The following is a 55870-nucleotide window of genomic DNA, read 5'->3' as shown; positions in this document are numbered from 1 at the left end:
TGTCAGCGAGGTGGAACCGGCCGTCGCGGACGGGTGCGTGCAGGGCGACGATGTGCTGGAGGTAGAGCAGGTCGGCGTTCTGCCCGGCGGTCACCACCGCGCCCGTCGGGTCGGTCAGCTCACCGGACGTCCAGTCACAGTGCGTGAGCACGACGAGGATGCCGCCGACCCGGAGTCGCCGTGCCGCGTAGAGCGCGACGAGGTCCGCGCTCTGGTTGCCGGACAGGTGCGGCGGCAGGCTCGCCACGATCAGGTCGGCAGCGTCGCCGGGATTCGTCACCACGTCCGGAACGGGCACAGCGACGGTGGCCTCCGCCGCGGAGGAGAGGGTGGTGGGCGCCAGGTCCACACCGCCGACGAGGTCGGCCCAGAACGGCCGGGACGCCAGTCCGGTCGACGTCGCGTCGACCGGGATGCGCTCGACGCGCGCAGTGCGGTCGAGACGCTCGACGACGGCGATGGCGTCCGCCAGTTCGGGGTCCGGCTCGGTGCCAAGCGCGTGGTCGATGACGCCGTCCGCGCCGACCAGGCCGAGAGCCGGGCGGGCGCGCCCGGGGGTCGGCCGGTCCAGCAGCACGACGCGTTCGGCGGGCTTGCTGAACGAGGTGACGATCCGCTCGACGAGGGCCGCGGGCCATGTGGTGGCGAGGTCGATCGGGGTTGCGCCAGCTGTCCAGACGGTCGCCGGAGTCGGGGTCGAGGCCGACCCGCGGGACCGCGAGCGGCCGGTGCCGGTTGCCGACGTCGCGGGCTTGCCGGGGCTCACGCGGGTGGTGGTCGGTGCGGTCGGCCACGGTCGGCGGTCGCCGCCCCGGCGCCCGCCGGGGCGGGCCGGGGTCGGGTGGGTGGAGTCGGCGCGCCGTCGGGGCGAGCGGCGGGCGGAGTTGTCGGGCTGGGTCACGGGTGTCCCTTCGCCAAGCTGGGTGCGCCTGTCGGTGTGAGGCGCTGATGACACCCCTGAACTCCGAAATACGGCCCCTTTGGGGACACGCCCCCGGCAACTTTCTCAAGCACGATTCACGGCCACACGAATAGCCGGAAATGGTTCACGCGCGCGTGTCCGCGCGGAGATAGGCGGCGAGTCCGCCAGGAGTGGCAGAGTCCTTTTTCTGATCCCAGCGAAGATTGCGATGCCGTCTTCGTATAGCACTGGGTGACGATGTGCTCACGGCTATGACCAAACTGGTACCGAACTAGTACCGCGACCAGTAAAGACCAGCTAGAAGGCTATTACCGGCCACGCTGCTTCGATCTTGACTTCACCCGCGCGATGATCCCCAAGGGTGCGCAAAGTGGATCTTGTGGCACGTGCTGGGCACGGTTGATGATCGCCGGTACCTCTACGGTAGTAGTTCGGTACCAGTTTGGTAATCGGTTGGTACTACCCGCTGTGGCGTCCTGGGCAAGTCGTTGATTCCGACTTGCTTTCAGGAGCCATCCATGAGTTCACGTGACTGTTTTCCGCGCTCGGGTTTTGAGCGCGATTCCATGCCTCTGGACGCGGCGCGGTCGGCGTTCGAGTGGCTGGTCGCCGGGCCGCACCCGGTGTCGGTGGACGGCCGGTTGTTCCCCGGTCTCCCGGCACGGCGGGTGCCGTTGAACGAGCTGCGCGACCGGCTGCTGCGCCGCCGCTGTCCGCAGACGCTGCGGGACGCGGCGTGGGCACACCTGGTCCTGCTCGCCCGCACCGAAGGCGGCACGTGGACCGTCGGCGCGGTCGGTGTCGCGCTGCCCGCGCTGACCTCCATCGCCGCCACCTTGTCGGCGAAGTTCGCCGGTGACCCGAGCGACATCCACGCCGCGGTGCTGGCCGGGTTCGTCGCCGAGCTGGGCGAGATCGACCTGCGTCGTCCGCGCGTCATGTTGCGGCTGCGATGGGCCGCCTACCGCGCCGGCCACACCGCCGTGCGCGAGGCGCTGGACGCGCCGGTGCCGTCGGGACACGGGTTCCGCTCGACGATGCCGCCGCCTCCGTGGGGCCATCCCGACTTCGTCCTAGCCCGCGCCGTCGCCGAGGGCGCCATCACCTCCGCCGAGGCCGAGCTGATCGGCTCAACTCGGCTCGAAGGTGTGCCGCTGGCCGACGCCGCGGCCGAGCGCGACCTCTCCTATCAAGCGGCCAAGAAGGCGCGCCTGCGCGCCGAGCACCGCCTGGTCGCCTACCTGCGCGACGACACCAGCGACACCTCGCACACCGGTCCTCGAGAGGGCGATGTCGCGACCCAGGTGGCCGACGCGGTGACCATCACCACCGCCGCCGAACACTCTGCCGACTCCCCCGCAAAGTCACGCACTGTCACTGCGTTGGCGACGCGCGCCGTGAAGAAAGTCGGCGAGCGCGTGTCCCCGCAGGGCCGGTTTTCCGGAGTTCAGGGGTGCGGGAGGAAACCAGCCACCCCCGCGCACACCACCTCTTCGCCCACGCCGTGCCCCGAGTCCACACAGCACTCGGCCACGCGGCTGTCGGGCACGACTCCGGGAGTGTCGCGATGCGCCTGACTCATACCTCTGTTCGCCCTCACAACCCCTGCCGGCCCGGTGACGACCGACCTCACCGCGGGACCGTCCTCACTCACCGCGAGACGAGCTCGCGAGCCCACGCATCGATGTGCGCCCGCCCGCTGCTGCCGGTCAGCGACAGCACTACACCTCCGACCTCCACGGGGCGACGTGGTCGCCGTCGGAGCGTGGGACGCCGCGTGCTGCTGGTGGCCGAGCTGGCGCTGCTGGCACTGCTGGCCTCTGGAGCGACGGCGCACGCCGACGCCGTGGTGCTCGCGATCGCGGGCAGCGTCGACGAGGTCCTGACCAACATCCGCAACTGGCTGATGGGCATCCTCGCCGGGCTGGCGACGGTGTTCCTCACCATCGGCGGCGTGCGCCGCGTGTTCGGCGGCGGTGACCCCGGCGAGCAGGAGAAGGCCAAGGAGTGCTTCAAGGCGGCCGGGATCGGCTACGCCTTGGCGGCTCTCGCTCCGCTGGTCGTCACCGTGCTCAAGGGCATCGTGGGGGCCTGACCGATGCGCCCGCCGAACAGGCCGGTTAGGTCTGCCCCACGCCGCACATCGGTCGGCCCCACCGTTGGCTTGCTGCACGACACCGCGCCCACCGCGCGACGCGGTTCGGTGTCGGCGGACCGCAGGGAGATGCTCGCGCCTCCGACTGCGAGCTCCCGGCGGCCCCGCGGGATCGGGCGACTCCCTCGCTGCACGCGGAACCGGGCGCTGGTGGCGCTGGCGGTGAGCCTGGTCGTCCTGTTGGGCGGCCCCCTCGCCTCGGCGGCATTCACTCCGGACTCGGGCACAGCGGTAAGTCCGGCTGCCGCCGCGCAGCCCGCACCGCCGACCAACCAGCCGCCACTTCCGATCCCGACGGTCGACCCGGACCCCTGCGGTCCGGGCTCGCCACCACTGCCCATCTGCACCCTGCCGACGCAGACCACGACGTCTCCGACAACCCCGTCGACTCCGTGCTCCGGCGAGGGCTGCATCCCTCAGCCCGGCACCACCACGACGCCGCCGATTAACCCAGGCACCGGGCAGCCCGGACAGGGCCAGGAGACCGAGAACGACTGCGGGATCACCGATATCGGTGCCTGCATCACCGAGGCCATCAATGCCTTCTTCCGGGGCATCGTCACCGAAGCGCTCAACCCGCTGCTGGACCTGCTGTCCAAGACCCTGCTGACCACACCGATGCCGGACTCGCTGCCGCGGGTGGGCGAGCTATGGGACAACTCCTGGCAGATCCTGCTCATCTCCTACGGCCTGCTCGTGCTCATCGCCGGGGTCATCGCGATGGGCTACCAGACCGTCCAAACGCGGCACTCCATCAAGGAACTCGCGCCGCGACTCGTGGTCGGGTTCCTGGCCGGCGCCCTATCGCTGTGGGTGGCGACCAAGGGCATCCAGATCGCCAACGCCGGTGTCGAAGCGATCATGGGCGGCGGGGTCGAAGCGAACGCCGCGGGCGAGATGCTGCGCAACCTCGTGCTGACCAGCCTCAACGGCAGCAACTGGATCTCTTTCATCGGGATCGTCTTCGCCGCGCTGCTCGTCGCACTGCTCGTCACATACGTGGTGCGGGTCGCGCTGACCATCATCCTCATCGCCGGGGCGCCGCTGGTGCTGATGTTCCACGCCCTGCCCCAGACCGAGGGCATCGCCTACTGGTGGTGGAAAGCCTACGGCGGCTGTCTGGCGATCCAGCTCGGCCAGAGCCTGACGCTGATCACCGCGATGAAGGTGTTCCTCGCCCCCGGCGGGTTCACCATCTTCGGCCCGACCACGTCCGGGTTGGTCAACATCCTGGTCGCGCTCGCGTTGACGTACATCCTGTTCAAAATCCCGTTCTGGGTGCTGTCCTCGGTGCGCGGCGGAGGTCTGATCGGGTCGCTGATCAAGGGCTTCCTCGCCTACAAGACCTTCGGTCTGTTCCGCGGTGGCGGAGGCGGTCCGAAGCCCCGACCATCGGGCGGCGGCCGTGGCGGCAACGGCGGTGGAGGCCCCAGCGGCGGCGGTTCGCCCAACCCGTACGCCAACGCGCGAACCACCGCGAACGGGCAGTACGTCCTGCCGCTGCCTGGCGTGCGCCGGACCCGCCCGACAGGCAAGCCCACGCCGAAGACGAAGGCCGGTCCAGCTCCCAAGTCCTCCGGTCCCCAGGGCCGCCAGCTCGCGCTGCCATTGGGAGACGACTGGCCCGAGAACAAGCCCGTGCTCGGCCGCGACGGACAGTACCGCCTGCCTCTGGACGTCCAGCGCACGACGCCACCACCGGCGCCACCAGCGGGCACGGACGCCGGTGGTCGTCGCAGCCGCGCGGCCGGGGGCAAGCAGCTCGAGTTGCCGTTGGACCCCTACCGGGCGGGGCATCCGCCCGAACCGATCCGGGCAGTACCCGCTGCCCCTGGACGGCGTGCGCCGAGTGCCGCGCCCGGCGAGTCCGCCGCCGCCCACTCCACCGCGACCGAGCGGACCTCGGGTGGTCCAACCCGAGCTGCCCTTCGACCCGTACAAGGGCAGCAGGGCGAACCGCAGCGGCCAGTACCCGCTGCCGCTGGACGGCGTGCGCCGAACTCCCGCGCCCAGGCCCGCGCCCACTCCGCCACCGGCGACACCGCCTCGTCCCGCACCGCGCGCGGGACAGCAGTTGCGGCTGCCGCTGGACCTGCCCAAGCCAGCCAAGCCACCGACCACGCCGGTCGTCAGCCCGCCACAGCCACCGGCGCGGCCGAGTCCCAAGCCAGGAGGTAAATCCTCATGACCGCTCCCGTCCGTATCCCGGCCGATGTCGACATGCACGACCGCGTCCTCGGGCCGCTGACCGCACGTCAACTCGCGATCCTCGCCGCTGCCGGGGCGGTGCTCTACCTGATCTGGGCGGCCACCCGCGCGTTCCTCCCAATCCCGGTGTTCCTGGCCGCAGCGGTCCCGGTCGGCGCGGCCTCGGCGATGCTCGCGCTGGGCAAGCGCGACGGCGTGCCGATGGACAAGCTGCTCGTCGCCGCGATCCGCCAGCAGGTCGCACCTCGCCACCGGGTCGCCGCGCCCGAGGGCGTGCGCCCCGCGCCTGCCTGGCTCACCCCGGACACCGACCGCACTGCAGGCCAGACGGCCGGGCGCCGCAAGGGCGGAAAGAGCCGGGCCGGGCAGCCCGAGCAGGTGTCGCCCTCGGCGTTGCGGCTGCCGGCCGAGGCCGTCACCGAGACCGGGGTGGTCGACCTCGGCGTCGATGGCCTGGCCGTGGTCGCGGTCGCCTCGACGGTGAACTTCGCGCTGCGGACCTTGAACGAGCAGGAAGCGCTGGTCGCCTCGTTCGGTCGCTACCTGCACTCGCTGACCGCGCCGGTGCAGGTGCTGGTGCGCACCGAACGCCTCGACCTCTCGGCCCAGACCGCCGAACTGCGCGAACGTGCGGGCGGGCTGCCGCACCCGGCGCTGGAAGCCGCCGCGATCGAGCACGCCGACTACCTGGTACAGCTCGGGCAGCAGTCGGACCTGTTGCGCCGCCAGGTGCTGCTGGTGCTGCGCGAGCCGCTTGGCGTCGCCGCGCCGACCGACGGCTTGGGCGGACCCGGTCCGATGGCGGGCAAGCGCCGCAAGCAGGCAGGCGGACAGGTCGACGCCGGAACCCGCCGGGCAGCGGAGTCGCGGCTGGTGCGCCGCCTGGGCGAGGCGATCGAACTGCTGTCGCCGGCCGGGATCGTGGTCACCCCGCTCGACGCGGGACAGGCCACGGCGGTGCTGGCCTCGGCCTGCAACCCCGACAGCCTGCTCCCCCCGTCTGCGGGGTTGGCCGGCGCGGACGAGGTCATCACCACCTCCGGCGCGGACCCGACCGAGGACGACTTCGACGACGGCTCCTACTTCACGCACAGCGCCACGGCACCCGGCCGGACGCCGTCGGCGCAACCGGAGGACAGCGACGAGTACGGGGACGACTGGGACTACGAGGACGACGACTACCCGGACGACTACGAGAATGAAAGGGGGCGGTCCTGATGGGCGCCCGCACACGCAAGACCCGCAGTAACCCGGCCGTCCCGGCGGCCTCGTCGGCGGCTGCCGCGTTCACTCCCGACGCCCTGTCCGTGGCTGCGCGGCACCTGGAGGTCGGCGGCGAGTGGGTGTCCAGCTTCGCCGTGGTCGGCTTCCCGCGTGAGGTGCACCCTGGCTGGCTCGCCCCGCTGCTGACCTACCCCGGACGCCTGGACGTCTCGGTGCACATCGAGCCGATCGACCCGGCCACCGCCGCCTCTCGGTTGAAGAAGCAGCTCGCGAAATTGGAGGCCGGGCGACGGCACACCGCCGAGCACGGCCGCCTGTTCGATCCACAGGTCGAGGCCGCCACTGAGGACGCCTACGACCTGTCCTCCCGTGTCGCCCGCGGCGAGGGGAAGCTGTTCCGGGTCGGGCTGTACCTGACCATTCACGCCGTCTCCGAGAACGTGCTGGCCGATGAGGTGGCCGCGCTGCGGTCGTTGTGCGCGTCGCTGTTGCTCGACGCCAAGCACACGACCTACCGGTCGCTGCAGGGCTGGGTGTCCACCCTGCCGATGGGACTGGACCTCATCGGGATGCGCCGGACCTTCGACACGTCGGCGTTGGCGGCGGCGTTCCCGTTCACCAGCCCCGACCTGCCCGCCCCGGACCCGACCAGTGTGGCCGCGGCGTCCGGGGTGCTCTACGGCTATAACGTCGGCTCCCAGGGACTGGTGCACTGGGACCGGTTCGGCGACGGGATGCACAACCACAACTCCGTGATCCTCGGCCGCTCCGGCGCGGGCAAGTCCTACCTCGTGAAGCTGGAACTGCTGCGGTCGCTGTACCGCGGCATCGAGATCGCCGTCGTGGACCCCGAGGACGAGTACGCCCGCCTGGCCGCCGCGGTGGGCGGCACCTACGTCCACCTCGGCGCGCGAGGCGTCCGCCTCAACCCGTTCGACCTGCCGATCCACACCCGCGCCGACGGCCGCCGCACCGCCCCGAAGGACGCGCTCGTGCGCCGGTCTCTGTTCCTGCACACCGTCATCGCCGTTCTGGTCGGTGGCGAGTTGGAGGCGGCGGAGCGGGCGGCGTTGGACCAGGCGATCGCCGCGACCTACCAGAGCGTGGGAATCACCGCCGACGCGCGCACGTGGACCCGGCCGTCGCCGACGCTGCGGGTCCTGCGCGACCAGCTCGCGGTCGCTGGGCAGGCCGGCGACCGGGCCGCGGGTGAGCTCGCCGCGAGGCTGCACCCGTTCGTCGAGGGCGCGTTCAAGCAGCTGTTCGACGGGCCCAGCAGCGTCAACCCCGAAGGTCACCTGGTGGTGTTCAGCCTCCGCGACCTGCCCGACGAGCTCAAGGGCATCGGTACCCTGCTGACCCTGGACGCGGTGTGGCGGCGGGTGTCCAACCCTGCCATCCGCCGCCCGCGCCTGGTCGTGGTCGACGAGGCGTGGCTGCTGATGAAGGAGAAGTCCGGAGCCGAGTTCCTGTTCCGCATGGCCAAGGCGTCCCGCAAGCACTGGGCGGGGTTGACGGTGGCGACCCAGGACACCGCCGACGTACTCGGCAGCGACCTGGGCAAGGCCGTCGTGGCGAACGCGGCGACCCAGATCCTGCTGCGCCAGGCATCGCAGGCCATCGACGAGATCACGCAGACCTTCGACCTCTCCGCCGGGGAGCGCGCGTTCCTGCTCTCCGCCGACCGTGGCCAGGGTCTGCTGTCGGCCGGCACCCAGCGGGTGGCGTTTCAGAGCATCGCCTCACCGACCGAGCACTACCTGGTGACCACTTCCCCGGAGTTCCTGGCATCTCTACCGGATTCGGACGCGAACTCCGGGTGGGTGGACCTGTGATGAGGGTACAAGGAGCCGGTGTTTCGGCAACTCCAGACCGCTCTGTCTCATGTGGATTCGCTGTCGGTCTGTTTGTCGGTAGTTGGCGCTTCGCCCGCTTGGTCTGCTTCGAACTCTGCCTTGCGCCGGGTGAGGTAGGCTGGCCAGTTGGCTCGGGCGGCAATGACGTCGGCGATGGACAGTTTGATGACGCCGCAGTGTCCAAGGGAGCAGGCTCTGGGTGCCGTGGCGTCGATGAGGGAGATGCCACCGATCTCGTCGCCGTCTTCGTCGATGTATGTGCAGAACACCGGGTGAAACGCGCAGTCCTCGTATATGTCGCCTGGGCGGATCTCTCCCGGCTGGTCTTTGGTCATAGTCGTCAGTGTGCACGGAACGCGTTGTGGCGGGCGAGGCTGGTTGGTTTTCGTGCCAATTCAACGGTCTCGATGGTCTGCGGTGGTTTCGACGTACGCGACGACGCCGGGATGGTCGACGGTGGCCGTATACCGGTAGGCGCCAGCGATGGACAGACCAAACAAGTTGCACAGGACGCGGGCGTCGCCGCGGGTGGCGTGCGCTTCGTCCATGATCCGGTCCTGCCGCACGTGCTGGGGGTTCATGGCCAGGCGCCTGCGGATCCAGAAGTTGGTGACCGGGCCGGTGTGAGTCGCGTTGCGGTAGTGGATGAACAGGTGTGGGTTGGCGGTGGCGGGCCAGCGCTGTTCTCGGAAGTCCAGGTAGGCGCGCAGCCGTTGGCGCACTGGTTGGGCCAGTGGTATGACGCGACCGTCCAGATGCAGTCGGCCGTTACGCACGTCACTGAGCAGCAGGGCGCACAGTTGTCCAGAGCTCAGCGCGTGAAACGCGATCAGGGCTGCGAGCGCGGCCGTGGCCGCATCAGTGGAGTTGTAAACGGTGTCCAGTGCGGCTGGGTCGATTGCGGGAGGCGCTGCGGGGACCAGCCGGGGAGTGCGGATCCGCGCGGTGGGATTACAGAAGATCAGCTTCCGTCCCTTGAGAATCTTGAAGATGGACCGCAGTCCCTGAAGGGTTGTGGAGCGCGGGACACCGCTAGCTGGCAGGGCGTTGAGGATGTTGTCTCGGGTGATCTCGCGCAGCGACTCGTGGAATTCGGCCCAGTTGCGCAGGATCGGCAGTGCGAACGAGAGCTGGGAGCGCATTGTGTTCGGCGAACGCGGGTGTCGGCGAGGCGGCACCGTGCTGCCGTGGGTCATCACCTCGTACCAGACGCTCAGCTCGTGGCGCATCGGTTCGGGCAGATTCTCGATCTGGCAGCGGAACCAGGTTTCGGCGGCGGGAACGCGATCCTCGTCGACCATGCCGAGGCCGGCAAGCACGTCACGCACCGGCCTGGCGGCGGTACCGATGCTGGGCAGTTGGTGGATGTCGCTGGCGCGTACCGGCGCGCCTGGCGTGTCTTGGGTGCCGAGCAGGATGCGCACACCTCGGCGCACGCCCTCGATCAGGGTTTGTTGCCAACCGTGGCGAACCGCGTGTTCGTCGATCGCCTGTTCCATCATTGCCCACAGGTGCGGGTCGGGCGAGGGAAAGGCGCGTGCGGCACCAGCGGTGAGGTCGTGGGCCAGGTCGAACAGGACGAGCTGGCGGTAGCGGACCGGCAGGTGCAGCGGCGGACCCGCAACGGTGGCGGGCTCGCGATGGCTGGGACGCAGAGCCAGCGACCCGTGCCTGCAGAACATGTCGGCGAGAAACAGTTGCTGGCCATAGCGATTCGCGGCTACGTAGTCGAGCGGCCGATGGCCTTGCCGCAGCAGGCTGGCTTGGCGCCAGCACAGCCGGCACACGAGATCGAGATTGCGCGCGATGCAGCGATGCCCGCAGATGCGGCACGTACCGCGACTGGGGTATGTGTCCCGCCATCCCAAGCAGCCTATGCAGAGGCCTTCCTTACTGCGGGTGGCTACGCCCCAGGCGAAGCAATCCGGGCACGAGCGGGCACGTTTCGGCCCGTACTGGTGGCAGTCGCCGCACAGGCCGGCCGAGTAGTACTCCGGCGAACCGCATCGCCGACACGGCGGAGCAGTGACGGGGCCGCCGGGGCGGCAGTCGAAGCAGTACTTCGCGCTGTAGGTGCTGACGGGTTTGCGTTGGCAGCGCCGGCATGTTCTGGGCGGCGTCACGCCGGTGGAACCGATCGGTGGCGCCCCAGCCGTGGGGTGATCGGCGTCTGGGTGCCGGTCTCGGTCTCGCGGGGGCGCAGCGCGGCGACCTTGTCCGGTTCGCAGATCAACAGGTCTGTGGGGGCGCATTGCAGCACCGCGCAGATCACGTCGAGATCTTCGAGTCGGATGGTGGTGGGATTGCCGATCCAGAGTGCCGACATCTTGCCGTGGCTGATATCCAGGCCCGCTTCGGCCAGCCGGCGGCGCATCTCAGTCGACTTCCAGATGCCGATCTCTGCGGCCTTCATGCGCATGTTCCACCGCATCGGTTCTTCTCCGTTACTGTCCGAGTCGTGCGGCGACCCGCTCGTTTGCCTTGTCCCACACGTGTTCCACATGGTCGGCGTGAACGTGGATATAGCGGGTCGTGGTCGAAAGCCATTCGTGGCCAAGGATCTCCTGAATGGCCTTGAGGTCCATGCCACGGGAGTACAGCGACGACGCGCAGTAGTGCCGCAGCGTGTGCGGCCTCAGTCGCCCGGTCCAATGCGGCAACCAGCGTCGGGTGGCCGTGGCCAGCCCGTCGCGCAACGTTTGATCACCTACCCGGGAGCACGAGCCAGTGTGGCGATCGGTGCGCTCACAGGGCAGCAGCGGCGCGTCCGGATCCTGCCAGTCGTCGCCAAACTGATGGCGTACGTCGATGACCCACCAGTCGAGCAGCTCTGCGACCGAGTTGATCGCCGGCACCAACCTGGTCTTCGGACCCCGTCCTCGGCTGCCCTTGCCGAACCGGACATGCAGTTTGCCGTAGGCACCCAGGTCGCGGCGCCAGTCACGCATGTCCAGCCTGTAGGTCTCCTGGATCCGGAGCCCGGCCCGTCGCCACAGCGACGCCGCCAGATAGTCCCTCGCTTGGACCAGGAACTTCCTTGTGTGCTGCAAAGAATCCCGCCACTCGGAGAACAACAGTTCCACCTCGGTGTCGGTCGGTGGCACGTTGGCCACGCCGTAGTCAGCCTTGGCCGGGCGGTTGTATTCATCGATCGGTTGGCTCACGACGCAACCGGTCAGCACCTGAATGTCGCCTTGATAGCGGGTGATCAAGAAGTTGAAGAAGCTCGCCAGCGCACATGCCTTCTGTCGCACGGTCGATCGCGCCAGGAGCTTGTCTTTGCGTTGGAGCGCAAGGAATCTGTCCGCGTCGTGAGGCTGCGCAGTCCACACCGGACGGCCCAGGACCTCGATGAATTCGAACACAACCGATCGGTCGTGACCGATCGTGCTATCGCCCGTCCCTGCGCCGACCGATGCCAAAAGGTATTGATCGACCAACTCCTGCTCGAAGTCCTGCAGCTCCTGAGCCGTCTCCAGCCTGCGTGGAGCGTCCAGCGACCGCACCACCGCCAGTGCCATGCGCACCTCCACATGTTCGGCCTGAAGTTGGCCAAACACGATGATGCGTCACGAACGTCGACACCGCGTCGGGAATCTCGACGACATGTCAGATATCAACCCCATCGAGTTAACCGCACGCGACCTGACCTGCAATGTCCACGAAGGACAGAGAGCGATCGGGAACTCCAGGAAGTTCCTGTAGCAACCCGGCCGAACTCGCCGCCTACGCCGACACCGCCGAACCGGTCGACGAGGCCGACGCCGCGTTCGTCGACCTGGGCTTCGACGGAGACGAGTTCGGCCCGGACTCCGGAGACGACGACCAGATCCACCTCGACGCCGCCTGAGCGCCACCACCCGTCCGTACCTCTCCCGTGAAGGGACTCGTTCATGCTGCCCCGAACACCGACGTGGGTATCGCCTGCTCTCGACCAGCCACCGGACACACTCGTTCTCGCGATCGCGCCCACGCGCTCGACGGTCCCGGTCGCCGCCGGGTGGATGGAGGACTATCTGCGCGATCCCGGCGGCGCGCTCCTCGCGCTGCTGGCGCGGCTGCGGGACCTGGCCCTGGACTGGGGTCCGATCGCGGCCCCCGTCCTCGCGGTGCTCGTCACCGGGATCGTGCTCGGCCGGCGGTGGTGGGCCCGCCGTTGCCACGAACAGCTGCTCGCCGACGCCCGTCAGGTCACCGTGCTCGCCCCACCCGCCGTGGATCCCGCGGGCGGGGCCGCGTTGTGGTCCAACCTCGTCGGGCTGCTGCGGCCCGGCTGGCGCCGCGCGTTCACCGGCCAGCCGCACGTGGCGTGCGAGTACGTGTTCTCCGAGGCCGGGGTCGCGATCCGGCTGTGGGTGCCCGGGGTCATCCCGCCCGGCCTGGTCGAACGCGCCGTGGAGGCGGCCTGGCCAGGCGCGCACACCCGCGTCGGCCCAGCCGAGCCACCCCTTCCCACGCCCGGCGAGGGGCAGCGGCGGCTAGTGGTTGGCGGCGAGCTGCGGCTGGCCCGACCGGAGGCGTTGCCGCTGCGCAGTGACTTCGACGCCGACCCGATCCGCGCCCTGATCGGCGCGCCGGTCGGGCTCGGCCGTGCCGAGTACGCCTGCGTACAGGTGCTGGCCCGCCCGGTCACCGGCCGCCGCGTCCAGCAAGCCCGCCGCGCCGCCCGACGAGTCCACACCGGAGGCTCCACCCGGCTGGTCGGGCGCCTGCTCGACGCGATCACCCCCGGCACGGGTAGTCGTTCCCGGCGCACGGCGACGTGGACGAAGACCGGGGCCTTGCACAGCGACCCGCAGACCTCGCTGGAATATTCCGCGCAAAACCGCGCGATCGTCGGCAAGCAACGCGGCAGCCAGTTCGAGACCGTCGTCCGCTACGCCGTGGCGGCCCTGCTACCCGCCGATGCCGACGAGGGCGAGGTCCGCCAGGTGCGCGAGGTCGCCCGCGGCCGGGCCCACGCCTTGGCGGCCTCGTTCGCCTCCTACACCGAGCACAACCACTACACCCGCCACCGCATCCGCCATCCCGGCCAAGTGATCGACTCACGTCGTCTGGGACGCGGCGATCTGCTGTCGGTGCCCGAACTGGCGGCGATCGCGCACCTGCCCACCGACGAGGCCATCCCCGGAATCCAACGCGCCGGAGCCCGCGCCATCGCCCCACCACCGGGCATCGCCACCCCAGGGCCGGAGGCAAAACCGCTCGGGGTCACCGACACCGGCCACCAACGCCCCGTCGCCCTGCGAGTCCCGGACGCCCGACACCACCTGCACGTCATCGGCGCCACCGGTTCCGGCAAGAGCACGCTGCTCGGGAACATGATCCTGGCCGACGCCGAGGCCGGCCGCGGAATCGTGCTGATCGACCCCAAGGGCGACCTCGTCACCGATGTTCTGTCCCGCCTTCCCAAATCGGCTGCCGGTCGAGTCGTGATCTTCGATGCCGACAGCAAGTCTCGACCACCCTGCTTGAATCCGCTCGACGGTGGGGAGACCGACCTGACCGTCGACAACCTCGTCAGCGTCTTCCGGCGGGTCTACTCGGCGTTCTGGGGACCGCGCACCGACGACGTCATGCGCGCCGCCTGCCTCACCCTGCGCAGCCAGGAAGGCGTCGCCACCCTTGCGGACCTGCCCAAGCTGCTGGCCGACGAGGCGTTCCGCAGCCGGGTCGTCGCCGGGGTCACCGATCCGGTGCTGCGCGGGTTCTGGTTTTGGTACGAGGAACTCACCAACTCGTCCCGGTCCCAGGTCATCAGTCCGCTGATGAACAAGCTCCGCGCGTTCCTGTTGCGGCCCTTCGTCCGCGACGCGATCGCGGGCGGTCATTCCACAGTGGACATGAGCCGGGTCCTCGATGGCGGGATCTGCCTGGTGCGTATTCCCAAGGGCTCGCTGGGCGAGGAGACCACTCGGCTGGTCGGGTCGTTGGTGGTCGCCCGGACCTGGCAGGCCACCACCGGGCGGGCCCGGACTCCGCAACGGCAACGCCGGGACGCCTCGATGGTGATCGACGAGTGTCACCACTTCCTGAACCGTGCGGCCTGAAAGTCGCTTGTAGCCAGTGAATTACCAGAGAGGACAAGGTGATTCCCCGCCCCGTGGTCAAGGTAGGGCGGGTCTCCTAGGGCGAATGCGGGACTGGTAACGGACCCGTGTTAAGCCGCCTGACACGAAGCCCCAAGAGCCGGTGGACCATCACCGGCCACAGGGCAAGGAGAAGATCTGAAGGACGAACGCAAGTGAACCCTTGATGAGGCCTCGTGAAAGTTGACCCGCGCCAATGGTTTGTAGTCGGCGGGAAGGGCCCGGAGCTGTGAGGCTCAGGTGGCAACAGAGGGCGATTTTCCTCCGTTGCGTGACCACCACCGGTCCCGGGGTAAAGAGGGCGTCCTCCCAGATCGCAACTGGCACAAGCGGAACAGGACAACCCCGTAGAGGTCCAAGGCGGATGCGCCCTGGTAAGCCGACGGCAACGGAAGCCGAAACCCTCTGCGGGCGAAGGAAGACCCGAGAAGCTAATGCCGCTGGGGCGAAAGCCCAGGGGAAAACGCGGACCAAGGCACCTCAGCCTCCGCGCATAACCCGGCGGATACCGGGACTGCGTTCCCGGACCCGAAAGGGAGCCCACGCGGGTCTGGTGGGCCTGTGAAGAACCGAAGCAAGAAGCCAGAACCAGCGCCGGAGTTGGATACCGAAGGAGGAGAAGTGACACACCACGTCGACACGACCCAGGAGTCCCCGACCCTTCCCGAGGGGAACCACGCGCTGGACGACGCACGGTACTGGCACAGCATCGACTGGGCCACCGCCGAGCGATCCGTACGGCGACTGCGGCAGAGGATCTTCACGGCGACGCAGGAAGGGGACCTGAAGAAGGTCCGTAATCTCCAAAAGCTCATGCTGCGCTCGCACTCCAACACGCTCGTGAGCGTGCGGAGCGTGACACAGCGGAGCCTGGGACGCCGCAGCCCCGGGATAGACGGGGAAATCGTGCTGCGGCCGCAGGATCGGGGACGGCTGGTGAGGACACTCACCGAGCAGCCCCGGCCCAAGGCCCGGCCGGTGCGGCGTGTGCACATCCCGAAGGCGAACGGGAAGACCCGTCCGCTCGGTATCCCGGTCATCCGGGACCGAGTGCAGCAGACCAGGGTGAAGAACGCCCTGGAACCTGAGTGGGAGGCACGGTTCGAGGCACGGAGCTACGGCTTCCGGCCCGGCCGCAGCTGTCACGACGCGATCGCCGCGATCTTCAACTTCGCGGCAGGTAAGAAGTCCCGGCGACGCTGGGCTTTGGACGCGGACCTGACAGCCGCCTTCGATCGGATCAACCACGATCGCCTGATGGAGGCCATCGCAGGATTCCCGGCTGCGGCCGAGATCCTGCGCTGGCTCAAGGCCGGTGTGATGGAAGGCGGGCGGTTCGCCCCGACCGATGAGGGAGCCCCTCAAGGCGGAGTGATCAGCCCACTGCTACTGAACATCGTCCTGCACGGCATGGGGACCGCTGCCGGGGACCGTGAAGACGGCACCGCCCGGCAACGCTGGGTGCAGTGCGCCCCGGCGTTCATCCGCTACGCCGACGACTTCGTGGTGCTGTGCACCACGAAGGAGGAGGCCGAGCAGGCGAAGCAACGGCTTGCGGCCTGGCTGGCACCCAAGGGGCTGGCCTTCAACGAGGACAAGACGCGCATCGTCCACCTCGACGAGGGCTTCGACTTCCTCGGGTTCAACGTCAGGCGCTACAACGACAAGCTGCTGATCAAGCCGAGCGATGCAGCGGTGAAGAAGGTCAAGGACAAGGTCCGGGACACGGTGATACGGATGCGCGCGGCCACGTGCGCAGACGTCATCCGCACCCTGAACCCCTTGATCAAGGGATGGTCCACCTACTACCGGGGCGTGGCCTCCACGGAGACCTTCACGACCCTGGACCACTACGTGCACTACCGCATGTACAGGTGGGCCAAACGCAAGCACCACAACAAGTCGGTGGCATGGATTCGCGCCGCCTACTTCGGGTGCTTCAACCCGACACGGCAAGACGTCTGGGTCTTCGGAGACAAGGACACCGGGCGGTACCTGTACCGGTTCGCATGGACCCACATCGAGCGACACGCCCTGGTCACCGGGCGGGCGTCGAAAGACGACCCAGCGCTTGAGGGGTACTGGAAGGCACGTACCCGGAAGCGGAAGCACCCAGAAGCCGACAGGCGCAACCTGTCGCTGGCTGCCAAGCAGAAGGGGCTGTGCCCGCTGTGCGGACTGGACCTGATCGCCGGAGCCGGCTACGAGCCGCAGTCCGTCCGTGAATGGGCAGCCTGGTTCTGGGCCAACTCCCGCACGATCAACAGGCACCACCTGGTCTTCAAATCCCACGGCGGCTCGGACGATCGCGCCAACCTCATGCTCATCCACTCGGAATGCCACCGGCAGTACCACGCCCGGAGCATTCTCGAAGGAACCCAGGAGATCCCGAATGCGCGTCCATAGTGGCCTGCTTGAGCCGGATGCGGTGAAAGCCGCACGTCCGGTTCTGAGGGGGCTCTCGACCCGAGAGGGTCGTGGAGCTACCCGACTGCCATACCCGATCGAGGACATGCTCGCCGAGGCCCGCGGGTTCCGGGTCGCGATGACCCTGGCCCACCAGCACCTCGGCCAGCTTCCCCGCGAACTGCGTGAGGGCATGTCCACCAACGCCCGCAGCAAGATCTTCTTCAACGCGAGCCCCGAGGATTCACGCGAGCTGTCCCGCCACACCGCCCCGCGGTTGTCCGATCACGACCTCGCCCACCTCGGCGTCTATCACGCCGCTGTGCGCTTGGTCCTCAACGGCGAGGAAGCCCAGCCGTTCACCATGCTGACCAAGCCCCTCCCGCCCGCCGTCCCCGGCAGGGCACGGGAGATCCGCGGCGTGGCGCGCCGCACGGCGCGGACCCGCGCGACCGAGGCCGCCACCGGCGGGCCCGCAACCGCTGGCACTCGGCCGCCACGCAGCTCGTCAGGTACGGCCCGACCCGCCAACCGGAACGAGCCCGTCGCGCGCCCGCGTAGCGCCGACCCCCGCCGCAACGGCTGACCGCCCGCTCTTCCGCTCGTTCACCCGCCCATCACGCCCCGGCGCGCTTCGCGCCGGGGCGGTTTCGCCCTGCCCTTCCGGAGGTGCCCACCATGATCACCAATCCCACCCGGCAGCGTGCTTTGCGCGGCCACAAGCCGACCCGGCCTACGGCGCGTGTCGCGAACACCGCCGAGCACCAGGCGGTGCTGGCGTGGCGGCTGACCCCGCGCGACAAGTGGATCGCCCGGATGCTTTGGGAGCACAAGGTCCTCACCGCCCACCAGATCACCGCGCTCGCGTTCCCCAGCTTTCGCTCCGGGCGGATGCGGCTGCGTGAGCTCTACCTGTGGGGCGTCGTCGACCGGTTCCAGCCTTTCGTGACCCTCGGCACCGCGCCGATGCACTACGTCTTGGCGCCCGCCGGCGCGGCCGTGCTCGCTGCCGAGGACGGTCTGGACGTCAAGGAACTCGGCTACCGGCACGACCGGGTCTTCGGCGTCGCCCACAGCCTGCGCCTGGCCCACACTGTCGGCGTCAACGAGTGGTTCACCGCCCTGGTCGACCGAGCCCGCAACCCGCACCCCGGCGAGCAGGTCGAGCTGGCGGCGTGGTGGTCGGAGACCCGCTGCGCCCGCCACTTCGGCGACCTGATCAAACCCGACGGCTACGGCCGCTGGAGGTCAGATGAATGGCAGGTCGAGTGGTTCCTCGAGTACGACTTCGGCACCGAGCCGCTGAGCAAGCTCGCCGGGAAACTGGCCGGCTACGCCGCCCTCGCGCAAGCCACCGGTATCACCACCCCGTTGTTGGTGTGGCTGCCGACCTCGCGGCGCGAGGCCGCCGCCCGCCGGCTGCTTGCGAAGGCGTGGCGCGAGCTCGACGACCGGCGCTCGGTGCCGGTCGCCACCGCGGCGGCCGAGCTGCTCAACCCCGAGGCCGTCCACCCGAGCCCGGCTGACGAGGTCTGGCTCCCGCTGACCGCAACCGCCGGAGCGTCCCGGCGAGCGCTGTCAGGGCTGCCCGACGCCTGGCCGCACGTGCCGCCGCCGGTTACGCCGACCGAGGAGGCCCCGGCGGGTGCGGACTCGCCGCAGCCGATGTCGCCGCCGCCCTCGCCGATGCCGCCTACCTCGACCAGCTCACGGGCGCCGCGCGGGGCGGGCCGGCCGGGGAGGTGGTGAGAGCGTGCTCGCCAAGATCGCTATCGGGGCTGCGGCCATCCTGCTGCTCATCCCCGTCCTGCTCGGCATGGGCGTGAGTGCCGTGGTGGACGCGCTGTTCGGCAGTTCCTCGAACACCAGCATCGACTGCACGGCACCGATCGCTGACATCCCGCCTGACTACTGCCTGCTCTACGTCACCGCAGCCCCTGACTGTCCCGGACTGGATTGGACCGTGCTCGCCGCGATCGGCAAAGTCGAGACCGACCACGGCCGCCTGAAAGCCCCTGGCGTGGCCGAGGGTGAGAACTTCGCCGGGGCCGGCGGGCCGATGCAGTTCCTCGCCCCGACCTTCAACGGCGTCATCGCAGCCCACCAGATCCCGCCGGGTGGCGCGAGCCCGCCCTCGCGGTACAACCCACACGACGCCATCCACGCCGCGGCCTTCCTGCTGTGTGACAACGGAGCACGCCGAGGCGATCTGCGAGCGGCGATCTTCGCCTACAACCACGCCGACTGGTACGTCGACATGGTCCTCAAGCAGGCTGGCAAATACGCCGAGGCCGCCGCGACCAGCATCGGCAACGGCGACTGCAACGCCATCCAAGCCCCCAACGCCGTCACCCTCGCCGCGATCAACTACGCCTGTGGCCAAAGGGGTTTGCCGTACGTATGGGGCGGCAACGGCCCCGACGGCGGACACGCGGGCTTCGACTGCTCCGGACTGACCAAGGCCGCCTACGCCGCCGCCGGAGTGAACCTGCCCCGTACCGCCCAAACCCAATACGACGCGGGCCCACGCGTCCCCGCCGGACAGCCGCTGCTGCCGGGCGACCTCGTCTTCTACGGCACACCCGGCAACATCCACCACGTCGGCCTCTACATCGGCGGCGGACTCATGATCAACGCCCCGACCTTCGGCCAACCCGTGCAGATCGACAACTACCGGTACAACGGCGACGACTACGCCGGGGCGACCCGCCCGGCGGCTTCTACTGCATAACAGGTTCGACCTCCCCCGCACCCGCGCCGACAATCGCGGCGAACGGTTGACCGAACGAGTCGACCAGCACGATGTGCTGGGTGAACAACGGCAACTCGACCGAGTCCAGCGGGATGATGTTGTAGGTGCTGACAAGGTCGAACAACGTGGTGATCACGGCTCGACTCGTCGCGCGTGCAGGGACGGTGTCGAAGCCCTCGACGCGGATGTGCAGCATTCGCTGCCACGGGAGCACGGTGACGACCGTGCGGGTGTACGCCGGAAGATCCTCCCGCTTACGTGCCTCGGTGATGTCGTGAGAAATGCGCACGGCGATGGCTTCCAAGGTGTAGCCGGGACCGTCTCCAGCCTTCGCGCCCCGCACAATCGCACTGTCCTTTGTGTGCAGGAATTCGTCCACGGTTAAGCCTTTCCTGTGCCAGGACAGCCGGGCCACCAATGCAAGTGGATACGGGTGACCCGGCTGTCGAACAAGGGAGCTACAGCTCTCGGCGCGGTTCGGTCGTCTGTCCTCGTCGGGCGCGAAGGTCCGCGCGCAGGTCACCGAGAGTGCGTCCGTCCGAGGTTCGTTTCCACGCCTTCCAGCCGTTCTGGTGCTTGCCGCCGAGTGCGGTCAGAGCGCCGGAGGGGTTGACGTAGGCACGGCCGTCGACGAGGACCAGGGTGCCGTCGGAGTTGATGCGGGCGGTGTGCCGGGCACCGCGCCCTGGACGGTCCCAGATGAACTCCTCGCCCGTGTGGATCAGGCCGGTGGCGAGCAGGTCCACGAGGCCGCCGTTGCCGCCCCAACCCCGCAGAGGTCGACCGGCTGTCGCGCCTGGCATAAACGAGGCTGTCTCAGTTGCTTCGACGTGCAGCCCCATGATCGCCGCAGCGGTCATCGCGACGGTCCACGGCCAGCGCGGGTCCATCCCTTCCCACTCGCCGACCCGCATCCACCGGTTCCCGTGGGCGAGCAGCATTTCCACGTCGACCTCGTCGTCCGGCGGCGACTCGTCGTTGGGTGCGGTCAGCACGAGGACTAGATCGCCTTCGCATACTGCCGCCTGCGGCTGGTCGGGCAGCCAACACCCGGCGAACAGGGCGACTTCGCCTTCTCGGTTTGGGTCGGTGTCGTCCAGGACGTCCGCTGCCACCACGAGCAACGCCCAGGTGTTCTCGGGTTGTCGCATCGGCGTCGGGGCGACCGATGGGGCGAGAATCACGGCATCGGGCGGAAGTCCCTCCCGCCACAATAGCGCCGTCTCTTCGTCGGATTGTGGGGGCGTGGGATGCGTCGCGGGGTCGTCGGCTGGCCGGGCGGTGTTCGGCACGGCAGCGGCGGGCTGGTGGGGCGGAACGGCATCGGATTCGGCGGTCATGATGGTGCCCTTCAGATCGGATGGGTCGAACAGTGGGAGTGGTGTCATCGGCGCAGGACGTTCACGCGCTCGCCGCCGAGCAACGGTTTGTCTTCCGGACCGGCGAAGTGCGGGTCGATCCAGATCGGGCGGTGGTCGTTGCGGCTGGGGTAGTACTGGTTGCGCCAGTGCCCGCGCACGATCCAGCGGTGCCGGTACTCACGAGTGCCGTTGCCGAAGTCCTCGTCGGGGCGGTCGGACGGCTCGGTGCGGGCACGCCGCAAGTCGATGTAGCGCACGGTGGGATCGAGAACCGGGTCGAGGCGTTCGATCCGACGCCGGGCAGCGCGCGGCGCGGTCACCTGCTCCGAGCGCACCAAGGTCTGCCCCATAAGCAGCCACGTCGTGAGAATGGTGCGCTGCATGGCGATCCTGGCTTCGCTGTCGCGAGAGGACTCGTCTTCGGACACCCCATCCGGCCAGCCCTCCATCTCTGTGAACTCCATCGGCGTGAGCGCACACCACTCGTAGCCGTGGGGTGGGGCGAACGACGGCGGCACCGGGGCGCGTTCGAGATGCGGCAGGAACGTGGCGAGGACATGGTCGGCGACCTGATCGGCGGTCTCGTCACTCTCGGAGGGCCTGTTTTCTGGAGTCGGCTCGGGCAGGTCGCGCGCTGCGGCCGTTCTCGCTCGCGCCAGCACCTCGTCACGAGGTGCCTGCGCGAGTGTGCGGCCGATACGGACGATGCCTTGCTGTGACGGCGACGTGGTCGCCCAGGTGTGCACCCACAAGCCGCCGCGTCCCGGACCCCACGTGACAACCGAGACCGCGTTGTGGCGTGCGGCGGCTGTTCCTTCCACGGGTGGGTGCTCGTAGACCATGACCCCGATCTGCGCGGGCAGGTCCTCCGGCTGCAGTCGGTAGTCGGTCAGCGTGTCGGCGGCGTGGCGGGCGAGGTCGGTCATGTCGGCGGAGACGTAGAACAACTCCGCCGCCGGAAGCTGGACCGCCAACGTCCCAGCGATGGTGGCTCCCACATCGTCGACACGATCGAACACTCGCGATTCGGTGGCATCGTCCGGACTCGGTCCCAGGAAGAAGCGGAACCAGTTGCCCGCGCCGTCGAGGGTGGGGTCACGCGCCCAGTCGGTCATGCGTGCGCGGATTTCGGGCACGTCCCGCGCCGTCACGGCGATCATGCCGCGCTCCTACGTCCCGTGGCTTCGCCGATGCTTCCAAGGCGCGAGTGCGGGCTGTGGGCGCCGCGGTTGCACCGCGGCCGGCGCGTGGGTGCGGCGAGTTCCTTCGCGTCGTGCATTCGGTCAACCCCTTTTACGGCAATGTTTGTGGTCGGGTCGACGTGTATGGACGCTTCGTGCACGCGGAGGTGTCAACGCCTGTGGGTGCTACCGACGCGAAGTGGACCGGTTCGTACTAACGAAGTAGCGCGACGCGGGCGTGTGTCCACAGGAGACAAGGGGTTCTTCGATGTACCGCTTGACTTCATGCGCCGAAGGAAGCGTCCATAGTTATGCGACCCAACACCACCGGATGCGCACCGGGGGCCGCACCCGCTCCGGCCGGGGCATGACCACCCAACCCGAACCGTCATCACTGCGAGGTAGTCATGTCCACCAACCGCACCCTTCGAGCTGTCCCCACTTCGGCGACCGACACGGCCAAGCCACGCACGGAGACCGAGGAGAAGCTGTGGCAGGCACTCCGGAACAACCCCGGCGACACCGCCACCGCCCTGTCCACCGCCGCCGGGATCGGTAAGTCGACCGCTCCCAAGATCCTCACCCGCTGGGAGAAGGACGGTCTCGTTACCCGAGCCACCGGGATCACCGACGGCGGTTCCCGCCCGGCCGACCGTTGGTCCATCACGACCGACGACCAGCCCACGGACGACCAGCCCACGGACGACCAGCCGACCGACGACCGTGCCGGGAAGCCCCAGAGGCTGGCACCGGGGGCGTTGCGGGGCATGGTCGAGGACTACCTGCGGGACAACTCGGGCGAGTTCAGTCCGAACGCGATCGGCAAGGCGTTGGACCGGTCCTCTGGTGCGGTACACAACGCGCTGGAGAAGCTGGTCGAGAGCGGCTATGCCGTGCGAACCAGTGACAAGCCGAAGAAGTACTCCCTCGCCGCGACGACTGCGGCGGCAACGGAGTAGCCGTCCCCCGCTATCGGGCGGGTCATCTCGTCACGTGCCTCCAACGGATCACCGTTGGGGGCACGACGACGTCCGGGTTCACGCTCCTGCGTAGGGGTTTCAGGATTGTTCGTCGCACATGGCGGACAGCCACTTGACGGCAGGGACGACCCGCGCGGGTCCGATCGCGGTTGCCGTGATTCGTGTAAGTCGTTGGCCTGATTGGTAGTTCCGATGACGCCGAGGCGGCCGATGCCCGTGTCGCGTGGGGTGATCCGTTCAGCCGATGGCAGGTGGAACGGGCACGATCTTCCTTTTTGCCGAGAACTTCCGGACGGTGAGCCGCAGCGAGTTAGGGAGCCCCCCGTGGGGCACCATGCGGATGTTCACCCCGAGCACGTGTCTCTGTCGCTCTCGTGGCGGCGGGTTCGACCTCGGCCGGCGAGATCCCTCTCAGGAGGGGCAGAAGGCTTGGAGTCAGTTCGTTGAACCGGAAGTTCAGGGGGCCGGGGAGGCATTGCGGGCCCGCGATGTTGTGCGCGGCGGTGTGGGTGTGGGCTGGTCGTGAAGGCCGACCAGCGACCCGTTGGGGTCGCTGGGAGGTGGGGCGTGTGGCGGCCCCGTTGGGGGTTGGGTTGGGTGGTTCGGATCGGCTAGGAGGCGGCGTCCCATTGTTGGGTGGTGGGGTTCCACATCGCCTCGGTGAGAAGCCGGTTCAGGTCGGCTAGGCCGGGGCCGATCATCCAGCCGAGGCGTTCGCAGTCGGTCTGGCCGGGCCAGCGGCCGGACCAGGTGTCTTTGCCGCAGTTGTGTTTGTGCTCGCAGCTCAGGCGTTGGAGCCCGGTGCGCAGGCACATGGCCACGTCGCAGCCCTCGACGTGTGGCTGGCCGATGGCGACCTCGCAGTCCGGGCAGCGCGGTTGGGGCGCGGAGAGGTCTAGTGGGTCGGGCATGTGCTGTCGTGCCTTTCGGTCTGATCGTGGCTGGGGGCGGGTTGGGTGTGTCCGGTCGCGGTGGGTCGTCGTGGTGGGTGATCGACGCGCGGCATCGCGTAGCTCCAGATGCGGCCGGTGATCACCCATGCTCGGCCTCGGTTGAAGAGGTAGATCCAGTCGGTGCTGCGGCTGTCCGGCCAGGACCACGGCCAGCCCTCGCGGGGGTGGTGGCTTTGTCCGAGGTTCTGTTGGGCGAATTCATCGAGGAGGTCGAGTACGGCGTCGGCGAACGTTGTCGGGTCCGTGGCTTCCAGCAGGCGTCGGCCGGAGTCGAGGCTGCGCAGGGTTTCGGGGCCGGCGTTGCCGTGGAGGGCTCCGAGCCATCGGGCGCGGCGTCCGGTTTCGTCGTAGAAGTCGGCGGTCGTGGGGATCATCGACGGGCTTCGCGTTCGGCGTCGGCAGGGTGCGTGAAGTAGCAGTCCTCGTCGCATTCCTGCGTGCCCCGGCTGGTGATGAAGGGGCAGTCCTCGCGATGGTGCTTGGTGAAGGTGACGCTGCCGTCGGGGTGTTCGATGATGTGCAGCGCACCGCCGTGGGTGTAGGCCCAGGTGATGTCGTCGGGTTCGATGCGGTGCTCGGCGTCGTAGCCGTAGCTGGTCGCCAGAAGCGCGCTGATCGCGCCGTGCAGGTGCGGCGAGAGGGTGTGTGTCGTCGGCGGGGCGGCGAGGATCGTGGCGGCGCGCTGCAGGAGGCGTTCGGTGACGGGGCCGAGGAACCTGGCGGGGTCGTCGATGTCGGGTCCTGGTGCCGGGGTTGTGTACCACCAGTCGCTGGTTGCCTCGGCAGCGAGCATGGTCCACGTCATCTGATCGTTGAGCACTTCAGCGACCGCGCGACTTGTGATGGTGACGTAGCGGCCTCGTTCGACGTGGGCACGGACGGTGCGTCCAGCGATCTCGACGGTGCGGGTGTGGTGGTAGTGCTGCGGGCTGGTGCCGGTGGTCTCGTCTCGTTCGGTCATCGAGGTGGTCATCTCGGAGTCCTTCCTGGTGGTCGGTTCAGCGACGGGCGAGTTCGGTGCGCAGGTCGGCCAGCGGGCGGTTGTCGTGAGCGCGTCGCCACAGGTGCCAACTGTTGGCGGTGAAGTCGCAGAGGTGGGTGGCGAGGGCGTTGACAGCCGACACGGCGAACTCGTCCGGTCCGTGCTGGAGAATCCCGCCTGCCCGGACGGTGGCGACGTGCTCGCCGAGCGCGACGTGGTCGCCCTCGGCGAGCAGCCCGGCCTCGAGCAGCTCGGCGAGGCCGTCGGGTGCGCGGCGAGGCGGCGAGGCCGCGGACTCGCCGGCAAGGCCGAGTCCCCGCGAGAGCCAGCCGGGCATGGCGGCGGCGATCGGCCCGGTCAGCATCACCCACTGCGCGTCTTGAAAGGCGGCGTCGGCGAGATAGCGCATGTGCACGAGCACCGTCATGGCGACCTCGTGCGGCCAGCGCGGGTCCACCGCCTCCCAGGTGCCCACGGTTCGCCATTCGCCCTGCATCGCGGCGAGGACCTCGACATCGGTCAGGGCGGGGTCGGTGGTCGAGGTGTGCAGGCGCACCACGAGGTCCCCGGCGTGCAGGGTGGCGGGCGGCGGTTCGGGTAGCCACACTCCGGCGAACAGGTCGGCGGTGTCGGTGTGCGCGGGGTCGGGTGCGGGGGCGTCCCCGGTGAAGCGGACCGGGGCTCCGGCGGCGTCGGTGGTCCGCACGGCGACCACAACGAGACCCCACACCCCGGAGGGCGGGCGCATCGGCACGGCGGCCGGAACGGTGGGGGCGAGCAACACGGTCTCGGGCGGCAGAGTGCCGGGAAGTGGCGGCGTCGTCGCGCCGTGATGCGCGGTCATGACTGTCCTCCAAGTGGAACGGGTGCTTCAAGGTCACCGGGGCGAGCGAGTCGCGTCCCGAAGGCGCTGATCGATCTCGTCCTTGGGAGCGGTGAGGATGGTGGTCAGCACGATGACGGCGGAGCCTTCGTCCAACGGGCGGACGGGATTGCCGTCGAGGGTGAGGTCGTGACCGTCGGCGGTGACGATCCGCCAGTCCTGTTGGCGGATGCGGTCGGCGCAGTAGTAGCTGCCGACGAGTACACCGTCGCGGGTGACGGTGCCGTACAAGATCTGCTGCGCGTCGGCGGGTTCGTAGATGATCGCGGTCACTGTGCAGCCGTTCTCGGTGAAGCTGCGCGCGACGATGTCGACCTCGGGCGGGTTGGGTGCGGTCATCTGCCTTCTCCTTCGGTGGCGTGTTGGGTGTCGTGCGGGTTGGTGAAGCACTGTCCGGCGGCGGTGGGCAGTCCAGTGGCGGGGTCGCGCATGAGCGGGAGCGGGACCGAGGGTGGGTCGGCGGGTGCGCGCAGCCACGCGTGGATGTCGGGGGGCCCGATGTCCTCGGCGGATTCGCGGGGGTTGCGTGGGTCGAGTGGTTCCCAGCGCACTCCGCCGCCGACCGTGAGGAACACGCCGGGAGTGGCGGGGTCGAAGGCGACGATCCAACTGCTCATGTGGCTGGTCGCCCACGGCCACGGCCACCCGGTTCGGCGGGGGAAGGCCGTGCCGATGCCTTCGGTCTCCCACACGATGACGAGGTAGGCCACGGCCGCGCGGTAGGTGGGCTCGTCGGTCGCGGTCAGCGCGAGGCGTCCGGGCGGGACGCGCAGGAGGTTCTCGGGTTCGCATTCCCATTGCAGGGAGCCGAGCCACTCGGCGTCATGGCCGCGCCCGAGATAGAAGTCGGTCTTGGTCGACATGACCTCAACTCACCGGCCTTTGGGCCCGGCCGGCCTCGCGCCGCGGCCTCGCCGGCCAAGGCCAGCTGCGCGAGGCGCCAGTGAGGGTGGTGGTCATGCCGACCACCCGAGGGCATCGGCGGCGATCGCGGGCAGGTAGCCGACCTGTTCACCGGTGCCGAGCCACACCACGGGCGGGTCGGTGGGCCGCACGCCCCACGACTGGGCGTCGTCGGGGGTGCACACCACCCGCGCGAGCATGTGCTCCATCGGGTAGCCGGGTTGGGCAGCGACCCGCAGCGGGGTGGCGGGGTCGTAGCCGGACAGGGCGGCGATCAGGTCGCCCACGGTCCGGGGGTGTGCGTGTGTCATGGCGGGTCACCTCGTGGTCGTGGGTTGGTGCGGGGCGGGTGGTCCGGGGCGGGGCGTCCCGCCCCGGACCGTGGGGCTAGCGGGCGGTCGCGCGGAGGGCGGCGGTGGCGGCGTGCCCGATGGCGCGGGCGGTGGCGGCGGGGTCGGTCAGCACGTGGACGGTGGACCCGTCGAGCGGGGTGTCGTGGGTGCCGGTGGTCAGCCACAGCACGGCGCACCCGGACGCGCGCAACCGGTCAAGTTTGCGCTGCCCGTCGATGCGGGGCTGGAAGCGGTAGTCGCCGTCGGACACGATGACCAGCAGCCGCGCCGCACCGGGGCGGGACAGCCCGAGGGCACCGTCGAGGGCGTCCAGTGCGACCGGGATGTCCTCCCAGTTGTCGTTGGAGTAGAACTCGGTGACCTCGGCGGGCGGGCGGCCGGGGTGGGTCAGCGGGCGCACGTGGTGCCCGAAGATCACGCTCGCGGTGTCGGTGGGCACCCTGGTGTGGCGGGCGGCGTTGGCCAGAATCCACGCCGCCGAGGCCACGTGCGCGCACGCCCACCGCATCGACCCGGACACGTCGCACGCCACCCCGACCCGCAACGGCGGCACGGTGACCGGGGTACGGGTGGTGCGGGTGAACGGTTCGGCGGTCACCACCGCCCCGGCGGCACGTTGGGCGTCTGCGGCACGCACACCGCGCATCCGCAACCGCCCCGGCGGGACCTCCGAGGTGGAGCGCACCGCGACCCGTTCCCGGACCCCGGCGGTGTCCAACGCCCGCGCCAACACCCGCGCGGCGGTGCGCTCTTCCGGGGTGGGCGGGCGGGTACCCGCGAGCTGGGTTGTCCCGGTGCGGGGACCACCAGCGGCGAACACCCGCCGCGCGGACTTCTGCGCCTCCTTCTCGGCGGCGTCGGCTTTCGCCTTTTCGGCGGCGGCGACGGCGGCGGGGTCCTCGGGGGCTTTCTCCCGCGCCACCCTCGCCGCCACCCCGTTCAGTACGGCGGCGATCGCGTCCGCCAACGGCGACGGGTCGGCGGGGGCGTTGCCGCTACCGGTGCCGGGGGTACTACCGGACGGGTCGGGGGTGCTGGACGGGTCGGGTGCCGCGCCGGGGTCCGGGTCGGCGGGGGTGTTGGGTTCGGTGTCCGGGTCGGTGCCGAGGATCTCGCACCATTGCCGCCCGAGGGCGAGCATGGTCTCGCCGTCGTCGTCGGCGGTGCGCAACGCCGTGCGCCACACCGCCCGCAACTTGCCCAACGTGTCGGCCCCGAGCACGTCTTCGATGACACGGGCGACGGGGGCGACCTCGGTGCGGGTGAGCACCCCGCCGTCGGCGCGTCCCAGTAGCAGCGCGGCGGTGTGCGCGGCGTGCGCGGGGGTCATCTGCGGGGCGGTGGCGGGGTCGGCGTACAGGTGCAGGTCGGCGGCGACGATGCCGCGCACGCACGCCCGCAACCAGTGCCGGTCGTCGGGGCGGCGGCGGACCTGTGCGGCTTCCATGCGGGGCTCTTCCAGCAGCATGGCGGCGGCGACCACGCCGGGTGGGGCGTCGTCCGGTGGTTCCCACGCGGTGTGTTTGGCGTGCCCGCACTCGTGGGTCAGGGCACCCCACGCCGGGGCGTAGCGGGGGCGGTCGGACAGGTTCGCGGGGTCCACGGTGGCGGGGTCCACCCCGAGGTGGTCACCGTCGACCTCGATCAGCGCACGGGCTGGGTAGAAACACGCCGGGGCACCCCCGCCCGCGCCGGGCGCGACGGTGACCAGGAGGTCGTCGCGGTCGGCGATGATCGGGACCTCGTCGGCGAAGGCGGCGGACAGGGTCAGCCATTCCGGGCGTGCGGGGAACACGGCGGCACCGGTGGCGGTCGGGTCGGCGGTGAAGTGGGTGCTCACGGTTACGGGTCCTTTCGCGACGGTCACGGTTCGCGGGCGGGTTGGGAGGTCAGGTTTTCGGGGTGATGCGGGCACCGAGGGCGAGGGGGGCGACGGTGCGCCCGAACGCGTCGCGCACCACGGCGGCGACGGTGGCGCGGTCCTCTTCCGGCGCGATGCCCACGAGGTTCCCGGCGGCGGCGTCGGTGCCCAGCACGGCGGCGATCTTCTTGAACGCCAACAGTTCCCGCAGTTGGGGTGCCCATCCGACCTCGCCCCGTTCCTGCCGGGTGGCGAGGTTGCGCGCCACGCGCACCGCCTTGCGGTCCACGCCCAACTGGTCGGCGAGGTCGTAGTCGCTGGACACCTGAACCTGTACGGAGAACCGAGACGCGAGGGCGTCGGTGAGCACCGCGCCGTGCACGCCGGGGTTGTGTCCGGCGACCACGTAGAACCCCGGCGCGGCGTCGATGATCTCGCCGCCGTTGGCCTTGATCACGATCTGGCGGCGTCCGTCCATCGCGGGGTAGACCACGGCGAGCACGGTCGGCGGGATCAGCGTCGCGTCGTCGATGAACAGCGGCACCCCGTCCCGCATCGCGCGGACCAGCGGACCGTGCACGAACACGAACTCGCCATCCGGGGTTTTGGTGTAGTCGCCCACAAAGTCGGCGACCACGGTGTCCCCGTCGCCCTGAACCGTGATGCAGTCCGGGAACGCCGCCTCCACCACCGACGTCTTCCCGGTCCCGGGCGGTCCGTACAGCAGCGCGGCGACCCCGGCATCCCGCAACCGCGCCAACGCGGTCACGTCCGGCATCCCGGACAGCAACCGGGGGTGGTAGTCCATCCCGTTCGGGCGTTTCACCGGACCGGTGACCACGCCCGCCGCCCCGGCGGCGGACCCGCCCGCGCCCGACGGGGCGGGCGTGGTCGTGGGCGCGGCGGACGGTGTGCCCGTCGGCGTTTTCGGGGTTTTCGGGCGGGGCGTGCGGGGCGGGGCGGGGGTGATCGTGGGCGCGGCGGCGGACGCCGTGGTCGCGGTCGCCCGGTAGGCCAGCGGGGACGTGGAAGCGACCTCGGCCTCCCCCCGGTCCGCGAGCACTTTGCACGCGTTGCCGACCGCCCCGGATGACCGGTTCAGGGTGGCCGCGATGGTGCGCGGGGTGAGGTCGGTGCCCGCGTTGTCGGCTAGCACTTTGGCGACCATCGCGCGGAGTTCACCGTTGCCGAGCCGTTTCGGCGCGCCCGCCGGGGTGGTCGGCGTGGTGGTGGGTGCCGTGGCGGGCGGTGCGGCGGGCGGGGTGGGCGTGGTCATCGCGGGCGTTCCTTTCGGGTGTGCGGGGGCGGCGGGTCAGGCGGCGAGCGCGGACTCGGCGGCGTCGGCGGCGGTTTGGTGCCGTTCGGCGTCGGTGTCCGCCGCTTCCGGGGTGGCGTGGTCCGCCGACCATCCGCAGTAGCAAAACGCGGTGGCGGTTCCGTCGTCATTCGTCACGGTGTCGGCGTAACACATAATTGGCTCCCCGTTTTCGACATGGCTCGCGCCGGGCGTGGTATTCGGTGTGGTTTCCGGTTCCCCCGGCGACAATTCAATTATGACTCTGCGCCGCGCGTGATGCAATAGGTTTGGCAGCTCATTTTCAAGACTCTTTTCGTTCGACCCCGTCGCCACCATTCCAGAATCCCGACCCGGCGCGCGACCGCGCGTTTTCAACCGAAAATGCGACCACGTTTCCGCAGGTCAGAAGGCGACGAGCGACGGAAGGCGACCGGAAGACCGAAAGCCGACGACACGCGTAAAATACAAAAAGAAAGGGACTAAGAGATATTAAGAAGGGGGTAATTGAACCAGAAAGACGGCAGTAAGAAGCCGGAGGCACCCGCGGAGGCGACACGGCAGACAGCCGGCCACCAGCCCGCCCCGATGTGTTCACCGGCTTGTGGCCAAGCGAGTCTGGGATACCAGCGGATCCCCCTACAGGGCTCCTGACCGGCGTCTTCGCTGCCCGGAGAGGGTGGCGCTCTAACAGGATCCCCAACCTGATCCCCAATGTGATCCCCCGTATGAACCCCCAACGGAAGTGACCGTACGCGCTGTCGATCTCCACAATGACTACACAGAGTGACATCTCACCGAGGTTGAGCTGAGTAGGAATACGGTGGGCGACTTCGGCCGTTTGGCGTAGCGTGGGAAGCTCGACACTCGTCGCCAGGGGAGGCGGAGGGTGAGGGTGCGGTCGCGCTGAGCAGGCACGATCGCCTCGACGGCAGACTCGGGGAAGGGCCTGCCGCAGGTCGTGACGAGCGGGCGCGCAGTGGGGGTCCGGTCAGCGAACACGGGGAGGCGCGGTGACGGAGCGAGATGACAGGGTCCTTCGTGGACTGTATGACCTGAAGAACCTTTTCGGGGACAAGTGGGTACCCGCCATCCTGGTAGCACTCCGGGACGGCCCGCTGCGTCGGGTAGAGATTCTTTCCACGGTCAACTCGTATTCCATCGACGAGAATTGGACGGACAAACACGCTGTCCTGCACGATAGCATTCTGGCGCGCACATTGAAAAAGATGCGCGAACAGGGTCTCATCGTTCGCGAGAGTTGCGATAAGTCTTTTCCGCCGGAGGTCGCGTACTCGTTGACTCCGGTGGTCGCGGAGGTGTTGACGCTGGCAGAGCCTCTGATCGAGTGGACTCGCGCACATCCGGAATTGCTCTCGCAGGCGCAAGCGCACAGCCGTCAGAGTGGTGCGGAGACGTCCATTCTCGATGACGTGGTCGATCTCGACTCCCCAGCCGGGGCCGGTCGATTCCACTCCACCGACCGTCGCCCTCGTGCCGGTGGCACCGTCGGGTGACCCGACGCCACGTACGAGGCCGCCGGCGGGGCTCATCCCGCTCGGCTGTGCCCGCGGTCTGCTCGTCCCGGTTCGCCCGGAACATCGTGGCGACGACGTAGCCGGTCGGCCAGGTCGACGGCCTGGTGCGTGGGCCGATCGTCGACCTCGGCGAGCCGTGTGGTGAGCAGGGTCAGGGTGCGCGGGATGGCGTCGAGCTGTCCGAGGCGTTCCTGCAGGCGCATGATGTCGCGGTAGATCAGTTCGTTGTGCGGGTCGAACGCGCGCGCGATCTCGAGCAGGTCCAGCGTCTGTTGTGGATCGTCCTCGACGAGGGCGCGGGCCAGGGCGGCGACGGCGTCGATGGCGTCGCGGCGGATGGCCTCGCGGGCGGTCTCGATCCAGTCGGTGGAAAGCCCGTCGGCCAGGGGGCCGGTGTAGCTGTCGACGATCCGCCGGTACGCCTCGACCCGATCGGCGTCGCTAACGGCGGCGCGGCGGGCCGCCACGGCGGCGGCGAAGTGGTGGTAGTCGACCTCCACCAGTTCGGGGTCAAGCTGGTAGCGGCCCTCACCGACCACCACGAGGTCCGACAACGCGTTGCCCGTTGCGGCGGCCAGGGCGCGGCGCAGACGTGAGAGCGCGGTGTTCATCGCGTTGGTGGTCCGCTCCGGCGGGTTCGTGGCCCAGAGCGCGGCGATGAGCGCCTCGCGGCTGGCGCCGTCGGGGTGCAGCGCCAGGAAGACGAGCAGCTCGCGCAGGCGTGGCTGGAACGCTGAGGTGATCTCGCGTTCGGTGGTCTCGCCGTCGGGTGTTGCCGGCGTGGGACGCCACCACACCCGCGGCGGCCCGAGCACGCTGACGCGCAGCGGCGCAGACGCTCCCTCGCGCGGCTCGGCGGAGCCCTGTGGCCCACTCTCCGCCGACAATCCGTGCTGGTGGCCTTCACCGGTGTTCTGGGTTGCTGTGTCGACGTCGGAGCGAACGGGTTGGACAGGGCGCAGCCGGAGACCGGGTGGCGTCGCTGGTGCGGGCTCCGGCCAAAGGATTTCCAGCTCACCGTCGCTTCGCCGGTCGTTTTCGGCGGGGGCTGCCAGCAGCTCCAGGTCTGTGTCGGCGACCGGCGCCTGGATGGTGGTCTCGGTGCGCGTGTGCTCGCTGCCCGCGGGGCCGCGGTCGTCGGTGCTCGCGCCGGGACCGGGATCGTCCACGACGACATGAGGACGCGGCACGACCGCTGCACGTGGTTCGTCGACGGCGGTCTCGGTGAGCTCGGGCTCGACGTCCGCGTCCGTTTGATGCAGCAGGTCCAGCAGGTCAGCGAGGTGGTCGTCACCCAGTCGGAACACGCGCGCGCCGCGCAGCGGCTCACCGAGGCCGGGGCTGGTGGTGGAGATGGTGCCGTCGTCGCGGACGTAGGCGGTCACCCCGCTGCTCCATTGGCCCAGCAGCAGTCCGGTCACGCCGACGGTCGAGCCGTTGTCCAACACCGCCTGCAGCCTGCGGGCCTGGCGGCCGGGTGCGCGGGCCGCCAGCACGACGGGTTCCCAAGGTTGGCCGGTGGGCGGGAGTTGACCGACGCGAACCAGGGTCTCGGATTCGAGCATGTCCAGCGCGGCGTCGAGGTCGGCTGCCACTCGCACACCCGCTGGAAGCGGTGCCTGCGCCACGCGCCTGCCGAACAGGACCGCGAGGTCGTCGGCAGGCACGATGACCGTGGCGGGCCCGTGGGTGGTGACAGCCGTGCTCAGGATGGCCACGAGCAACGCACGGACCGCGGCCGGTGCGCCCGCGCCGAGCAGCCCCAGGCCGTGCGCGGCGGCCAGGTCCACCGCGATCTCGCGGCCGTCCCGGACACCGACCGGCAGGACCGCTGCTTGGTCGTCGAGAACGTCGGGAACGTCGGCATGGGTGCCGAGTACGAGCGGCGGTGCCGATGCGCGTGGTGGCCGTTCGGTCGGCCAGTCGAGGTCTACCTCGTCGTCGCCGCTGGTGGTGTCGTGGTCGACGCGCAGGTGCGCCAGCCGCAGCTGGTAGACGACCGGGGCGACGGGTAGGTCGCTGCGGTCGCCGCTGCCCGGCTTGTACCGGCGTCGATTCCGCCGCCGGGCCGCGACCAGGGCGGCGCTGACCGCCGCGGCCAGGCCGAGGCCGACGAACAGTTCTTCGCCCCAGCGGATCCCCGGCTCGCCTGCCGCGTCGATGCTCGGCGGCGCTTGGGTCGCAGGTGGGGCCTGCGTGGTTGGTGGGGCTTCGGTGGTGACGGGTGGTTGGGTCGTGGAGGGCACCGGTGTGGTCGTGCTGCTGGGTGGCGGCTCGGGCGCAGGGGGCGGGGTTGGCGGCGGCACCGGGGCGGTGACTGGTGGGGAGCTGACGGTGGCGTCGTCGGGCAGGGCCATCTCCTCGCCGGGGAAGATCAGGCTGGGTCGGGCGAAACTGCCGCCGTTCGGTTGGGGTTTGCCTTTGTTGAGCGCGTAAATCTCCGGCCAGCGGTTGCCGTCACCAAGGGTGCGTTCGGACATCCGCCACAGCGAGTCGTACACGCCGGTGTCGGGGTTGTACGGAAGCACCACGGCGGATTTCACGCGGCTGGGCTGTTCGACCGCTCTGGTCGTCGCGTGGTGTTCTGGCGCGCTGTAGGCGGCCGGTCGCACCACCGCGAATTTCCCCTGTTCGGCGGGTGTGCTCCAGGCGGGAGCCGTCGCCACCACCTCAGCTGCTGCACCACCCGCAGCGGGGCTCGTGGCGGGCAGGCCGGCGCGTTGACCGAGGATGGAGATCAGGACCGCGCCGACGAGCGCGGCCGCGATCCGGTGCACTGGTCCGGCCGCCGCCAGGTCGGGCATCCGGGCGTCGTGGGCTATCTCGACCGCGCAGCGGGCGACGTCGAGGGTGAAGAAGGCCCACACGAGCCAGGTCGCGCAGGCGAGGAAGTTCAGCAGGAATGTGGTGGTCATCGGGCCGAGCAGGACACCCTGGACTTCCGCCCAAGAGGGCAGGTGGTCCGGCAGGGGCCAGCCGACGAAGTGCGTCAATGCCCACGGCAGCCCGGCCAGCAACGCGGCCAGCACGGTGGCCGCCAGTACGCCGCGCACCAGCCGGCCGAGCGCGCGGAGCACCCGCCCAGCGCCCTTCCACGCCCGGCCTCGCGTTCGCCGACGCGACTTGCGGCGGGAGGAATGCGGGGTTGTGGCCATTACGTGCTCGTTTCCTCAACAGACTTGGGCGTAGTCGCTCGCCGTCCTGGTAAAGCGACGGCATGGGGGCCGTGCCGTAGATGAACCTCACGGGCGACGCCAACGTGGGTACCGATCAGCTCGCGCGGGCACCGATCAGCTCGGATGTGTCCGTCCGGGCAGCGACCGGGCTGTCGCCGGAGCTGCGCCTCTGCTCGGGTGCCTGTGCTCTCGATCCAGACGAAGAGGGCACGTCACCGTGCGCGCCGGTCGTGGTCGTGGCCTTCCTTCGCTTGCCGCGGCTGGGCTTGCGCCCCGCGAGCCACCCGGTGAGGTCGGATGGCTTGAGATCGGTGAAAGCCGCCAACTCGTCAACGTCGATGACGTCCTGGGCGCCGGCCACCACCTCGCCGAGCTCGCGTTCGACCTCGGCGAGCTGGGCGACGATCTCGGCTCGGCGTTGCGCAAGTTCACCGACCTGCTGCGCGGCGGCAGCCCGCCGCGCACTGCGGGCGGTGTCGGCCTCCTCGACGCGTTGGCGAATCTCCTCGGGCGTTGCCATGCTGCTTCCCCTTCTCTGCGATGCCGTGTTCACGGCGGACGACGATGTGGTCATGGATCGATCGCGGTCACCCCGCGCTGCGGGTGTGCGCTGCCCTGCCCGTGCACTTGGAGCGACCCGATGCCGACCAGCCCGAGCAGCTGCGTGGTCTGCGAAGCGGTCACGGTGACCGTGACGGTGTCGGCGGAGACGGTCACCGTGCCGGTGGCGCCCTCGGCGGCAAGGTGGGCCTGGGCGTTGGCGACCGCCTGAGCGGGCATGAGCTGCAGGCGGCCGTTGCTGCGGTAGGCGGTGAGGTCGATGGCCTGGGCGCCCGCGCGGGCCGCGGCCTCGGCCTGGCCGTTGGCCCGCACTTTGGCGGCCAGCGCGAGGCCACCGTCGAGGGTCAGCCCGGCTAAGGCCAGGATGCCGACGGTCAGCGCCAGGACGAACGCGGTCACCCGGCCTTCGTCGGCGCGCCACCACCGCAAGCGTGTGCGCCACCACGTCGACCACGAGGTCGACCACCAGCTGCGCCGGGCATGGCGACCTCGCCGGGTCATGTCTCGCTCCCGGTGTTCGGGGTCGAACGCCAGAGATCCACGGGTTCGATCGAGGTGGCAGAGAGGGTCTTGCCGCCGGGTACGCCGAGGATGAGCGCGTCGCCGAAGTCGACGGCACAGGACACGGTCACGCTGACCGTGCCGCCGGGACGCAGGCCGCCGGTCGACGTGCTCACCGACAACGACGCGCATGTCACCCCTGCCGAGGACAGTGCGCTCGCCGCGGTCGACTGAGCCGCGGTCGTCGCGGCCGTTGGGGTGCGTTCGATGCTGGCGGCGCGAGCAGCCTGGTGGGCGGCGTCGTCGATACGGATCCGCGCGTCCACCCCTCGGTGGATCACGACCCCGACGAACACCAGCAGCATGACCAGGAACGGCGCCGCGATGGTGACTTCGGCCGCCACCGACCCGTCATCAGCACGCCACCAGGCCGCCCACCCCTGCCGACCGGGCCGGGCGCGGCCGTGACGCCGTCCTGGGCCCGTGAGGGGCGCGGTGTGCCGGGCCATCGCCATCACCGGCCTCCCAGGTCGGGGACGAAGCGTTCGACGGGCCCGACGGCTTCGGCGTGCACCGGCAGGCTCAGGAACGGCACGACCGAGGTCGCGGTCCCGCTGACCCGAACCGAGGCCGAGTCCGCAGTGCGATCCGAGGCGACGGTGGAGCCGGTGAGCGGGCCGTTTGCGAGCTGGTCGAGCAGTTGCCGGGCGCTGGACGTGCCGGCCGCGGCGGTCCCGTTCTGGGACCGTGCCACCGCGAGCCCTTGCGAGGCGGCGGCTTGGGCGATGTGGGTGGCGTGCGACCAGAGCGCGAACTGCACGATGGCCAGCAGCATCAGCAACAACAGGGGTGTCGCGATGACCAGTTCCGCGCTGACCGACCCACGATCACCGCGCAGCGCGCGACGGACCCGACGCCATCCGGCGCGAGTCGCCGGTGACCGAGTGTTGTGCTTGTGGCTCATGGGGATCACATGGTGATGCCGTTGGCCTTCTCGGTGACCTTTGCGATGACGATCGCGATCACCGCGAGCGCGGCCACCACGAGCAGCGCCGTCACCAGGACGGTTTCGGTCGAGTACCCGGCTTCCGGCTGGCGCCGCAGCTCCTCCCACCGCGCTTGCACCACTGTCCACAATGCCTCCACTTGAGTACGCATCGTGTTGTCCTCCCTTGTCGTTCATGTTCGGTCGCTGTCCGCGCGCGATGTCACAGTCCATTGAGGACCTGCGTGAGCGCGGGGTAGGCGATGAAGGCCAGGAACCCGAGGAACAGCGCCATCACCGGCAGGCTCATGCGCTCGGTGGCGGCTTGGGCGTCGCCTTCTGCCTCGGTGATCTGGTGGGTGCGCAGTGCTCCGGCTTTGGCGGCCAGGGAGGTGCGGACCTTGGCGCCCTCGGTGCCGGCCAGGCTGACCGACGCGGCGAGCTCGGCGAGCTCGGTGACGTCGAGTTCCTCGCCGAGCTGGCGCAGCGTCGCCCACGGGGTCGTGCGGGTGAGGCGGGCGGTGTCCAGGGCGCGGCGGATCTGCTCGAACGCCCATCCTCGTCCGATGGTGACCGAGTCGCCCAGCGCGCTGTCGACGCCGGCTCCGCCTGCCAGGGTGATCCACACCAGGTCGAGGTAGGCCGAGAGGGCGTGGCGGAACCCGGTGCGCAGCTTCGCGGCGTCGGAGCGGGCTTGCAGGTCGGGCAGGACGAACCCGACGGCCGCCAGGACGAGTCCGGCGATGATCGGGAACTCGAAGCCCGGTCCGAGTCCGGCCACGGTGAGGACCACGGTCAACAGGACCGGGAGCAGCAGTCCGGCGACGGTGAGGGTGGCTTTCTCCGCCAGGTGGGTCGAGGTCGAGCGGCCGATGACCGCCAGGTCCTTGGCCAAGCGCGTGCCGGGGAGCCCGAGCGCGCGCAGTGGGGCGACCGCGGGTCGGCCGAGTCGTGCGGCCCAGCCGGTGTCGTCGGTGGCGAGGATGGGTACCGGAGCGGGTGGGGCGGTGGCGTGGGCCAGGACCGCGCCGAGGGCTGGTCGTGGCGGGAACAGGTAGACCGCCAAGGCCCACAGGCCGATCCCGGATCCGATGCCCAGGGCGATGTAAGTGATCACGGCGTTCACTCCTGCCTCGCGGTGACGAGGATCTGTGCCGGGCCGGCTGCCGGGTCCTGGTCGGCGGCGGTGGAGAGGAACCGGTCGGGCTGGGCGACGCGGGCGATGCGGTTGAGCCACGCGAACCCGGCGGCGAACAGCGCTCCGATGCCCAGCAGCACGATCTGCCCGGCGGCGCTGTCGTAGGCGCCCATGTAGTTGCGGTTGAGCAGCACCACGGCGACGGCGAAGGCCAGGGTGGTGCCGACGATGACGCGCACCGAGGTGCGGGTGCGGGCGCGTCCGGCCTCGACGCGCATCCGCATCGAGGCTTGGCCGCGGGCGGCGTCGGCCAGCGAGCCGAGGAGGTCGGCGAGCTGGCGGGTCTGTTGTTCGGCGGCCAGCAGCAGGGCGGCGATGACCAGGTCGCCGACCGGGTCGTCCAGGCGTTCACCGAGGCGACGTAGGGCGGGCGCGAGCCGGTCGCCGTTGGCGATCCCGGCGGCGAGCTCGCCGACCTCGCTGTGGATGGCCGTCGGCGCCAGCGGCGCCGTGGCGAGGATGGCCTGCTCGAGCCCCGCGGCGGCCGACAGGGTGTCGCGGAGCATCTCGGTCCAGGTGGCGATGGCCTCGATCCGCGCGACTCGGCGGGCGTGCTCGGGGTCACGGCCCAGCACCCGCGGGAGTGCCCAGGCGGCGAGGCCGGCCAGGACGGCGCCGACGAGCCAGCCTGTGAGCAGTCCTGTCACCACCCCGACCGTGATGGCGAGGGCGATCCGCAGGCCGCGGTGCTGGTCGACGGTCCGGGCTGCACGGGTCCGGGTGCGGCGCTGACGCTGGAGGTCGGTACCGCGCCAGCCGAGGACCACCAGCAGCAGGCCGAGCCCGGTGCCAACGCCGAGCAGCGCCGCGGCGGCCGTGGTGGGGCTGAGGGTGATGTTCACGGTGTCCACCAGCCTTCGGGGTTCTCCAGCACGCCGGGGTCGAAGCCGACGTCGACCAGGTCGTCGAGGGTGTCGCTGCGCAGCGCTCCGGCCACGGGGCGTGCGCTGCGATCGGGTCCGGGGCGGTAGACCTCGTTGGAGATCACCTGCGAGCCGTCGGCGCCGACGACCTCGCGGATCGAGGACACGACACGGGTGCGCCGGTCCTCGGCGCGGGCCAGGTGCACCACGAAGTGCACCGCCGAGGCGACCAGAAGATTCGTGGCCTCCAGCGGCAGCCGCTCGACGCCCTGGGCGGCGTAGGAGGCCAGGCGGGTGAACGCGATCCGGGAGCTGGAGGCGTGCAGGGTGGCCATCGAGCCGTCGTTGCCCTGAGACATGGCGTTGCACATCGGGATGACCTCAGGCCCGCGGATTTCACCGACGATCACCCGATCCGGACTCATCCGCAGACCCCACCGCACGAGTTCGGCCTGGCTGATCGCGCCCTCGCCTTCCACGTTGGCTTCTCGGGCCTGGAAGGCGGTCACGTCGGCGTGGATGTCCGGGTCGTGGTCCAGGCCAAGCTCGAAGGCGTCCTCAATGGTGACGATGCGCTCCAGCGGGTCCATCTCGCTGGCGAGCGCGCGCAGCAGGGTGGTCTTACCCGCGCCGGTGCCACCGGTGATCAGAACGTTCTTGCGAGCCTTCACCAACGCCCGCAAGAACGCCTCCAAGCCGGGGTCCAGGGTGCCTCGGCGGCGCAGCTCGGGCAGGGTGACGGTGAGGTAGCCGTGACGGCGGATCGACAACGCCGTCACCCCACCCGCGGTCAACCCCATCACGGCGAACAGCCGTTCCCCGCCGGGGAGCTGGAGGTTGACCGCCGGGGAGCCCTGGTCGAAACGGCGTTCCTGGCTCGATGCCCTGGCGGCGAGCAGCCGGACCAGATCGGTCAGCTCCTCGTTCGAGCCCGCGATCGGGGCGACCGGGGCGCGGCGGCCGTCGTTGTACTGGACGAAGACCCGGTCGAAGCGATTGGCGTTGATCGTTTCCACGGTCGGGTCGTCCAGCAGCGGCTGGAGCCCGGCCATGCCGAACAGCTCGTTGACGACCTCCCCGACGACCCGTTGCTCGACCTCGCGGGGCAGCAGTTGCCGGCCCGCGGCCAGCTCGTTCTCGGTGTGCACGCGCAGCGCCTCGTCGAGGATGCCGCGCGCCAGCTCGCGGCGAGCCTCGCGGGTGGCGGTCGTCCCGGTGCGGTCCTGCTGATCGGCCACCCGCTGCGGAAGCTCCGCGTTCAACCGCTCCCGGAGGTGCTGCCGCAGCCGTGCCGTGGCCGCCGAGAGGTCGGCCGTGTCCTCGTCGGTGCCCCAGCCCAGCGGCGGCACGTTAGCGTCGTGTCCAGGTGCGGCGCTGCCGAACGGGTCCGTTCCGGATGGCTGGTGGGGGCGCAGCGGCACCGGCGCCGGGTACTGGTTGGTCGGGTACGTCACGACGCCTGCCCTCCCTGCTGGTCGCGGTGGTCGGTCACGGGGCTCGGTGCGACGCGGACACCGTTTGACGAGACCGCACCGGGCGGCACACCCGGAACCGAGCGCAGGACCGGGACCTGCGTCACCGGCTCAGCCGGCCCAGGTTGGATTCGGCTGGCCGGTACGCGCTCGCGGGTGGCGAGTTCGGTGGCGACGCGGTGGGCGAAGCGGCCGAGCGCCGAATGTGCGGGGCCGCTGCGACCCCAGCGCAGCTTGTTCGGCCGACCGCACAGCACGGCCGCGCCGCTCGGGTCATCGGGCACACGCCCCAGCGGCGGGACACCGAGTTCGCGGGCGACCTCGGCGGTGGAGTAGCCCTCACCGACCAGCAGCAGCACCGGGTTGGGGCTCCAGCGGCCGACGGTGGGTAGCCGGCGCGGCAGGTGCGCGAGGTCGTCGGCGTGAGCCCGCGAGAGCAGCACGATCGCGTCGGAGGCGCGCACGATCGGCAGTGCGGGCGAGCCGGGGTCCACGCGCCCGCAGTCGGCGATGACCACCGTGCCCGGCTGGTTTGCCGCCGCGCGCAGGACACCGAGCCCGCTGGTCGGGTCGGGAGCCAGGGCCGAGAGCGCCGCGCGGGCCTGGTCGGCATCGGGCGGGGCGGAAATCACCGGGAGGCCGCCGGGAAGCTGCTGGGTGTGCCGCCACACCAGGTCCGCGTCGGCGCCGCGGCGCGCGGCGGCGGCGAGGCTGACCAGGCCCGGTGTCGAGCACAGCGAGAAGCGCAAGCCGAGATCGCCACCGGAAGGATCGGCCTCGACCACCAGTGCGCGCGCCGGAGCGGGCCAGCGGGCGGCCAAGGCCACGGCCAGCGTGGTGGCGCCCGGTGAGCCTTTCAGGGACAGGACCGAGATCAACATCAGCGACCTCCAGCGGAGAGCATCACGATCGACAACTGACCGGCTGGCACAGCGGCGACCTGGCGTGCGGCGGCCTCGGACAGCTGCACCGAGACCACGGTGTTCTGGTCGTTCGCCGGGGTGGTCACACTGGTCACCACCGCGGGCCAGACCGTGCCGCCATCGGCGGGCGGACTGGTCGCGGTCCCGGCATGGCCGGGCACGAACACCACCGACACCCGCGCGCCCGGTCCGACTTCCGCGGGGAACTGGCCTGGCTTGAGCGCGAGGGCGGCGATGGCCTGCCCGCTGGCCGGGAGCGCGGCACCGCCAACGGCGTCCGGGGTCAGCAGCGCACCGGCCGACAAGCTGGTGGCCATCGGCCTGCCGACCACGGTGGCCGCCTGGTCCGCGCCAACGACCGCGACACCTGGGTCGACCGCGACGTTGACCTGCCGCAGGTCCTGCGTGGTCAGCACGTGCCCGACCGGCACACCGCGGGCCAGCGCGAGCACGGCCTGCCGATCTCCGGAGTTCAGCGAGATCAGCACGAAGCCGCCCACGCACGCCAGCACGAGCAGCACGCCGAGCAGCAGGTACGGCACGCTGCGGCGGCGCCCTGTGGTGCGCAACCGCGAGGCGGGAGGCTTCTTGCCGTCGTTGATCCAGGCGCCGCCTGCCGTGCTCGTGGCTCCGCCGGCATCGGGCCGGGTCGTGGTGTTGGTGCTCACGCCGGTACCTCCAAAAGGCATGGGGGTAGTGCGCCGCGTCGCCAGAGGATGGTCAGCGAGCGGAACAGATGATCATCGCTTTGTGGGCTGGGAAGTGATGCCTCGCGAGGAGGCCGTGGTGCGGTCAGCCGCCGCCGTTGTTGAGCGCCTGCGATTCCGCCACGCGGAAGGTCGCGTTGCCCGTCGTGGTCATGTCCGGGAACGTCCCGCCCTGGCCCGCACCGGACCAGGTCACCGTCCAGTGCACGGTCGCCGTCACCGGGTACGCCTGCCCCGGTTGGCTCGCCGACGATCGGCGGTAGACGTGGCCGCAATCCGGCGACGGCGCCTTGGGATCTGCGCCTGCCTTGTACGCCGTTCCTGCGCCCGTGCAGGTGACGGTGGAGCCGTCGCCCATCGCCCAGGTCACCGACGTCGGCGTCGCGACCGCCGTCACCGACACGCCGGGAACCGAGGCGGTGGCAGAGACCGGTCCCCAGCCGCCGGACAGCCACATCCAGGTCGGCAGGTTCACCAGCTGGTCGCCGGCCGGGTTCGCCGCGATCGACGGCGAGGGCAGCCGGAGCTGCTTGCGGGCCATCTGCGCGAGTTCAGCGGGCGAGGGCAGCAAGGCCGCGCCCGGCTGCTGGCCGTCGGCGATCCACACCGGCGGCCGGTAGAGCCCATCCATGACGCCCTCGGTGGTGCACTTCCACACGTACCACGCGCCCGGCCCCTGACCAGGCTGCGCCGCTTGGGCACGGAACGCCGTCGGCCGGAACACCGCAGCGTGGACCACTCCGCCGTTGGTCGTCGGCGGCTTGTAGGCGGCGGTGACCACGCCACCGGAGGGTGGCTGATAGTCGCTTTTGACGTAGGAGCAACTCGCCAGGTTCGAGTCCCCGCCGACGATCGTGTCGCCGGGGTTGGTCGGCTTCCCGTTGCCGGGGTTGTTGCCGGTCCCAGGGCGGCCTGGGTTGTTGCCGTGTCCAGGGTTGCCCGGCCGTCCGTTGTTGCCGTTGCTGCCAGCTCCCAGCTCGCACGCCGGGGTGGGAACCTGACTGCAATTCGTGCTTCCCCAGCCGCCATCGGCCAGGGCGGGAGCTGCGAGACCGAACAGGCTTGCAGCGACGATTCCCGTGACAGTCGTAAAACGTCGCATGATCAACACGTCCCCACGTCGTGTACGCCGAAGTCGGACACCTTCCAGGAGCCGTCGGACTGCTTCTCGACGATGGCGTTGATCGCCTGGCGTCCTCCCGGCTCTTTGTCAGCGAGCTGGCCGTTGTCCGCGCGGTACTTCAACCAATTCGTCGAGTCTCCGCAGTCGGAAACAATGATCTTCTTCGGCTCACCGGCCGGTTCCGCGGAGGATACGGTCGGGTTCAGCACCGGCTCACCCTTGGTGACCAGGCCGTTGTAGTGATCGGCGTACAGGCCGCGCGACATGTTCGTCAGCGCCACGCCCGTCGCGTGCTGCCCCAGCTTCGAGGACTGCCAGTCGGATGTACGCCCGGCCTCGACGAAGTCTTGCCACATTCCCCGGTAGGCGGCCAAGGCATCGTTCTTCGCCTTGTCCGCTGCGGAGACCGCAGCACTCGGGCTCGACGACGCCGAAGGTGCCTCCACAGGACTCGACGTCCCGGAAGGCGGGCCCTCCGGGCCGCCGGAGCTACAAGCTGCGAGAACCGCGCAGGCCGCAGCACCGATGAGCACGCGACCACCCCAGGAGCGAAACGTCCCCCCTACCACAGGTGCACCCCCACACATCCGTAACGATCGTCTTGTGTCTCGTGACACTCACCACGTCTACACCACGTACCCCCACCGACTGCAAAGTCGGGAAGCACTGACTTTGAAGTCGGTATGACATCCACTCACGAAGATTCACTCGATCGGTCTACTTCGGTCACTCTGCGGGCCGTCGCGAGGTAACACTTAGAGCGAAGGGTGCGGCCTTTTGGGGGCGAAAGATGTGTCGATGTTGCTACGAAGGGTGATAAGAGGTGAGGGCGCTTGACCTCACCAACATTGATCATTTCGTGGACCGCGCTCGGCGTGTTGGTTGGAAGCGCGCTCGGACTGCTGACTCGAAAGCTGCTGCACTACCGGAGTCTCAGCCGCTGGAGCTGGATAGCGGCAGCAGCGCTCACCGGCCTGTTGTTCACAGCGCTGGCCTGGCGGATGGACTGGAGCGTCGCCTTGCTGGCCTACAGCTACCTGGCGGCCGTGCTGGTCCCGCTCGCGATGGTGGACCTGGCCGAGCAGCGCCTTCCCGGCGTGGTGGTGCTGCCGAGCTACCTGGTGCTTGCCGTCGCCTTCGGCGTGGACGCCGTGCTTCACGCGAACTACGACAACCTGCTGCGGTCGGTGGCCAGCATGGTCGTCCTCGCCGCGGCCTACCTCGGCCTCGCACTCGCGGTCGGCGGGCTCGGTGCTGGCGACGTCAAGCTCGCCGGCCTCCTGGGGCTCGCGCTCGGCTGGTGGAGCTGGACGGCGCTGTTCACTGGGACGTTTCTGGGATGGCTGCTCGCAGCAGTTGTTCGGGTCGCGCTCAGGACGACCGGCCGTGCCGAACGGGACGACCCGATGCCGCTCGGCCCCTTCCTCGCGCTGGGTGCCGTGGCAACCGTTGTGTTGAGCGCGACCGGCTCTTAGCGAACATGAGCGTGCTGGTCGCCAGCTCATTCACTCCGAGTAGTACGTGACGCCCGTCGCGAGGGCGTCTAAGGCTCGAGCCAGGCGCTGCGCCATGTCGGGCCGCAGCATGCTCGTCGCCTCCGCGGGCTCGACGAAGACGAACTCGGCGATCTCCGGATCGGAGATTCGGATGGTCTTCACCTGCGCGGGTGACAACGTCCCGCCGTCGAAGATGAACATCAGCTGGTCGTCCCACGGTCCGTGAGGTCCAACCCAGTCCAGCACCAGGATACGGCCGGCGGTGACGGTGAGACCGAGCTCCTCGGCGAGCTCGCGGGCGCCTGCCGTTCGCGGCGGTTCGTTGCTCTCCACCATGCCGCCGGGGAGATCCCAGTTGTCCTTATAGGTGGGGTTGACCAGTAGAACCCGCCCGTCTTCGTCCCGGATCAGAAGGTCGGCGGCTACGCGCTTGCGCGCCTGCTTGGCATTGCCCTCCGCGAGGTAGGCGAAGCACGCCTCGTCGTCGGTCATACCGGCCACGACGACGCCGCACTGTTGACTTCGCCGGAGGCGGCCGACAGACCGGCCAGCGCGGCGAGGAATGAGGAAACCCGGCTCGTCTTCGGTGCCAGGCTCAACACGCCACCGAGGGCTCGGAGTTGATGCACCACCCTCGCCGAGTGCAAGGAGGCGGTCGTGTCACAGGCTTCGTGGCCGATTGCTGCCGCTTCGTCGACCCGGCCTGCGTGCACCAGGACGTTGGCGAGGGTGAGTTGGGCGAAGGTGCGGCTTCGAACGCGGTCTCCCGACCGCAGGCGGATGACTTCCCGAGCGCACCGTTCGGCTTCGCCGAGTTCCGTCAGTTGCAGGAAGCACAGCGCGGCCTCGCTGGCCAACGACGCCTCGTCAAACCCTGCGACCCATTGAGCGGGTTGTTCTCCGTGAACCTTGCCCAGGACGCGCTCGGCGTCTTCCAGCGCGTTGCAGCACCCGGCCCGATCGCCGACGAGGGCAAGCCCGCGAGCACGCATGGCGTGGAGTCGAGCGATCAGACGTGAGGTGCCGTAGGCCGCTGTGGCTTGCCCAAGCCCTTCAGCGGCGATGCGCAAGGCGTCGTGCGGTTGCCGCAGCTCGATTGCCAGATGCGCCATTGAGGCACAGGCGTTCGCGGCCAGTGCCCGATCGTTCCCGGCCAACGCTAGTCGGAAGGCGCGATCGAAATACCCTCGCGCGCTACCGTCTTGCCCACTGTCGTGTGCCATCCATCCGGCAATCTCGGTGATCGACGCGGCGGCGGCGAACAGTCGAGGAACGGAGACGCCGAATGTGGGCGAAACCAATTGTGGCGCTATTTCGCGGGTCAGGTATTGGGTGACTGACGGATACAAGGCACCGCCGCCGACTCTACGGTCGGCGACTTGCCACTGTTGAGCCGTCGCAAAGATGCTGTCGACGACTTGCTGGCCGTCGAGGTGACTCAACCCCGCTGGGTCTCCGGGCGCAGCCGTCAATAGGTCCGCGTGAAGTGGAGCTGTTCCATCCAGAAGTGCGACGAGGCGGTCGGGTGTCAACTGGAGCGCCTTCGCCAGGTTCGGTCGCATCCAGGGCTGTGGCTTCTGAACGCCTCGCTCCCAGCGTGCGACCGTGGATCGATCGACGCCCATCGTGCTGGCGAGTGCCTCTTGCGTGTACCCCAAGGCTTCGCGACGCTCCGCGAGGCTCTGTCGCCGCACAGCCATACCGCTCCCTCCGCGTCGGTGGCCCCAGGATCGTCCCGCTGTCGTTTGCGCAGGTCAAGGCCGACCCGCGCAACGGAACCCCAGAACCTTAGAGGATCTTGACCAGCCGGAGTGAGTCAGCTTCCGGAGTGCGCCTGTCCGTGCAGTTCAACGCTGCCTGCGGCTATCACAAGTCGCCCCGTCGTGTCTCGCGATTCTGCCGCCGGTACCCAGAGTATTACGCGGGTTCACCCGTTTGGCACAAGCGTGCCCGATTGGGAAATCCGCAGGTCACGTGCCCTGCCGCCCCGTGGACGCCCCATCGCCGCTGCGTCCCCGCTCTGGTTCGCGCCGCGCGGCGGACGTTTAGCTGCGTTGGCGGGTTAACAGTGGTTCTACCAGCACCGTTACCCCGCCCCTCCGGTTCGACCGGTGAACAACTAAACGCTCGACGCTATGGGAGTAGCAGAAGTTCGGGACAAAAGTAAATCGGGACTCGCTGAGTTACGGAGTAGATGATGACACTCTTCCAGCGATTCGCGGAACCTCCGGTTTCGCGATGCCCACAAACAAAGCTCGCTGTGCCGCGTTTTCTCGTGCAGCCGGTGTGGGTACGGAGTTGGACCACCGCACGAGGCGGTGACGCACGATGAACGACCGCGGACCTTGGGCGGTGACGTGCCGGGATATCGCCGGCCGCCCTCGGAGCTTGACGGTGCTCGTGCGTGGCTCGGACGTCGTAGTGATGGCACCCCCAGGTGAGGTGGCCAGGCTCGACGTCGCTGAGACCGAGCAGTTCCGCTCCGTTATCGCCACGGCCGTTGAGGTGGCCGCCACCCCTGCCCCCGGTGGGACTGGCCTCTCCGAGGAGATCGGCACAGCGAGCACGGTGAAGCAGTACGGCGACGGTGGACCCCCAGCCGTCGCGGGGCGCCCTGCTTCACCGTCATATCGCGGCGGAACCACGACCCCGATACCTGGTTCCGCCGCGATCCCCGCCCTGCGAGGTGGGGCCGCGTGATCTCGTTGGCTCCCGTCCTCACGGCGATCGCCGCCGTGGTGTTCGTCAGTTGCCTGCTGTTGCGGGCTTTCCGGCAACGACGCTCCGAGGCCGCCTCCGGCAGACACAGCCTGGCCGTGTCGCCCTACGTCGGCAGGCATTGGCGTCAGCCGAAGCAGCCGCCGTCACCGGTGTTGTCGCACGCGCTGAAGACGGTCGGCACGCACGGCTTGGGCTTCATCAGGGAAAGCGAAGCCGCGTGAGCCGTCTCGACAACCGGCCAACGACCGCGCGCTCCACATCAGGTCGGCCGGTACGGGGTCGGAGCAATGTCCGACGTCCCTGATTCGCGAACTCGCGCCGACTGTTGATCAGCGCGATCCGTGCGGCCATGAAGTGCCGCGTCCTCGATCACGGCGGGGCCGGGGTTTTCCCTTTGAGGCGCCTCGGCTCCGCCGCACCAACCCCTGCACGACGGGAGCCTTTCCATGACCACAGCAACCGCGACCGACACCCGGCAGCATGACGACGACATCGCGCCGAGCGTGCTCCGGCGGTACTACACCAACCTGCTGAGCTGGCCGACGACGATCGACTCGGAAACCGGCGAAGTCCGGCTGCGCCTGGGCGAGACGATCGACGCGCTGGTGATGCGGGCCGGGTTCGGCGGCGAGGTGAACCACGAGCTCGTCCGGGCGATGATGCGCGCGCCGATCATCGTCGTGCCCGGCAAGAAGGCGGTCGACTGGGTCTTCCTGACCCAGCCGCGCACGCCCATGCGCCAGTCGACCGTCGACGACCTCATGGCCGCCCAGGTCGGGTGGTACAAGCCGGGCGACACGGTCACGCTGCCCGCGTTCGGCACGACCGAGGGCGGCCTGCGCTGGTTGCAGCGCCCCGAGGCGGGCGAGGAACTCCCGAGTTGGGGAGCCGTTGTCGGCGCGGTTCGGCGTACCTTCACGCGGACGTGGTGACCGGCCATGACGATCGACCACCCCGAGCACCGCCACCCCGAACACGCGATCGTCATCGCGTCCGGTGGCCTGGATTCCACCGTGCTGGCCTACTGGCTGGCCGCCCGCCACAGCCGCCTGACGCTGGTCTCGTTCGACTACGGGCAGCGCCACCGCGTCGAACTCGATCACGCCGCCGAGATCGCACGGCTGCTGCTGAGCCCGCACCGGATCATCGACCTGACCAGCTTGGGCGCGCTGCTGACTGGTTCGGCGTTGACCGATACCTCGGTGGCGGTGCCCGACGGGCACTACACCGACGAGTCGATGGCAGCCACGGTGGTGCCCAACCGCAACGCGATCATGCTCGACATCGCTGTGGCGGTCGCTATCGCGGTGCGCGCGGACGCGGTCGCCTTCGGCGCGCACGCCGGTGACCACACCATCTACCCCGATTGCCGGCCGGAGTTCGTGGAGCGGTTCGCCCGCAGCGTGCAGGCGGCCAACGAGGGTCTGCTGGTGCCGGGGTTCCAGGTGCTTGCCCCTTTTCTGACGCTGACGAAGACCGACATCGTGCGCGTCGGCGAGGCGCTGGCGGTCCCGTTCGCCCGCACGTGGTCCTGCTACCGGGGCCGGGAGGTGCACTGCGGCACCTGCGGAACGTGCACCGAACGCCAAGAAGCCTTCCGCGACAACGGCATCGCCGACCCCACCGTGTACCGGGCCGCGTGAAGGAGCGTGAGAATCGTGGACGCGAAGCCCGCAAGCCTCGGGCCTGAGCGGGGCCGTCTTTCCCTCGTTCACAGCTCGCGCGTGTTGGGTTGCGAGCCTGGTCTCGGTGATCAAGGGAGCGTGCCTGCCGCTCAAGCGGGCCCGACCCTAGCGCACCCGCGTGCCGTGCCACCAACCCCTGTCATGCAAGCGCACTCACTGATGTCGTTGCTGGACGAGAAGCACCTGCGGACCGCGTTGCGGCAGTGCGGACGGCGAACCTCGGCACCTGGTGCGGACCGGATGACGCTCGCGGAGTTGCGGCGACGTGCCTCCGAACTGCTGCCCCGACTGGCCGAGCAGTTGGCCGAGGGCACCTGGCAGCCAGGCCCGGTGCGGGAGGTGCCGTTCCCGACCTACACCGGCAAGCCGATGACGGTGTGCGTGCCCACGATGATCGACCGGCTGGTGCACCGCGCGCTGCGCAACGCGATCGAGCCGATCCTGGAGACGCAGGTGCTGGCCGACTGGGTGTCCGGCTACCGGCCTCGCCGCAACCGCATCACCGCGCTGCGCCACGCCGCGGCTCACGTCGCGGCCGGCTTGCGCGCGGTCGCCGACGTCGACGTGGCCTCGGTGTCCGAGGACGCCACGGTCGAGCAGGTCGTCGACTGGTGCGCCCAGCACGTCCACGACGGCACCTTCCTCGACCAGGTGCGCACCGCGCTGGCCGCGATGCCGTACCCGATGGCGCCGGGTTCCGGGCTCGCGCCGCTGCTGATCAACCTGCGCCTGTCCCGTTCCGACGCCCTGCTGGGCGGGCTGCGGGTGGTGCGGTTCGCCGACAACTACGCCGCCTTCGCCGCCGACGAGACCGAGGCCCACGCCGCCTTCACCGTCATCGCCGAGGCCCTAGCCCGATTCGGGTTGCGTCCCAACGGATCCAAGAGCCGCGTGCGGACGCGCGCCAACGTCGAAGACCTGTTCCTGATCGGGGGCTGACCACCATGAAGATCGAGTGGGTCGAGGTACCCGGAGGAACCTGCCGGTTCGGCGACGATGCCCGGCCGGTCGAGGTCGGCACGCTGCTGTGGACGCGCACCCCGATCACTTGTGCCCAACTGCGCGGTGAGCGCGGTGGTGACAGCGGGCTGCACCCGGTCACCGGGATGACCCATGCCGAGGCCACCGAGATCGCCCGCGCCCTGGGTGGGCGGCTGCCGACCTCGGCGGAGTGGGAGTGGATGGCGGGCGGCCCCGCCCGGCGGCGCTGGCCGTGGGGCGATCAGGACTGGACGCCCGAGTTGGCGAACCTGCGCGATTCCAACCTCGGCACTACCTGCCCGGTCGACGCCCACCCGGACGGGGCGACTTCGGAGGGGCTGCTGGACGTGGCGGGCAACGTCTGGGAGTGGACCGCCCGCGCCACGATGGGCGGCGGCGTCACGCTGCGCGGCGGCTCCTACGCCTCGCCCGCGCTGTACGCGCGCACCACCTTCCTCAACGCCGCGCCCGCCGAGCTGGCCTCGCCGGGCATCGGGATGCGTGTGGTGCGCCAGCCATGACTCCCACCAGCAGGCTCGAGCCCGAGCAGGGACTGATCATCGTCTCCTGCAGCCGGGAGAAGCTGGTCACCACGACCCCGGTCCCGGCGCTGGAGCTGTATCAGGGCGCGCTCACGCCCCGCCTGCGCGACCACCTCTCAGCCGAGCATCGGGCACGGTTGCGCATCCTGTCCGGCGCACACGGCCTGCTGCACCCCGACGACCTCGTGGGTACCTACGAGCGCAAGCTCCGCACCCGCGGCGAAGCGCAAGCACTCCAGGCTCGCGTAGCCGAGCGCCTGACCACCGACCTGCGGGCCGAGGGGTTGCGGCACGTGCTGGTGGTGCTGGAGCCGCTGTACCTGGCCGCCGCCGAGTGCCTGTTCGACCACGCGCCGCCGCTGACCTTGACGTTGCTGCCCAACCCCCTCGACTGGACTGGGACGAGCGCCGTGTTGTCGGGGTGGGGCTGGCTGTGACCACTTCCGAGTTCGACCCCGGCCCGCTGCTGCTGCGGGAGGAGTTGCTGCGGCACGGCAACAACCACAGCTCCAGCACCCATGCCTGGGAGGCCCTCGCCGACGGGGTCGGCTGGCACCAGCCCACCCCGTCGGACTGCTGGCTGGCGTCCGCACGCACCGTCTCGGTGGTCATCCCCGCCCACCAGGTCGGCTACTGCCTGGCGACCGTGCTCGACGCCCTGGACGCCCAACACCACCAGTACGAGTTCGAGGTCATCGTCGTCGACGACGCCAGCACCGACGACACCGCCCACGTCGCCGCTCGGCACCGGGTGGTCGACCGACTGGTGCGACTGCCGCAGCGGATGGGCGCGGCCACCGCCCGCAACGTCGGCACCGCCCTCGCCAAAGGGCAGACCGTGCTCTACCTCGACGGCGACATGGTGATCCCCTCGCACGTGATCACCGACGTCGCCACCCGCGCCACCGACACCAGCGTGCTGGTCGGCTTCCGCCACAACCTGCGCTACGAGGTGCACTCGCAGGACCCGGCCATCCTGGGCCGCATCCCGAACCTCGCCGCCGACCACCGGGTCGTGTGGCGTCCACCGCCGAACGTCACGTTGCCCTACAGCGGGATCACGCTGCCCGAAGCACTGGACGGCCGCCCGCTCGATGACACCCACGACTTCGTCGACCTCGGGTACGGGCAGTCCTACTTCGACTGGGACCTGCCCCGCATGGTCGTCACCGCCCTGGTCGCCGTACCGCGCGCCGCCGTGCTGGACGTCGGCGCCTTCGACCCGGAGTTCGGCCGCCTCGGGTGGGGCATGGAGGACACCTACCTCGGCGCGTGCCTGATCGCCGCCGGGCTTCTGGTCATCCCGCTGCGCCAGGCCGTCGGGTTCCACCTCGACCCACCCGATGCAGCCGAGCAGTGGCAGCACAAGCTCGCCGGCTGGCCGCGCACGCTGGCCCGCTACCGCGAGCTGCTGGAGTCGCCCGCGCCGCGAGGCCGCACCAACGCCTTCACCGCATCTATGTCCGAGCTGCTCACCCACTGCGAGGGACGCCCATGATCACGACAACCACGACCACCGGCCGAGCCTCGGCACGCCGGATAGTCGGCTCCGGCACGCGCGGCGGGATCGGTGTCGTCTACGACCCGCTCACCGGCCTGACCCACCGGACCGGCGAGCCGATCCTCACCGGACGCACCGCCCTGACCCACGAGGCCATCACCGCGCTACCGGAAGTCCACCCCGGTGAGCTGGGCGACGTGATGCCGGTGAGCGTGTGCTGGTCGCCCATCGTGCGCTGCAACCTGGCCTGCCCGCAGTGCCTGGACGACAAGTCCGTGCCCGAGCTCGGCCGCGGCGAGCGCGCCGAGGTCGCCGCCAGGATCGCCTCTTCCGGTGTGCTCGGCGTGGACGTCTCCGGCGGCGAACCGCTGCTCATCCGTGACCTGCCCACCCTGCTCGCCGTGCTGGTCGACGGCGGCTGCACGGTTAGCGTCACCACCAACGGCACCCACCTGCCCCGCCGTGTCGAAGCCCTCGCCCGCCGGGTGGACGCGATCCGGGTCAGCCTCGACGGTCCCGACCCCGAGCGTCACGACCGGTGGCGCGGCGAGGGCAGCTTCGCCAAGGCCGTCTCCGGCATCCGCGCCGCCCTCGCCTACGGCATCCCGACCCAGATCCAGACCGTGCTCATGCGCTCCACCGCGGCCGGACTACCCGCGCTGGTCGAGCTGGCCGACCGCCTCGGCGTCCACGGCCTGACCGTCCTGCAATACCTGCCCTTCGGTGAAGGTGCCCCGCTCGCCGACACCGAACAGATGCCGGACGAGGAGGCCCACCATCTGGTCGCCGCGCTCGGCACGGCCTCGGTTCCGGTGCGGCTGCGCACCCGCGCCGACGCCGCCGGGTTCACCGTTGTGCGCGCCGACGGGCAGGTCTGGCGCAACACGCCGGACACCACCGCCATCGCCGCCCTGCGCCCGCTGACCGGGCCGGTCAGCCTGGCCGTGACCGGACGGGACGGTTCGGCATGACCCGCACCGCACAGCGCGTGTTCGAGCACCAGCGTATCTGGCGGGTCACCCCCGAGGCCCTGAGCGACGCCTGCCTGCTGCTGTTCGCCGCCATCAGCCGCGACCACCCGAAGGTCGACCACGTCATCGGCATCGCCAACGGCGGCGTCGCCCCCGCCCGCATCCTCGCCGGCCGACTCGGCGTGAAACCCCGGAGCGTCCAGGCCCGGCACAACGCCGACGACGGCCTGTACCGGCAGGCCACCGGCAGGGTCACCGTCGACTTCGACGCCTTCCGCCGCAACCTCGGCCGCCGCAAGCTCGACGGGACCATCCTCGTGGTCGACGACATCTGCGGCAGCGGCGCCACCCTGCACAAACTCCGCAACGTCCTCACCCCGGTCCTCGCCCCGGACGCCCGCGTGATCACCGCGACGTTGTGCCTGAACACCGGGGCGGAGACCTGCCCGGACTACTCGGTGTGGACAGTGTCGGACTGGGTCAGCTTTCCCTGGGAGAAGCGCCCCGACCAGCCAACCACCGACATACCCATCCCGGAGCAGGTGACCAGCCATGCCTGACACCAGCAAACCGCTGACCGTCGCGTTCGTCCTGGCCTCCTACGCCCACGACGCCCCGGCCGGGATGGAACGCGCCACCGCCGCCCTCGCCCACGGCCTGCGCCAGCTCGGACACCGGGCGCTGATCATCACCGCCACTGAACCCGATCACACCACGGACGAGGGGATGGACGAGGACCTGGTGGTGCTCGGCTCGGTCGGGGTCACCTTCCCCGCCGACGACGATGAACTGCGCGAGGCGATCAGCACCCACGGCCAGGACGAGATCATCGCCGCCGACCTGCGCGCCCTCTACCGCCGCCACCGCGTCGACGTCGCTGTCTACGTCGACGCCCTGTGGGGACTCGGACGCCTTGCCCCAGCGTGCGACGGGGTGCGGACGGTGCTGGCGATGCACGTCGTCGGCCACGACCAGGACCTCGTGCCCGCCTTGGAACGCGCCGACGTGGTGGTCGCGCCGTCGACCACGGTCCTCGGCCAAGCCCACGACCGGGGCTACGACAGCACCTGCTGGCAAACCGTGCCCAACGCCCTGCTCGTCGACCACGGCGCGCCGGACGACCGCCAGCGTGAGGTGCTTCGGCGGGGCGGCCCGGTACGGGTGCTGGCCCGGCTCGGCCCGGAGAAGAACGTCCGCGCCCTGCTCGACGCCGGCCGTCTCGTCGACCGCGGCATTGAGGTCGTCCTCGCCGAGGCCGGGTTCGAGCACGCCGCCGGCGCACAAGCCGCCGAGTACCGTCACTGCGCCCACGCCGCCGTCCACCTGCTCATGGGCAACATCCGTGACAGCGGTCTGCCCTGGGATCAGGTGCAGTCGTGGTTGGCCGACGCCGCCGTGGTCATCGTGCCCTCGACCAAGGAGACCTTCGGGCTCGTCGCCCTGGAGGCCATGAGCGTCGGCACCCCCGTCATTGCCTTCGACGTGGACAACCTGCCCGTCCTCATCGGCACCGGAGAGGGAGCGGGCGGGATCGTGGTGCCCCGCGCACACGGCGAATTTGGGCTGTGGGGTGCTGCCGAAGTCCTCCTCGACGATCCGGTACGCTACGCAGCGCTATCACGGGCTGCGTACTACCGCTCGCGGGACTATCTGCCCACCACAGTCGCCCATGACTTCCTCAAGGCGGTGCGGTGATGAACGACGTCCCACTTCTGCTGGTCGACGGCCACAACCTGCTCTGGCGCGGAGCCTTCGGCTTCCCCGCCGCGATCCACTCGCGCGACAAGACCCGCGACCTGACCGCCGAGTTCGCCTTCTTCGCGCTACTGCGCGTAGCCATCCGCGAAGAGTTCACCGCGCCGCCCGAGGTGATCGTGGTCTTCGACGGCCAGCACGGCGCGGCCGAACGCCAAGCCACCGACAGCGACTACAAGGCCAACCGCGTCCTCGACGAAGCCGCGCTCAAACCCATCCGCGCCATCCCGCACGTGCAGGAAGCGCTGACCGCCTACGAGCTGGCGTGGATCGAGATCGACACGGCCGAAGCCGACGACGTGATCGCTACCCTCGTCACCCACGTTCGCCGCGACGCCCCCGAGCGCCGGGTGTGGATCATGTCCGGTGACCGCGACTTCTACCAGCTCATCGACGGCCGCGTCCGGGTGCTCAACACCGCCATGAAGCGAGGGCATCGCCACATCGAGCCTGACACCGTGTTCGACCGCTACCAGGTCCAGCCGGCCCAGTGGGCGGACTTCCGGGCCCTCACCGGCGACCCGGCCGACAACATCCCAGGCGTGCGCGGCGTCGGGACGGGCACCGCCGCCAAGCTCCTGGCCGGCGGTCTCACCCTCGACCAGCTCGCCGACGCCGGACGGCTCACCGGCACCAAGGGCGCGGCCGTCCTCGAAGCCTGGGACCAGGTCCTCGGCTGGCGCGACCTGATCAGGATGCGCACCGACCTCGCCCTGCCCCTGCTCCCCGCCGGCCGCAGCAGCCGGGCGCTACCCACCCCCGCCGAGGTCATCGACAAGCTCGGGCTGTGGTGACTCGGGTGACCGCG

The 55870-nt window shown here is 69.9% G+C and carries 57 protein-coding genes and 3 pseudogenes (2 of these 60 running past the window's edge); 26 read left to right on the top strand and 34 right to left on the bottom strand.

Annotated elements, in window-relative coordinates; translation table 11 throughout:
• A protein-coding gene (locus tag AB0M48_RS11865) for a hypothetical protein (protein WP_363839391.1) crosses the window boundary here: on the bottom strand, positions 1-901 show its 5' portion. The gene continues 224 nt to the left of window position 1, outside the view; only the first 901 of its 1125 coding nucleotides appear in the window; the start codon lies at positions 899-901; the stop codon falls past the left edge of the window.
• A gap of 587 nt (positions 902-1488) precedes the next feature.
• On the opposite strand from AB0M48_RS11865, the gene AB0M48_RS11860 reads away from it, so the two are divergent.
• The 5 genes from AB0M48_RS11860 to AB0M48_RS11840 all read left to right on the top strand — a co-directional run bounded on the left by AB0M48_RS11860 (position 1489) and on the right by AB0M48_RS11840 (position 8344).
• The gene (locus tag AB0M48_RS11860; RefSeq protein ID WP_363839388.1) at positions 1489-2499 is read left to right on the top strand and encodes a hypothetical protein; all 1011 of its coding nucleotides are present in this window, start codon (positions 1489-1491) and stop codon (positions 2497-2499) included.
• Between the two features lie 200 nt (positions 2500-2699).
• Entirely contained in the window at positions 2700-3017 is a 318-nt protein-coding gene (locus tag AB0M48_RS11855; RefSeq protein ID WP_363839926.1) for a pilin, read from the top strand.
• Positions 3018-3239: 222 nt separating this feature from the next.
• Positions 3240-5255, top strand: coding sequence for a hypothetical protein (locus AB0M48_RS11850; protein WP_363839385.1), 2016 nt, complete (start codon positions 3240-3242; stop codon positions 5253-5255).
• A gap of 6 nt (positions 5256-5261) precedes the next feature.
• On the top strand, positions 5262-6503 hold the full coding sequence (locus AB0M48_RS11845; protein WP_363839382.1) for a PrgI family protein: 1242 nt from the start codon (positions 5262-5264) through the stop codon (positions 6501-6503).
• On the top strand, positions 6503-8344 hold the full coding sequence (locus tag AB0M48_RS11840) for a DUF87 domain-containing protein (RefSeq protein WP_363839379.1): 1842 nt from the start codon (positions 6503-6505) through the stop codon (positions 8342-8344). The genes AB0M48_RS11845 and AB0M48_RS11840 overlap by 1 nt, the downstream gene beginning before the upstream one ends.
• A gap of 47 nt (positions 8345-8391) precedes the next feature.
• On the opposite strand, the gene AB0M48_RS11835 is transcribed toward AB0M48_RS11840, so the two are convergent.
• The 4 genes from AB0M48_RS11835 to AB0M48_RS11820 form a co-directional block, all read right to left on the bottom strand.
• Positions 8392-8700, bottom strand: coding sequence for a hypothetical protein (locus AB0M48_RS11835; RefSeq protein ID WP_363839376.1), 309 nt, complete (start codon positions 8698-8700; stop codon positions 8392-8394).
• Positions 8701-8760: 60 nt separating this feature from the next.
• Positions 8761-10152 (bottom strand): hypothetical protein, encoded by a 1392-nt coding sequence (locus tag AB0M48_RS11830; RefSeq protein ID WP_363839373.1) that lies wholly within the window; start codon positions 10150-10152, stop codon positions 8761-8763.
• Positions 10153-10484: 332 nt separating this feature from the next.
• On the bottom strand, positions 10485-10796 hold the full coding sequence (locus tag AB0M48_RS11825; protein WP_363839370.1) for a helix-turn-helix transcriptional regulator: 312 nt from the start codon (positions 10794-10796) through the stop codon (positions 10485-10487).
• Positions 10797-10809: 13 nt separating this feature from the next.
• Positions 10810-11886 (bottom strand): tyrosine-type recombinase/integrase, encoded by a 1077-nt coding sequence (locus AB0M48_RS11820; protein ID WP_363839367.1) that lies wholly within the window; start codon positions 11884-11886, stop codon positions 10810-10812.
• A gap of 134 nt (positions 11887-12020) precedes the next feature.
• On the opposite strand from AB0M48_RS11820, the gene AB0M48_RS11815 reads away from it, so the two are divergent.
• The 6 genes and pseudogenes from AB0M48_RS11815 (at position 12021) to AB0M48_RS11790 (ending at position 19591) form a co-directional block, all read left to right on the top strand.
• Positions 12021-12215 (top strand): hypothetical protein, encoded by a 195-nt coding sequence (locus AB0M48_RS11815; protein WP_363839364.1) that lies wholly within the window; start codon positions 12021-12023, stop codon positions 12213-12215.
• 154 nt (positions 12216-12369) lie between these two features.
• Positions 12370-14403, top strand: a pseudogene (locus AB0M48_RS11810) (DUF87 domain-containing protein); the annotation flags it as partial.
• 612 nt (positions 14404-15015) lie between these two features.
• Positions 15016-16860, top strand: a complete 1845-nt coding sequence (ltrA, locus tag AB0M48_RS11805) for a group II intron reverse transcriptase/maturase (protein ID WP_363839361.1) — start codon at positions 15016-15018, stop codon at positions 16858-16860.
• Between the two features lie 85 nt (positions 16861-16945).
• Positions 16946-17446 (top strand): annotated as a pseudogene (locus AB0M48_RS11800) (type VI secretion protein); the annotation flags it as partial.
• A 92-nt stretch (positions 17447-17538) separates the two neighbouring features.
• Positions 17539-18609: a replication-relaxation family protein gene (locus tag AB0M48_RS11795; RefSeq protein ID WP_363839358.1), complete on the top strand. Its 1071-nt coding sequence runs from the start codon at positions 17539-17541 to the stop codon at positions 18607-18609.
• 67 nt (positions 18610-18676) lie between these two features.
• Positions 18677-19591 (top strand): bifunctional lytic transglycosylase/C40 family peptidase, encoded by a 915-nt coding sequence (locus AB0M48_RS11790; RefSeq protein WP_363839923.1) that lies wholly within the window; start codon positions 18677-18679, stop codon positions 19589-19591.
• Here the strand turns inward: AB0M48_RS11790 and AB0M48_RS11785 are convergent.
• From AB0M48_RS11785 to AB0M48_RS11775, 3 genes are all read right to left on the bottom strand, one after another.
• Positions 19581-20027: a hypothetical protein gene (locus AB0M48_RS11785; protein ID WP_363839355.1), complete on the bottom strand. Its 447-nt coding sequence runs from the start codon at positions 20025-20027 to the stop codon at positions 19581-19583. The two genes, AB0M48_RS11790 and AB0M48_RS11785, sit on opposite strands and share 11 nt — an antisense overlap.
• 43 nt (positions 20028-20070) lie before the next feature.
• Positions 20071-20796, bottom strand: coding sequence for a hypothetical protein (locus AB0M48_RS11780; RefSeq protein ID WP_363839352.1), 726 nt, complete (start codon positions 20794-20796; stop codon positions 20071-20073).
• A 200-nt stretch (positions 20797-20996) separates the two neighbouring features.
• Positions 20997-22133, bottom strand: coding sequence for a hypothetical protein (locus tag AB0M48_RS11775; protein WP_363839349.1), 1137 nt, complete (start codon positions 22131-22133; stop codon positions 20997-20999).
• A 428-nt stretch (positions 22134-22561) separates the two neighbouring features.
• On the opposite strand from AB0M48_RS11775, the gene AB0M48_RS11770 reads away from it, so the two are divergent.
• Complete coding sequence (locus AB0M48_RS11770; RefSeq protein ID WP_363839346.1) at positions 22562-23113, top strand: MarR family transcriptional regulator; 552 nt, start codon at positions 22562-22564, stop codon at positions 23111-23113.
• A gap of 632 nt (positions 23114-23745) precedes the next feature.
• Here the strand turns inward: AB0M48_RS11770 and AB0M48_RS11765 are convergent.
• From AB0M48_RS11765 to AB0M48_RS11720, 10 genes are all read right to left on the bottom strand, one after another.
• The gene (locus AB0M48_RS11765; protein ID WP_363839343.1) at positions 23746-24045 is read right to left on the bottom strand and encodes a hypothetical protein; all 300 of its coding nucleotides are present in this window, start codon (positions 24043-24045) and stop codon (positions 23746-23748) included.
• Positions 24030-24461 carry a hypothetical protein gene (locus AB0M48_RS11760; RefSeq protein WP_363839340.1) on the bottom strand — a complete coding sequence of 144 codons (432 nt, stop codon included), beginning with the start codon at positions 24459-24461 and terminating at the stop codon, positions 24030-24032. Before AB0M48_RS11760 ends, AB0M48_RS11765 begins: the two co-directional genes overlap by 16 nt.
• Positions 24458-25060 (bottom strand): hypothetical protein, encoded by a 603-nt coding sequence (locus AB0M48_RS11755; protein WP_363839337.1) that lies wholly within the window; start codon positions 25058-25060, stop codon positions 24458-24460. Before AB0M48_RS11755 ends, AB0M48_RS11760 begins: the two co-directional genes overlap by 4 nt.
• A gap of 25 nt (positions 25061-25085) precedes the next feature.
• The gene (locus AB0M48_RS11750) at positions 25086-25913 is read right to left on the bottom strand and encodes a hypothetical protein (RefSeq protein ID WP_363839334.1); all 828 of its coding nucleotides are present in this window, start codon (positions 25911-25913) and stop codon (positions 25086-25088) included.
• 33 nt (positions 25914-25946) lie between these two features.
• Positions 25947-26291 carry a hypothetical protein gene (locus AB0M48_RS11745; protein ID WP_363839330.1) on the bottom strand — a complete coding sequence of 115 codons (345 nt, stop codon included), beginning with the start codon at positions 26289-26291 and terminating at the stop codon, positions 25947-25949.
• Complete coding sequence (locus AB0M48_RS11740; RefSeq protein WP_363839328.1) at positions 26288-26815, bottom strand: hypothetical protein; 528 nt, start codon at positions 26813-26815, stop codon at positions 26288-26290. Before AB0M48_RS11740 ends, AB0M48_RS11745 begins: the two co-directional genes overlap by 4 nt.
• Before the next feature lie 93 nt (positions 26816-26908).
• Entirely contained in the window at positions 26909-27166 is a 258-nt protein-coding gene (locus AB0M48_RS11735; RefSeq protein ID WP_363839325.1) for a hypothetical protein, read from the bottom strand.
• A 76-nt stretch (positions 27167-27242) separates the two neighbouring features.
• Positions 27243-29048 carry a vWA domain-containing protein gene (locus tag AB0M48_RS11730; protein ID WP_363839322.1) on the bottom strand — a complete coding sequence of 602 codons (1806 nt, stop codon included), beginning with the start codon at positions 29046-29048 and terminating at the stop codon, positions 27243-27245.
• A 49-nt stretch (positions 29049-29097) separates the two neighbouring features.
• Complete coding sequence (locus tag AB0M48_RS11725) at positions 29098-30345, bottom strand: AAA family ATPase (RefSeq protein ID WP_363839317.1); 1248 nt, start codon at positions 30343-30345, stop codon at positions 29098-29100.
• Between the two features lie 36 nt (positions 30346-30381).
• Positions 30382-30522 (bottom strand): hypothetical protein, encoded by a 141-nt coding sequence (locus AB0M48_RS11720; RefSeq protein ID WP_170067831.1) that lies wholly within the window; start codon positions 30520-30522, stop codon positions 30382-30384.
• Positions 30523-31376: 854 nt separating this feature from the next.
• Between AB0M48_RS11720 and AB0M48_RS11715 the strand changes: the two genes are divergently transcribed.
• Positions 31377-31880 (top strand): winged helix-turn-helix transcriptional regulator, encoded by a 504-nt coding sequence (locus AB0M48_RS11715; protein WP_363839313.1) that lies wholly within the window; start codon positions 31377-31379, stop codon positions 31878-31880.
• 32 nt (positions 31881-31912) lie between these two features.
• Here the strand turns inward: AB0M48_RS11715 and AB0M48_RS11710 are convergent, their stop codons facing one another.
• From AB0M48_RS11710 to AB0M48_RS11650, 13 genes are all read right to left on the bottom strand, one after another.
• On the bottom strand, positions 31913-34978 hold the full coding sequence (locus tag AB0M48_RS11710) for a transcriptional regulator (RefSeq protein ID WP_363839310.1): 3066 nt from the start codon (positions 34976-34978) through the stop codon (positions 31913-31915).
• A 193-nt stretch (positions 34979-35171) separates the two neighbouring features.
• The gene (locus tag AB0M48_RS11705) at positions 35172-35597 is read right to left on the bottom strand and encodes a hypothetical protein (RefSeq protein WP_184671155.1); all 426 of its coding nucleotides are present in this window, start codon (positions 35595-35597) and stop codon (positions 35172-35174) included.
• 50 nt (positions 35598-35647) lie between these two features.
• Complete coding sequence (locus AB0M48_RS11700) at positions 35648-36139, bottom strand: hypothetical protein (RefSeq protein ID WP_363839307.1); 492 nt, start codon at positions 36137-36139, stop codon at positions 35648-35650.
• A complete protein-coding gene (locus AB0M48_RS11695) occupies positions 36136-36543 on the bottom strand; it encodes a pilus assembly protein TadE (RefSeq protein ID WP_363839304.1) in 408 nt (135 codons plus the stop codon). The genes AB0M48_RS11700 and AB0M48_RS11695 overlap by 4 nt, the downstream gene beginning before the upstream one ends.
• A 110-nt stretch (positions 36544-36653) precedes the next feature.
• Positions 36654-37103 carry a TadE/TadG family type IV pilus assembly protein gene (locus AB0M48_RS11690; protein WP_363839301.1) on the bottom strand — a complete coding sequence of 150 codons (450 nt, stop codon included), beginning with the start codon at positions 37101-37103 and terminating at the stop codon, positions 36654-36656.
• Positions 37104-37108: 5 nt separating this feature from the next.
• Entirely contained in the window at positions 37109-37297 is a 189-nt protein-coding gene (locus AB0M48_RS11685; RefSeq protein WP_054044579.1) for a hypothetical protein, read from the bottom strand.
• A 50-nt stretch (positions 37298-37347) separates the two neighbouring features.
• On the bottom strand, positions 37348-38241 hold the full coding sequence (locus AB0M48_RS11680) for a type II secretion system F family protein (RefSeq protein ID WP_363839296.1): 894 nt from the start codon (positions 38239-38241) through the stop codon (positions 37348-37350).
• Positions 38242-38246: 5 nt separating this feature from the next.
• On the bottom strand, positions 38247-39173 hold the full coding sequence (locus AB0M48_RS11675) for a type II secretion system F family protein (protein WP_363839292.1): 927 nt from the start codon (positions 39171-39173) through the stop codon (positions 38247-38249).
• The gene (locus AB0M48_RS11670; RefSeq protein ID WP_363839289.1) at positions 39161-40639 is read right to left on the bottom strand and encodes an ATPase, T2SS/T4P/T4SS family; all 1479 of its coding nucleotides are present in this window, start codon (positions 40637-40639) and stop codon (positions 39161-39163) included. The genes AB0M48_RS11675 and AB0M48_RS11670 overlap by 13 nt, the downstream gene beginning before the upstream one ends.
• Entirely contained in the window at positions 40636-41538 is a 903-nt protein-coding gene (locus AB0M48_RS11665; protein ID WP_363839286.1) for a chromosome partitioning protein, read from the bottom strand. Before AB0M48_RS11665 ends, AB0M48_RS11670 begins: the two co-directional genes overlap by 4 nt.
• The gene (locus AB0M48_RS11660; protein ID WP_363839283.1) at positions 41538-42248 is read right to left on the bottom strand and encodes a hypothetical protein; all 711 of its coding nucleotides are present in this window, start codon (positions 42246-42248) and stop codon (positions 41538-41540) included. Before AB0M48_RS11660 ends, AB0M48_RS11665 begins: the two co-directional genes overlap by 1 nt.
• 124 nt (positions 42249-42372) lie before the next feature.
• On the bottom strand, positions 42373-43389 hold the full coding sequence (locus tag AB0M48_RS11655; protein ID WP_363839280.1) for a hypothetical protein: 1017 nt from the start codon (positions 43387-43389) through the stop codon (positions 42373-42375).
• Positions 43390-43391: 2 nt separating this feature from the next.
• Complete coding sequence (locus tag AB0M48_RS11650; protein WP_363839277.1) at positions 43392-43943, bottom strand: hypothetical protein; 552 nt, start codon at positions 43941-43943, stop codon at positions 43392-43394.
• Between the two features lie 300 nt (positions 43944-44243).
• Here AB0M48_RS11650 and AB0M48_RS11645 point away from each other — a divergent pair, with 300 nt between their 5' ends.
• Positions 44244-44885, top strand: coding sequence for an A24 family peptidase (locus AB0M48_RS11645; RefSeq protein WP_363839274.1), 642 nt, complete (start codon positions 44244-44246; stop codon positions 44883-44885).
• Positions 44886-44915: 30 nt separating this feature from the next.
• Here AB0M48_RS11645 and AB0M48_RS11640 read toward each other — a convergent pair whose 3' ends face one another.
• From AB0M48_RS11640 to AB0M48_RS11630, 3 genes and pseudogenes are all read right to left on the bottom strand, one after another.
• Positions 44916-45398: an NUDIX hydrolase gene (locus tag AB0M48_RS11640; protein ID WP_363839271.1), complete on the bottom strand. Its 483-nt coding sequence runs from the start codon at positions 45396-45398 to the stop codon at positions 44916-44918.
• On the bottom strand, positions 45395-46348 hold the full coding sequence (locus AB0M48_RS11635) for a hypothetical protein (RefSeq protein ID WP_363839961.1): 954 nt from the start codon (positions 46346-46348) through the stop codon (positions 45395-45397). Before AB0M48_RS11635 ends, AB0M48_RS11640 begins: the two co-directional genes overlap by 4 nt.
• A 78-nt stretch (positions 46349-46426) precedes the next feature.
• A pseudogene (locus tag AB0M48_RS11630) lies at positions 46427-46606 on the bottom strand (helix-turn-helix transcriptional regulator); the annotation flags it as partial.
• A 996-nt stretch (positions 46607-47602) separates the two neighbouring features.
• Between AB0M48_RS11630 and AB0M48_RS11625 the strand changes: the two are divergent.
• The 12 genes from AB0M48_RS11625 to AB0M48_RS11570 form a co-directional block, all read left to right on the top strand.
• The gene (locus tag AB0M48_RS11625) at positions 47603-47848 is read left to right on the top strand and encodes a hypothetical protein (protein ID WP_363839268.1); all 246 of its coding nucleotides are present in this window, start codon (positions 47603-47605) and stop codon (positions 47846-47848) included.
• Between the two features lie 225 nt (positions 47849-48073).
• Positions 48074-48559 carry a hypothetical protein gene (locus tag AB0M48_RS11620; RefSeq protein WP_363839265.1) on the top strand — a complete coding sequence of 162 codons (486 nt, stop codon included), beginning with the start codon at positions 48074-48076 and terminating at the stop codon, positions 48557-48559.
• A 6-nt stretch (positions 48560-48565) separates the two neighbouring features.
• Complete coding sequence (queC, locus tag AB0M48_RS11615) at positions 48566-49270, top strand: 7-cyano-7-deazaguanine synthase QueC (protein WP_363839260.1); 705 nt, start codon at positions 48566-48568, stop codon at positions 49268-49270.
• 183 nt (positions 49271-49453) lie between these two features.
• Positions 49454-50251, top strand: coding sequence for a reverse transcriptase domain-containing protein (locus AB0M48_RS11610; RefSeq protein WP_363839257.1), 798 nt, complete (start codon positions 49454-49456; stop codon positions 50249-50251).
• Positions 50252-50256: 5 nt separating this feature from the next.
• Positions 50257-50814, top strand: a complete 558-nt coding sequence (locus tag AB0M48_RS11605; protein ID WP_363839253.1) for an SUMF1/EgtB/PvdO family nonheme iron enzyme — start codon at positions 50257-50259, stop codon at positions 50812-50814.
• Positions 50811-51272 carry a DUF6884 domain-containing protein gene (locus tag AB0M48_RS11600; protein WP_363839250.1) on the top strand — a complete coding sequence of 154 codons (462 nt, stop codon included), beginning with the start codon at positions 50811-50813 and terminating at the stop codon, positions 51270-51272. The genes AB0M48_RS11605 and AB0M48_RS11600 overlap by 4 nt, the downstream gene beginning before the upstream one ends.
• Positions 51269-52333, top strand: a complete 1065-nt coding sequence (locus AB0M48_RS11595; protein WP_363839247.1) for a glycosyltransferase — start codon at positions 51269-51271, stop codon at positions 52331-52333. Before AB0M48_RS11600 ends, AB0M48_RS11595 begins: the two co-directional genes overlap by 4 nt.
• Positions 52330-53307, top strand: coding sequence for a radical SAM protein (locus AB0M48_RS11590; protein WP_363839244.1), 978 nt, complete (start codon positions 52330-52332; stop codon positions 53305-53307). Before AB0M48_RS11595 ends, AB0M48_RS11590 begins: the two co-directional genes overlap by 4 nt.
• Positions 53304-53867 (top strand): phosphoribosyltransferase family protein, encoded by a 564-nt coding sequence (locus AB0M48_RS11585; RefSeq protein WP_363839241.1) that lies wholly within the window; start codon positions 53304-53306, stop codon positions 53865-53867. The genes AB0M48_RS11590 and AB0M48_RS11585 overlap by 4 nt, the downstream gene beginning before the upstream one ends.
• Positions 53860-55002 (top strand): glycosyltransferase family 4 protein, encoded by a 1143-nt coding sequence (locus AB0M48_RS11580; RefSeq protein WP_363839237.1) that lies wholly within the window; start codon positions 53860-53862, stop codon positions 55000-55002. Before AB0M48_RS11585 ends, AB0M48_RS11580 begins: the two co-directional genes overlap by 8 nt.
• Positions 55002-55856 (top strand): 5'-3' exonuclease H3TH domain-containing protein, encoded by an 855-nt coding sequence (locus AB0M48_RS11575; RefSeq protein WP_363839233.1) that lies wholly within the window; start codon positions 55002-55004, stop codon positions 55854-55856. The genes AB0M48_RS11580 and AB0M48_RS11575 overlap by 1 nt, the downstream gene beginning before the upstream one ends.
• A gap of 5 nt (positions 55857-55861) precedes the next feature.
• Positions 55862-55870 carry the beginning of a PIG-L family deacetylase gene (locus AB0M48_RS11570; protein WP_363839230.1) on the top strand. The gene runs 621 nt beyond the window's last position, so 9 of the gene's 630 nt are visible here — the first part of the coding sequence; it begins with the start codon at positions 55862-55864; its stop codon lies off the right edge, out of view.

The organism is Lentzea sp. NPDC051208 (genome assembly GCF_040682435.1).
Taxonomy (GTDB): domain Bacteria; phylum Actinomycetota; class Actinomycetes; order Mycobacteriales; family Pseudonocardiaceae; genus Lentzea; species Lentzea kristufekii.
The sequence above is the reverse complement of the archived record's forward strand: the minus strand, read 5'-3'. Positions and strand labels throughout refer to the sequence as shown.

Excerpts from the sequence above, each read along its gene's own strand:
- AB0M48_RS11685 (WP_054044579.1), bottom strand. The coding sequence starts at position 37,297 with ATGCGTACTCAAGTGGAGGCATTGTGGACAGTGGTGCAAGCGCGGTGG.
- AB0M48_RS11745 (WP_363839330.1), bottom strand. The coding sequence starts at position 26,291 with ATGACCGCACCCAACCCGCCCGAGGTCGACATCGTCGCGCGCAGCTTC.
- AB0M48_RS11700 (WP_363839307.1), bottom strand. The coding sequence starts at position 36,139 with ATGACCCGGCGAGGTCGCCATGCCCGGCGCAGCTGGTGGTCGACCTCG.
- AB0M48_RS11815 (WP_363839364.1), top strand. The coding sequence starts at position 12,021 with ATGTCCACGAAGGACAGAGAGCGATCGGGAACTCCAGGAAGTTCCTGT.
- AB0M48_RS11740 (WP_363839328.1), bottom strand. The coding sequence starts at position 26,815 with ATGTCGACCAAGACCGACTTCTATCTCGGGCGCGGCCATGACGCCGAG.
- AB0M48_RS11690 (WP_363839301.1), bottom strand. The coding sequence starts at position 37,103 with ATGAGCCACAAGCACAACACTCGGTCACCGGCGACTCGCGCCGGATGG.
- AB0M48_RS11575 (WP_363839233.1), top strand. The coding sequence starts at position 55,002 with ATGAACGACGTCCCACTTCTGCTGGTCGACGGCCACAACCTGCTCTGG.
- AB0M48_RS11820 (WP_363839367.1), bottom strand. The coding sequence starts at position 11,886 with ATGGCACTGGCGGTGGTGCGGTCGCTGGACGCTCCACGCAGGCTGGAG.
- AB0M48_RS11755 (WP_363839337.1), bottom strand. The coding sequence starts at position 25,060 with ATGACCACCTCGATGACCGAACGAGACGAGACCACCGGCACCAGCCCG.
- AB0M48_RS11665 (WP_363839286.1), bottom strand. The coding sequence starts at position 41,538 with ATGTTGATCTCGGTCCTGTCCCTGAAAGGCTCACCGGGCGCCACCACG.
- AB0M48_RS11835 (WP_363839376.1), bottom strand. The coding sequence starts at position 8,700 with ATGACCAAAGACCAGCCGGGAGAGATCCGCCCAGGCGACATATACGAG.
- queC (WP_363839260.1), top strand. The coding sequence starts at position 48,566 with ATGACGATCGACCACCCCGAGCACCGCCACCCCGAACACGCGATCGTC.
- AB0M48_RS11775 (WP_363839349.1), bottom strand. The coding sequence starts at position 22,133 with ATGATCGCCGTGACGGCGCGGGACGTGCCCGAAATCCGCGCACGCATG.
- AB0M48_RS11735 (WP_363839325.1), bottom strand. The coding sequence starts at position 27,166 with ATGACACACGCACACCCCCGGACCGTGGGCGACCTGATCGCCGCCCTG.
- AB0M48_RS11725 (WP_363839317.1), bottom strand. The coding sequence starts at position 30,345 with ATGACCACGCCCACCCCGCCCGCCGCACCGCCCGCCACGGCACCCACC.
- AB0M48_RS11620 (WP_363839265.1), top strand. The coding sequence starts at position 48,074 with ATGACCACAGCAACCGCGACCGACACCCGGCAGCATGACGACGACATC.
- AB0M48_RS11790 (WP_363839923.1), top strand. The coding sequence starts at position 18,677 with ATGGGCGTGAGTGCCGTGGTGGACGCGCTGTTCGGCAGTTCCTCGAAC.
- AB0M48_RS11750 (WP_363839334.1), bottom strand. The coding sequence starts at position 25,913 with ATGACCGCGCATCACGGCGCGACGACGCCGCCACTTCCCGGCACTCTG.
- AB0M48_RS11860 (WP_363839388.1), top strand. The coding sequence starts at position 1,489 with ATGCCTCTGGACGCGGCGCGGTCGGCGTTCGAGTGGCTGGTCGCCGGG.
- AB0M48_RS11840 (WP_363839379.1), top strand. The coding sequence starts at position 6,503 with ATGGGCGCCCGCACACGCAAGACCCGCAGTAACCCGGCCGTCCCGGCG.
- AB0M48_RS11705 (WP_184671155.1), bottom strand. The coding sequence starts at position 35,597 with ATGGCAACGCCCGAGGAGATTCGCCAACGCGTCGAGGAGGCCGACACC.
- AB0M48_RS11605 (WP_363839253.1), top strand. The coding sequence starts at position 50,257 with ATGAAGATCGAGTGGGTCGAGGTACCCGGAGGAACCTGCCGGTTCGGC.
- AB0M48_RS11825 (WP_363839370.1), bottom strand. The coding sequence starts at position 10,796 with ATGCGGTGGAACATGCGCATGAAGGCCGCAGAGATCGGCATCTGGAAG.
- AB0M48_RS11585 (WP_363839241.1), top strand. The coding sequence starts at position 53,304 with ATGACCCGCACCGCACAGCGCGTGTTCGAGCACCAGCGTATCTGGCGG.
- AB0M48_RS11590 (WP_363839244.1), top strand. The coding sequence starts at position 52,330 with ATGATCACGACAACCACGACCACCGGCCGAGCCTCGGCACGCCGGATA.
- AB0M48_RS11610 (WP_363839257.1), top strand. The coding sequence starts at position 49,454 with ATGCAAGCGCACTCACTGATGTCGTTGCTGGACGAGAAGCACCTGCGG.
- AB0M48_RS11580 (WP_363839237.1), top strand. The coding sequence starts at position 53,860 with ATGCCTGACACCAGCAAACCGCTGACCGTCGCGTTCGTCCTGGCCTCC.
- AB0M48_RS11655 (WP_363839280.1), bottom strand. The coding sequence starts at position 43,389 with ATGCGACGTTTTACGACTGTCACGGGAATCGTCGCTGCAAGCCTGTTC.
- AB0M48_RS11770 (WP_363839346.1), top strand. The coding sequence starts at position 22,562 with ATGTCCACCAACCGCACCCTTCGAGCTGTCCCCACTTCGGCGACCGAC.
- AB0M48_RS11765 (WP_363839343.1), bottom strand. The coding sequence starts at position 24,045 with ATGCCCGACCCACTAGACCTCTCCGCGCCCCAACCGCGCTGCCCGGAC.
- AB0M48_RS11795 (WP_363839358.1), top strand. The coding sequence starts at position 17,539 with ATGATCACCAATCCCACCCGGCAGCGTGCTTTGCGCGGCCACAAGCCG.
- AB0M48_RS11760 (WP_363839340.1), bottom strand. The coding sequence starts at position 24,461 with ATGATCCCCACGACCGCCGACTTCTACGACGAAACCGGACGCCGCGCC.
- AB0M48_RS11845 (WP_363839382.1), top strand. The coding sequence starts at position 5,262 with ATGACCGCTCCCGTCCGTATCCCGGCCGATGTCGACATGCACGACCGC.
- AB0M48_RS11640 (WP_363839271.1), bottom strand. The coding sequence starts at position 45,398 with ATGACCGACGACGAGGCGTGCTTCGCCTACCTCGCGGAGGGCAATGCC.
- AB0M48_RS11600 (WP_363839250.1), top strand. The coding sequence starts at position 50,811 with ATGACTCCCACCAGCAGGCTCGAGCCCGAGCAGGGACTGATCATCGTC.